A 44,062-nucleotide genomic window follows, 5' to 3' on the forward strand; every position below is an offset into this window, starting at 1 on the left:
TAGCCCCAGCCCGGCAAGCAGTGCGGCACCACCCGCCGCCGGGCGCAGATCGATGTGCTCCTCGGACACGACGGCGACCTGCCGGCAGAGCGCGGTCAGGAGGGCTGGACTTCGTCGAAGAGGGCGAGGGCCTCGGCAGGGTCCGGGCTCACGAGACGTTCCAGACCGGCCGCGGTGATCTCTGCCCATCGGCCGGCTCGTGCCCACATCTGCTCCTCGAAGGCGTGGACGGCCTTGTCCGGATCTGCGGGGCCGGTGGCGAGGGACTCGGCGAGTTCGGCGCCTTCCAGCATCGCGAGGTTCGCGCCCGCCCCCAGGGGAGGCATCAGGTGGGCGGCGTCGCCCAGGAGCGTCACGCCCGGGACGTGAGTCCAGGTGTGGGCCACGGGCAGGACGCAGAGAGGGCGGTGGACGAAAGCGGTGCCGTGCCGGATGAGGTCGAGGACGGGCGGGGCCCAGCCGTCGAACAGGGCCAGCAGGCTCGATCGGACGGCCTCGGCGTCGGCCAGGTCCAGGTGCGTGTGCCAGTCCAGCGGCGCGCGGAACTGGGCGTACACCTTGGCGTTGCCGCCGCTGTTGCGCTGGGCGACGAGTGCGCGGTTCACGCCGTACACGGCTACCGAACCGTCGCCGATCAGGTGGGCGAGGTCGGGGTGGCGGGTGTCCATGTCGTTGAGGGAGGTCTCGACGTAGGTGACGCCCGTGTAGTGCGGTGTCGCCGGCGAAACGGCCTGGCGGATCCGGGACCGGGCACCGTCCGCGCCGACCACCAGGTCGAAGGTTTCCTGCCGCCCGTCCGTGAAATCGACCAGTACGCCGTCCCGGGCGCCCGGCGTCACCTGCGTCACGCACCGCCCCCACTGGACTTCGAGGGGGCCGAGCAGCAGGTCACGGAGTTGCCCACGGTCGATCTCGGGATTGGCCCGGTCGGCCGGACGGGGTCGCCAGTCGCGCAGCACGGTCCCGTCCGTGTCCAGGATGCGCATGGCCTGCCCCTCGGGACGGGACAGCGCCTGGAATTCCGCCAGCAGCCCCGCCTTGTCGAGCGCCCGCTGGCCGAGCCCTTCGTGCAGGTCCAGGGTGCCGCCCGGGGGGCGGGCGTCGGGGGCGGGATCGCGTTCGAGGACGGTGACCGGGTGGCCATGGCGGTGCAGGACGCGGGCGAAGGTAAGGCCGGCGGGACCACTCCCGACCACTGCGATGCGATGCCTCATGTCAATACACTGTATTGGCACATGACGATGCATCGCAACGGTACGGTGTGACCATGACTGTGTGGGACCGGCCGGAGCCGCCGACTCAACCCGTACCGCTCGACCGGGAGCGGATCGTCGCCGCGGCTGTCGCGCTGGCCGATGAGGGCGGGCTGGGGGCGGTGTCCTTGCGCAAGGTCGCCGCCCGTCTGGATGCCGGCCCGATGCGGCTGTACAGGTACATCTCCACCAAGGAGGAACTGTTCGACCTCATGGTGGACGAGGTCCAGGCCGAGATCCTCCCCGAGGAGCAGCCCGGTGACTGGCGGGAGGCGCTGAGCGTCCTCGCCCACCGCACCAGGCGGGCCGCGCTCCGGCACGAATGGCTGGCCGACCTGCTCGGCGGCCGCCCGGCCTTCGGCCCGAACGGCCTCGCCGTCGCCGAGGCCGCGCTGTCCGCCCTCGACGGCCTTGCCGACGTCGACACCGCCATGCGTGCCGTCGAGACCGTCAGCGCCTACTTCAACGGCGCGATCCGCCGCGAGATCACGAACCTGCGGGCCGAGCGCGCCACGGGCCTCTCCAAGCACGACTGGCAGCGCGCCTCCGGCCCGCATCTGACGAAGATGCTGGCCACGGGCCGCTTCCCGGCCCTGGCCAGGGCCGTGTACGACGGCACCGACGTGGACGCCGAAACGTCCTTCGCGAACGGCCTGGACTGGGTCCTTGACGCCGTGGCCGCCAAACTCCCCCGGCCGGGCGCTTCGTAGGTCCCGCGCGTCCGGTTCAGCCCTGGGGGTACGCCCCGGTGACGAGCTTCTCGCGCAGCACCTGCCATTGGGCCGCCATGTCGTGCACCAGATAGAGGTCCCTGCGCCGGGTCCACGGCTGGCCCGACTGCCGGTCGTACGTGTGGGGCATGGCGTGGCCCTCCGGCGCGTACGCCTTCATGCCCCGGTCCCGTGTGGTCTGCACACAGCGCTTGATGTGGTCACGAAAGCCGACGACGCCGGCCGTGCCGATGCCGCCGGGGAGGCCCTCCCGGGCTTTGGCGACCTGGGCGGCCACGCCGTCGGTGCTCAGATAGGTGATCGTGCCGTCCGGTGCGACGACCGGCTCGATGGCCGTGACGTGCCGCATGCGGTACTTGGACTCCAGGAATCGCGCGATCTCCCACTGCGCGTACACCGGGATCGTGCGGTGCCTGCGGATGCGGGCGACGGCGTCGGCCAACTCCTCGTTGACCGGGCCCGGTTCGGGGCGCACCTTGGTCGGGTCGCCGCCCCCGGCCGGGGGCCGGTTGCCGAAGCCGTACGCGACCAGGAAGTCCAGCTTCCGCAGGGGCGCGGTCTCGGGGTGCCAGTCGAAACCGACGTCGTGCAGGTGCGGGACGAGCGAGCGAGCCGCTCCCCTGTCGTCGAGTTCGGCGGCCAGCACCGGCAGCATGTTCCGGGCCAGCTCGTCGGGGGCGTGTCTGTCGCCGGGGTGCTCGTGTGCGGCGGCCGGGGTCGCGCCGAGCGTTGCGGGCACGGCGAGGGTGGCGGCCAGTGCGGCCGCGAAGTCACGTCGTTGCATGGTGAGGGGGAGACCTTTCTCTGGTGCGGTGCCTCTCGACCGTTCCAGCCGCCGGGGACGCGGGGCTGAACACCGTGGGGCGTTCTCGTGCCGGGAGCACGGCGACACCGACGGTCGCACGCCTCGTTGCGTACGGGGAAGGGCAACGGCGCGCTCACCCCGGACCCTCACCCGGGGTGGGCGTGCGGGGCCGTGTGCAGCCCCGCACGCACGGTCAGCCCTTCGGCTTGGGGTTCGGCTCCGCCTCGTTGGTCATCCGTACGACGACGCCCTTGGACGCGTTCGCGCTCGTCACCGGGTGCGGTCCGGAGACCGGGTTGCGCGGCAGCCGGTAGCCCTCGGGGGCGACGGTCTCCCTCACGTAGTACGAACCGAGGGGCAGCCGGTCGAAGTCGCAGCGGCCCTGGCTGTCGGTGGCGCAGCCCGGGCCGGTCTGCCGGTCGATGTCCGGGCCGGAGGTCTGGAGGCCCGGCTTGCGGCCGGTCTCGCGCCAGAGGTCGACGACGGCGCCGGCCAGGCCGCGCCCGGTGCGCGCGTCGACCTTGCGGACCTGGAGGCGCCCGGTGACCGCGGGGACCTTTGATTTCTTGTCGCGTACGACCGTGGTGATGCCCGGTTGCGGGAGCGGGGCGGTGATGTTGAGCGGCCCGAAGACGTTGGGGTCGGGCAGGTCGTAGCCGGCCGGGGCCTTGGTCTCCTGCCAGTAGTAGGAGTTGCCGATGTCGGCTGTCTTGCGGCACACGCCCTGCGCGTTCGTGGTGCACGGGGTGCCTTCGCGCCGGTCGGGGCGCGTGCCGGAGGGCTGGAGGCCGGGCACCCCGTTGGTCTCGCGCCAGAGCTGGAAGACGGCACCGGCCAGCACCGCGCCGGTGGCGGCGTCCCGCTTGACCACCTTGAGCTCGCCCACCACCGGCGTGGGTGTGCCGCAGCCGGGCAGGTCGCCGTTGAAGGGGTACGCGTGGAACTCCTGCCCGCCGCCGCCGGACGCCGCACTCTCGTGCGTGAGGGAACCGGTGGTGAAGAAGCGCCCGTTGACGCCCGGCAGTGACACAGCGGTCTCCGACGCCTGATTGCCGATGAGCACGCTGCCCTGGAACTGGCCGGTGCCCTTCAGGTCCACGGCCGCGGCGTCGGGGAAGTTCCACAGCAGCTTGTCGCGCAGCTTGTTCAGCGGGTCGCTGGTGTCGTCGATGCCGCCGCTGTACGTGTTGATGGTGCGCTTCGCGCCGAGGATGTTGACCAGGACGGTGGCCCCGGCCGGGATTCCGTTGAACACGAGGCCCTGCTGGCCGCCGCTCGCCGACGCCAGGTCGAAGTCGACGTTGAAGACCTGGAGCTTGGAGGTGCCGTCGCCGGTGAAGACGGTCTGGCCGCCCTGGTTGTCCGCGGTGCCGGTGGGCGGGCGGGTGCCGGTGTCCCCGTCGGCGTAGCACTGGCTCGCGTCGGACAGCTGCTGGCGCAGTCCGACGTACGGGACGGCCGCGGCGGGGTCGAGGGTGTCGGTGCCGTTGACCGTGCCGGTGAGTGGGCCGGCGTGCCGGACCACTCCGTCCTCCGCGACGAGGCGCTGACCGGCGGCGATGGAGACGGCGCCGCCGGTGGTGAGGTAGTCGGAACCGACGGGCGGCGCGACGCGGGAACCGACGCCCGCGACGCCCACGTTGTAGATCTGACTGCCGTCGGCCGACTTGTTCATGTCGAACGAGCCGAGCACGACGACCCGCCCCTCGGCCTCTGCGGCCTTGCCGCGCACCCGGAAGTCGCCACCCGCGAAGACGTTGATGCCGTTGTCGTAGCCCGCGATGGCCCCGTTGTTGATCGGTGGGAACGGATCCGGGCAGTCGCCCGGCACGCAGGGGCCGAGCCCACCCGGCAGCGGGTCCGCCCGCACCGCCTGAGGTGCGGCTGCCGCCGGGCCGGCCGTGCCCAGCGGAAGGAACACCGCGCCCGCGACGAGCCAGGTCACCCCCGCTGTCCGCAACCCTGTACTGCCGAATCCGCCAAGGACCATGTGCAACGTGGTCACCACTTCCCCGTCGAGGCGTCGATACGTCGATACGTCGATACGCCGAGAGCCCAGCACGCCGAAATGGCGCTGTGCGTACTCTCCTGATGCCCCGTCAGTCGCGCGAGCGGGAAGCGTCCGGCCGAGGAGCGGAATCACCCGACTGCCGTAGGCGCACGACGGTTGCCGCCTCGAAGTTCGTGTGCGACACGACTCTGTGCGGGCCCCGGCCCACAGGCCTTCCGGCGGTGTTGGACCGGGGCCGGGTCGTCAGTGGTTCTCGGGCAGATCGGACTCGGCCGGCAGGACGGAGCGCAGGCGCGGCGCCTTGGTCGACGATGCCGCGGGCGCGGAGGGCTTGCCGCAGAAGGCTGCCTCCAGCGTCCCGCCGAGGGCGGTGTTCGCGGCGCCTCGGTTGGAGGTGTTCGCCATGGCGGAGAGCGCGCGTCGGCCGTCACGGGTGGCGAAGGCGTAGGTGTAGAAGCCCTGAACGGTGCCGGTGTGGCCGTACACCTGGGCGCCGCACGACAGGTCGTAGCGGCGCAGCCCGAGACCGTAGAAGCGGGTCCCGGTGGTGTCCGTCGGCGTGACCGTGGTCATGGCGTCCAGCATCCGGGGCGGGAGCAGCCTGCCGCGCATCAGCGCGGTCATGAAGGTGTTCAGGTCGGCCGGGTCGGAGATGATCGCACCGGCCGACTGGGCCCATGAGACGGTCTGTTCCGTGGAGTCGACGAGCGGCGCCCCTTCCTCGTCGGGGTGGAGGTAGCCGCGTACGTGGACGCCCTTGATGCGGGTGTCCGGGTGGACGTAGGAGGTGTGGCGCAGGTTGAGCGGCTTGATGATCCGGCGCTGGTACTGCTTGGCGACCGGGGTTCCCGTGGCGTTCTCGATGAGCATGCCGACCACGACGAAGTTGGTGTTGGAGTACTTGTAGGCGGCGCCGGGTTCGGTGGTGCGGGGTTCGGCGAGCGAGAGGCCCACGAGTTCACGGTAGCTGAAGACGCGGTTGCGGACGGCTTCGAAGCCGGGGACGGTCTTGGCGAACATGGCGTCGGTGTAGTCGGCCAGGCCGCTGCGGTGGGTGAGCAGGTGACGGACCGTGATGCGGTCGTCGGGCAGCAGTCCGGGGAGGTAGCGGTTGACCGGGGCGTCGAGTTCCAGTCGGCCCTCGTCGACCAGTTGGAGCAGGACGACGCTGGAGAAGGTCTTGCTGACGCTGCCGATACGGAAGCGTGCCCGGGTGTCCATGGCTGCGCCGGAGACCCGGTCGCGGACACCGGCGGTGCGGGTGCGGACGCCGTCGGGGCCGCTGAAGCGGGCCATGGCTCCCGGAGCGCCGTTGGTCATGGCGGCGTTCAGGGCGGCGGTGACACCGTCCATGTCGGGGGCTCGGGTGGCGGGGGCCGCCGGTCCGGCAGGGGATTTCGGGGCTGCCGGTGCCGCGGAGGCTGCGGTGGCCGGGGCGAGGCCACAGGCCAGGGCGGCGATCAGGGTGGTGCTGACGGCCAGACGTCGGTGCGTCGACAGGGACACGTGACTTCCTCGTTCTCAACTGGTCGCGAGAGCGGCGCACACGTGGGGTGCGCCGCGGGGCCCGGGAGAGGCGGTGAGAGAGTGCCGTCCCGGGTCCCATGGGGCATGAGTGCGGATGCGGAAGATCGGTTCCTGTCGCAGGGCATCGCGATCCAGTTCGATATCGGACTGGATCAGGGCCTGCCCCGGGCAGGCCCCGGGGACGGCCGGTTCACCAGATGCTCTCGACCCACTCCGGGTGGTCGACGAACGGGTTCCGGTTGTGCTGGTAGGTGCTGTGGATGACCTCGTTGCGGCGCTGCTCGAAGGCGCTGGGCGGGTCCTGGAGCGACCACTGTTTGAGGACGGCCAGTCGCCCGATCGCGGGCTGGGAGCCGTTGTTGACCAGGTCGTTGGGCTCCAGATCGGCGAAACCGTCTCCGCCGTCGTAGCGGACCGCCATGTACAGGATCATCCGGGCCACGTCGCCCTTGACGGCGCCGCGCGGTTCGAAGCTGTCGCCGTCGGTGAAGTTTCCGCTCGCCCCCGACACCGGGCTGCCGCCGTTGTCGAAGTCCTTGTTGCCGCGGATGCTGTTCACGGTGACGTCTTCGGGCCGCAGGTGGTGGAGGTCGGTGCCGGGGCCGGTGGAGGTGCCGAAGTCGCCGTGGGACTTGGCCCAGACGTGCTCGCGGTTCCAGTCGCCGGTGTTCCCCCCGTTGCGTGATTTGGCGAGGGACTTCCCCGTGTACAGCTCGATCACGTTCGCGCTGTTGGCCGGGTCCTGGTCGGTGTTCTTCAGTGCGTCCCACACCTGGTCGTAGCTGAGCTTGGTCTGTGAGCTGATGATCGAGTGGAGCGCGCTCTTGAGTGCGGCGCCGCTCTTCCCCTCCGCGGCGGCGTAGTACGGGTCCAGCGCCCCGGCGGCCGGTATGCGGGTGGAGGTGGAGTCAGCGGGGAGGGCGGCCGACGGGGCGGCCGCGGCCAGCAGGGACAGGGCCGCGACGGCCGAGGCCGCGGTGCTGAGACGAGTACGACGACGGGACATGGTGACGGGGTCCTCTCTCGATGCCCGGCACCGGGCCAAACCCGAGCGGCACGGGCGCTGAACAGACGCTGAGCGGACCCTGGCACGCCCCGGGCAACAAAAGATGACGTGCACGCAACAATCACACCGCTTCCCCACCACACCCCCGCCACGCCGCCGCACGGGCCGCCGGAATCCGGCACGGGCAGCACAGCGCGGGCCAGAGGTCCGCCCGTGCGTGGTCCATGACCCATGCGTTCAATTGAGCGGTGGCGGAGCCTGGTTGGCGCCTGCGGTTCACCGCGCCTCCCTCCAGTGGTCACTCGGTCCTCACCCGCCACCGTGAGGGTGGCCGCATGACCTCCACTTTTCGGACCCTGCGCCGCGTCGGCGGCGCTTCCCTTCTCGCCGTGACCGTCGGGCTCCTGTCCCCCGCTTCGCCGGCGCACGCCGCCGAAAACGCCGTGCCCTCCTACGAGGTGAAGATCAATCTGACCGTGGCGGCGCTCGACGCGTCCCGAGCGCCCAGCGCGGCGGTCCGCGCGGAGTTCGGGATCACCGGCTCTGCCAAGGAACGTGGTTACAGCTATTACGACACCGACGGGCAGGCCCTCGACGCCGAGGGATGGAGCGTCCGGCTCCGCCACAAGGACGGATCCTCCTTCGAGGAGACGTACAAGAAGAGGTTCCCGGTCACGGACGGGAACATCGACGCCGCCCTGAGCACTGCCAGGGCGGCGGGCTTCGACAGCGCCGACACCACCTACAAGGCCGAGGTCGACTGGGGTTACGGCAAGCAGACCCTCAGTTTCAGCAAGGAGAAGAAGCGGAGCTCCTCGGGGTACCCGGGCACCTCGCTGCCGTCCGGCGACACCGGACGCGGCTGGCTGGTCAGCGATGTTCCGAGCGAGTTGAAGAACTGGAAGTCCGGCGGCTGGGGCGCGAGCACACTGACGGCTTCCCGCGCGCACGGCCCGGTGACGGCGAAGGTGTACAGCGGTGCCTGGGGTACCTCGGACGACGCGAGCATCGAGGTGCTGCCGGTCGTCGGTGCGGGCGGGTCGGGCACGGAGTACGTCGTCGAGCTGTCGTTCAAGACGGACTCCCGTACCGAGGCGGCGGAACTGCACAAGAACGCCATCGCCGTCGCGGACGCCAAGGGATGGCTCCACCACGGCGACATCCTCAAGACGCAGCTCGTGCTCGACCGTTACTAGGTACTACGCGCGACCAGGCACTACGGCCGGGGCAGGTGGGCCAGCAGTGCCACCAGCCCGGCCGGGAGGAAAGCGGGCCGGTGGGGCCGTCCGACCTGATACGGCACGAAGCCGAGCGAGGCGGCGACCTCGACCTCCGTGGCCGTCTCCCCCTGGAAGACGAGCCGGCAGCCTTCCGACGCGTTTGTGGCCCGCTGCCAGAGCGTGGGGGCGGGCTTGCGTTCCGCTTCGGTACGGGGGGTCAGAATCCGGTCGCCGAAGTCCTGCCAGGCGAACGGCGCGGGGTCCCGCCATGTCGCGTCGACCTCCTTCTTCAGCCTGGCGGCACGCTCGGCGTCGGTACTGCCCCAGGAGGGCGGCACATTGGTGATCAGCCCGACTCCGATGTGGCGTTCGCGGAGGGCACGCAGAGAGGCGGCGGCGCCGGGCTGATAGCCGGTGCCGCCGTCGGCAGCGGTGTGCACGAGGGTCTCGCCGAGGTCGAAGTACACGACGGGGCAGGCGCGTTCGGACCCGGCAGAGGTGAGTGTGGCCGTTTCCGGGGTCGCGGGGACGGCCACGTTCGCCGTGGCGAGGGATGGGGCCGACGCGCAGAGGACGGTCAGCGCCAGGGCAGCGCCACTCGCGAGGCCCACCCGGGTCGATTTCCTGGAGGCGGATCTGTTCATGGCGTCGCCCTTCCCGTCCTTGGCGCTCGTCCGGTTGAGCACCAGCGGATGCACCGGCCACGGCACACCGGCCCACCTCGCTCTACCCCCGAACACATCCCGTCACTCGGCTCCCCGGGACGTTCCTCCCAAACCCCGGAGCGGCGCGGCGGGCCGCCCTCACCGCGCGAGCCGGGCTGCGAAGGGCGCAGCCCGGCTCAGTGGGTCGGTTGTTCCTGCTGGGTCAGTTGTCCCGGCTGGTGACTTCGATGAGGTGGTACCCGAACTGGGTCTTCACCGGGCCCTGGACCGTGCCCACCGGGGCGGAGAAGACGACCGTGTCGAATTCCTTGACCATCTGCCCCGGCCCGAACGAACCGAGGTCACCGCCCTGGCGCGAGGAGGGGCAGGTGGAATTCGCCTTGGCCAGCTCGGCGAAGTCCATCCCTCCCTCGATCAGCGCCTTCAGCTCCGACGCCCGCTCCTCGCTGCGGACCAGGATGTGACGTGCGGTGGCCTTTGCCATGTGTTTACGCCCTTTCGAGTACGTACCAACGCGCCAAGGGCGGCGTGCCCGGGCGCCGTCCAGGTGGTGGCGCGCGCACGGCCCCACCTCGGCGCAGGTCCTGTCGGCAGCCGGTAGGCAGCCTGGGCAAGTCTGCCATGCACTGCCCGCGGGCACCGGGGGACGCCGGACGGTCCGGTCGTACGCGTGCGAAGACCTCACACCCTGCGTACGACGTGCAGCAGGTACTCCCTGCGGTGCAGGGGGTTGTGGTCGGTGCGCGGCCGGGCGGGGGGCTTCGGGGTTCCCGTGACCGGGCGGTGGCGGGCGAAGGAGGATTCCCAGAGGGCCTCTCCGCCGGTGAGGCCGGGGAGCCGGCGTTCCAGGGCGTGGACGGCGGCTGCCGGGATCTCCCCGGTCAGCAGGTAGCCGTACCGCTCGACCTGCGGTGGAGCGGGGAGCGCACGGAATCGGGCCAGGACCGGCAGGACCTGGCCGAGGGCCCGGGCGGGGACTTCGAGGCGGAAGTCGTGCAGGGGCTCGCGGACCGTCGTCCCCGCGCTGCGCAGGGCGGACATCAGGACGAGTGGGGCGAGGCGGCGGAAGTCTCCGGCGGTGCTCATCACGGAGCTGAACCCGGAGTGCGTCAGGGTGACGGCGCAGTCGCCGACCTGCCAGCCGTACAGACCCTGTTGGAGGGTGTCGCGGACGGTGTCCTCCACCGCGCGCATGAACGCGTGCGGCATGGAGCCGAGTTCGACCCCGAGCCGGTAGGTCACGCCGCTGCCGGCCGGGCCCGGTTCCACGCGCAGGCCGACGGTCGCGAAGAAGGGGTTGCCGTCCTCCCCCATCGTTTCGTGTGCCTGTCCGGTGCCGACGACGATCTCCTGATGGATGGTGGTCGTCGCGGAGAACGTCACGGGGATCGCGTACTCCTCGGCGAGCGTGGTCCCGATGACCTCCTTCTGCACCTCCCCGTACAGCGAGACGGAGATTTCGTGCCGGATCTCGTCGTGCCGCAGCCCGATCAGCGGGTCCTGCTCGGCGAGTTGCACGAGCGCGGCGTGCAGTGCGGCGCGGTCTGCCGGGAGGTCCGGTTCGACGACCGATTCCAGGGTGGGCGGGGCGAAGTGGTGGCCTGCGGCCGTACGGGGTCCGGGCCTGCCGATGGTGTCTCCCACGCGTACGTCGGTGAGGCCGAGCAGCTGGCCGATCCGACCGGCCGCGACGGACCCGGCGCGGGCGACCGCGCCCTCGGCGAACACCCGTACCCCGGTCACCCTGGCCTCGCGGGCGCTCCCCTGTTCCTGCTGGAGGGTGACGTGGTCGCGTACGCGCACCGTGCCGTCGAACAGCCGGACGTACGCGGTCCGTTCCCCGGACGCGCCTCGCTCGACCTTGAAGACAGTGCCCGACACCGGCTTGTCCGGGTCTCCTCCGGCGCGTGGCAGCAGTTGCGTGACGCCGCCGGCGAGGGCGTCGATCCCGGCGCCCGTGATGGCCGAACCGAAGAACACCGGGTGAATCCGGGCCTGTTGGGTCTGGCGCAGGAGTTCCTGGTGCAGCCGGGCGGGCGGCAAGGGGTGCGGCAGGGCGTCCAGGTACGCCAAGAGGACGGTGTCGTCCTGTTCCGCGAGGCACTGGCCGAGTCGGTCGGCGAAGTCCGCGTCCTCCTCCGGGTGGGGATGGAACGAGGCGGTGGGCAGGCCGGCGTCACGCACTGTTCCCAGGGGTGCGAGGGCGGGGGTGAGCCTGTCGGCGAGGGAGCGGAGGAGGTCGGTGTCGCCGGCTCCCCTGCGGTCGATCTTGTTGACGAAGATCAGGGTGGGGATGCGCAGGCGCCGCAGGGTGCGCATCAGGACACGGGTCTGGGCCTGTACGCCCTCGACGGCCGACACCACCAGCACGGCGCCGTCGAGCACGCCGAGGACCCGCTCCACCTCGGCGATGAAGTCGGGGTGTCCGGGGGTGTCGATGAGGTTGACCGTACGGCCGTCGAGCGCGAACGAGACGACGGCGGACTTGATGGTGATCCCTCGTCGGCGTTCCAGCGCGAGGCTGTCGGTGTGGGTGCTGCCCGCATCGACGCTGCCGATCTCGTCGACGACGCCTGCGAAGTGCAGGAGCCGTTCGGTGAGGCTCGTCTTGCCCGCGTCCACATGGGCGAGGATGCCCAGATTGAGGGCGTCAGCTGCGTGCGGGGAGGAGACGGGGTGCGCGTGGGTGCGTCCGCCCGTCGAGGTGGGTGAATCCGTGTGCACTGACAATCCGGTTCTCTGAAGAGGTGGGAATGACCTTCGGAGGGAACGCGGAGAGTCGGCGCATGTCAGGACTCCTTGCAGCGGGTGTGCGGATTGCTCGTCGCACGATGCAGCAGGCGGGCCGTGGACGCAATCGAATTACCCGCGGATCCCGGTCGCCGCGGTACGAGAACAGGGCCATCTCACGGTGAAGCGATTCGTTTCGGCATTTATCTCGTTGCACAGGAGTACCTGCCGAATGTGACCGGAAAGAGTGAGGGATGAGCAAGAAACAGAAGGGCCGTCGACACCGCACGGTCAACCGGACTCCTCGGCCCGTCTCGGCGACTCGTTCGCCCCACCGCGAGCGCCCAGCCGCACAGCCGCACACCGCGGCTCCCACCGCCGGACGGGTGACGCCCCAGCCGGTGGCTGCCGTGCCTGCGGGACGACGGGCTCCTTCGGTGCCGATTCCCGCACCGTCCAAGGCTGCCGTCGTGCCGTCCGGGCCGTCCGGGCCGTCCGACGGAGATGACACCGAGTCGCTCGGGGGCGATCTGGGGCGCCATGTGCGGCGTACGTGGGCGGAGTTGAGAGAAGAGGGCAGCTCCGTGCCGGAGCTGGCCGACCGTGCCGGCTACACCGGGCGCACCGTACTCAAGCACCTGACCGAGCTCGCCGAGCGAGGTCTGGCCGAGCAGGACACGGACGGGTGCTGGCGGCAGACCGGGCGGGCGGGGCAGCGGGCCCTGTCCACGAGCGGCTGACACCGGGGTCCTGGAACGGACGTCACAGCGACGGCGGAGGCGCGCACCACTCAGGTGGTGCGCGCCTCCGGCGTTGGGGTGGTGGCCCGGGGCGCCGGCCTCACGGTCCGCCGGGACATACGGAGCCCACACCTCCTCTTGCGTTATACGCAAGGCTCTGTGCCTCTGGCGCAAATCACGGTTACCGTCGTCCGTGGATGCCCCAGCCGGAAAGGCCGAGGCCACGGAGGAACCGAAGAGAAGGACGTGAGGACATGTCTGTGACGACTGCCGCGACCCGTACGCACCAGGCACCGCCCGGCCGGACCGTCGACGTCGTGGTGATCGGCGGCGGTGCGGCAGGTCTGAACGGTGCGCTGATGCTCGCCCGCTCCCGCCGCTCCGTCGTGGTGATCGACAGCGGCACCCCGCGCAACGCACCGGCCGAGGGCGTGCACGGCCTGCTCGGGCTGGACGGCACCCCGCCCGCAGAGCTGTACGGGAAGGGCCGGGAGGAGGTGCGCCGGTACGGCGGCTCGATTGTCGACGGCGAGGTGACATCGGCCGTACCGGCGGACGGCACAGAGGCGTTCGAGGGTGATGCGCGTTTCACCGTGACCCTGGCCGACGGCCGCACCCTGACCGCGCGGCGCCTGCTGGTGGCCACCGGTCTGCGGGACGAGCTGCCCGGCATTCCCGGGCTGGCGGAGCACTGGGGGCGCGGGCTGGTGCACTGCCCGTACTGCCACGGCTGGGAGGTCCGCGACGAGGCCATCGGCGTCCTGGCGACCGGGCCGGCGTCGCTGCACCAGGCGCTGCTGTTCCGGCAGTTGACCGATGACCTCGTCTACTTCGTCCGGGGCACCGAGCTGGACGAGGACGCCCGCGCGCGCTTCGCCGCCCGGGGCATCCGCGTCGTGGACACGCCGGTCGAGGCGGTCGTCCGGGACTCGGACGGCTCCGTCGCCGGAGTGCGCCTGGCCGACGGCAGCACCGTGGCGCGCGGTGTCCTTTCCGTCGTGACCATCATGCGGGCCCGATCCGAGGGCCTGGAGGACCTGCGGCTGCCGACGCAGGAGCTGCCCCACGCGATGGGCCGGTGCTTCGCCGCCGGCATGGCAGGACAGACCGAAGTGCCGGGAGTCTGGGTGGCGGGCAATGCCACCGATGCGTCCGCCCAGGTCGGCGCCTCCGCCGCGGCCGGCGCCCTGGCGGGTGCCCACATCAACGCCGACCTGGCCACCGCCGACACCGACGCGGCCGTCGCATCGGCACGGGCCGAGCGCGCCACGGTGTGAACCACCGCGCGCAACGGCGCGAGAGAGCCCGTGTCCGGCCGCCCGCCGCCCGGCTCGAACGCCCATGGGGCCGGGGGCGTGCGGTCCCACCCGGGACAGCCGTACCGGTCCGTACATGGCAGACGAACGCCTTACCGGCGTACCCGGTACCGGGAACAATCGGCCTGGAGGGTGCATGCCGCTCACCCCGCCCGGACCGCGGGGCGCGGGCCGGGATCAGCACGAGGGGGGCCAGGTTGTTCCATGTCGTAGACACCATGTCGCTGCCGCGCGAGGACCGGTTCGACTGGTGGTGCCAGGAGGTCGGCCGGGGCGCGGCCCCCACCCGGATCAGCAGTGAGCACGCCGACGACTTCGCCGGAAGGGTCGGCATGCTCTCCGCCGGTCCTCTGCGGGCGACCGTCATGGGGTTCCCCACGCTGCACTCCGAGCGGACGGCGCGTCTGATCAGGCAGTCCGACCCGGAGACGTACGAACTGACGCTGGTGCTGAGCGGGACGATGAGCGTGGCTCAGGAGCGGCGTGTAGCCCGGCTGGGCGGCGGCGACTTCGTCATGTGGAGCTCCTCGCGGCCGTACACCGGTCTGGTCACGCACGGCGGGGTGGGGGGAGCCCGCACGGGGCAGGGCATGGTGCTGGACCTGCCCAGAGCGCTGCTGCCCTTCCCCGAGGAGCAGATCCGCAGGTCGCTCGCCACTGCGCTCCCGGCCGCCCCGGGCATCGGCACCCTGCTCGCCCGGCATCTGCGGGCCCTGCTCGACGAGGCGCCGCATCTGACGGACGCGGAAGGTGCGGCAGTCGGGGAGGCCACGATGCGGCTGGTGCACGCGTTCCTGGCGACGCGGCTCGGCGGGTGGACCCGCCTGGAGCCGGAGACGCGCGGAGCGGCTTTGTTGGCCTGCATGGAGAGGTTCATCGAACAGCACCTCGCCGATCCGCAGCTCACCCCGCACAGCATCGCCGCGCACCACCATGTCTCCGTACGCCTTGTCCATCACCTCTTCAAGCAGCGGTCCGAGACGGTGTCCGCGCTGATCCGCCGCAGACGGCTCGAACGGTGCCGCTCCGATCTGACCGACCGGCACCTGAACCACCTTCCCGTGCACGCGGTGGCCGCCCGCAACGGTCTGGCGGACCCCGCCGGGTTCAGCCACCTCTTCAAGCGGGCCTACGGGATGCCGCCCGCGGAGTACCGCAGGAGCGTCCGGGGGTACGGCAGGACCTGACCCCGGGCGCGGTCCGAGGGCCGCGTGGAACTGCGCGCAAGTACAAGACTGCGTGCGCTCACGGCCAATGACTGCCACGGGACCTTGGCGGATGATCGGGCACAAGGCGGAGCGGACAGCTGGGCCACTGCGGACCGGGCGTGCGCCGGGCAACCGACGCGCCAGGGGGCCGGGGGTCTCCGCGGCCCGGAGCCGTGTCCGCCGTCGAGAACGGCACCGGGGGGAACACGCGCCTCCCGGTGCCGAACCGGTTGCGCGCACACGAGAGGGACCTTCTCGCAGCCCTGTGCCCGTGCCGGACGCCGGTTCTCAGTGGTGCGGGTCGTGGCCCGGGATCGTGCCGTCCGGTTTGGCGATCAGGAAGAGGCCGGCCATTCCCATGTCCGAGTGGCTCTGGACGTGGCAGTGGTACATCCAGGCACCCGCTCCCACTCCCTCACCGGCGATGATCTGGAGGCCGAAGGAATCCGCCGGGCCGGTGATCTTGTTGTCGACGATCCGGCTGGGGTCCGTCGGGCCGGTCAGCAGGCCGGTGCGGTTGTCCGCCCAGCGGTGACCGTGGATGTGGAAGGTGTGGTAGTACTCGCCGTGGGTGATCATGACGACTTCGAGCCGCTCGCCCACCGTGGCCTCGAAGTCGGGGCTCTGGTGGGCCGGGCTGTTGTTGATCGACATGTCGTTGAAGACGATGGTGAACGTCTTGTCCGGGAGCAGGTCGCCCTTGCGCCGGACGATCACCCCGCCGTAGAGGCCGTTACGGATGCCGCCGGTGCCGTGCTCCGTACCGACCACGTGGTCGTGGTAGTGCCAGTAGCCCGCGCTGCCCTCCCGCCAGGTGCCGTCCTTGCGTTTGCCGGGGAGGTGGGTGCGCCAGGTGTAGGTGCGGGTGCCGCCGGGTTCGACGTGGCTGCGGTTCATCTTCGTGCCGTCGCTGGCGATGTCGTAGTCGAGGCCGTGCACATGGAGGCTGGCCGCGACGTCCATGGTGTTCTCGAACTCGATGTGGAGGGTGTCGCCCTCATTGATGTCGATCAGCGGGCCGGGCACCGAGGCCTTGCCCTTCTCGAAGCCGTAGCCCATCTGACCGCCTGCGAGTTTCTCCGCGTACATCTTGAGATGACGGACCTGGCCGCCGGCGGGGGCGGTCCTCGGCGGGGTGTCCGCGGTGGCCGCGTGGACCGAAGGCGGCGAGGACAACGATGTCAGGGCGGTCGTGCCGGTCGCGGCCACTGCCGTTCCGCCCAGCAGCAGGCGCCTGTTGAAGCTACGTCTGTTCATGCCGAACTCCCCATCCTCGTACGGAGATTGACGGCGTCACCGTAGCGGCGCCCCGCCGGTTTATCCACACTCAGGACAAAGTTGGGTTCAGTCCGGTCATACCTCTTGGCGAGTCGGGAAAAGGGGTCTAGCTTCATCGGCTGTTCCTGTGACTACTGAGCCACAGAGGGATGGGTGAGTACCTGTGCAGCATTCGCAGAGCGCAATTCCACGTCACCGGTCAAGACCAACCCGCCGCGCCTGGGCGGCAGTTCTCACGGCGGGAGCCCTCGCCGTCTCGCTTCTCGGCGGTACGTCGGCGTCGGCCCGGCCGTATCCCGACGACCCGGCCCCGTCGGCCGCGAAGGCACGCGAAGCCCGGGAGGCGCGCGAAGCCCTGAAGGCCAGGGAGGCCATGAAGGCCAGGGTCAGGACAACGTTGTCCCTGCCCACTCCGCCCGGCAGCGGCACCACCGTCAAGGTCCTGGTCTTCCACGCCTCCGCCTCCGGCGTGGAGGCACCCAACGTCAACGCCGGCATCGAGGCCGTCGAGAAGATCGGCGGTTCCGGGCCGGCCGCCCAGCGGTTCAGCGTGGTGGCCACCGATGACGCGACCGTCTTCACCAAGCCCCGCCTCGGCAAGTTCAACGCGGTGGTCTTCCTGACCGGCGGCGGCGACGTCCTGGACCCGGAGCAGGAAGCCGGTCTGGAGGCGTACATGGAGGCGGGCGGCGGATTCCTCGGGATTCACGACGCCGCCCGCACCGAGCCGTACTCGGACTGGTTCGGCGGCCTGGTCGGCGCCCGCGCCGCCGCGGGCAGCCCCACCGCCGTACAGCGCGCGACCGTCGAGGTCGGCGACCGGCAGCACCCGGCGGCCAGGTCGCTCCCGCTGGAGTGGAAGCGCCCCGACAAGTGGCTCAACTGGACCACCAATCCGTCCGGCGGCGTACACACCGTCGCCCGGGTCCGCGAGGCGACCTACCAGCCGGGCACCGGTGCGAACGGCGCCGACCACCCCATCTCCTGGTGCCGTGACTACGACGGCGGCCGTTCCTTCTACACCGGTATGGGCGGCACCGCCGAGGCCTTCGCCGAGACGGACTTCCGCGACCATCTGCGCGGCGCCCTGCTCTGGACCACCCGGCTGGAGCGCGCCGACTGCCGCGCCGCGATCAACGCCAACTACGCCTCGGAGCGCGTCACTTCACCCAATCAGCCGGGGCAGACCGACCAGGTCGGCGAGCCCCACGGCCTGGTCGTCGCCAAGGACGGCCGCGTCGTGTACATCGGCCGGGGCGGTGCGGCGGGCAACGCTCCGGTCGTCACCGACTGGAACAGTCCCGACATCGGCAAGGGTCAGGGCCAGGTCCACGTCTACGACCCGAAGACGAAGAAGGTCACCTTCGCGGGCGCCCTCACCGTCTTCGGCAACAAGGGCGGCGGCGACGAGCTGATCAAGAACGAGGAGGGGTTGCTGGGCGTCGAACTCGACCCGGACTTCCTCTCCAACGGGTGGGTCTATCTGCACTACACACCCCACTCGCGGATCAACCGCGACACGCACATGGCGGAGCGCCGGGTCTCCCGCTTCACCCTGGACCCGGGCACCAACCAGCTCGACCTGGCGAGCGAGAAGGTGCTGCTCAACTGGCCGGTGCAGATCCACAGTTGCTGCCACGCGGGCGGCGGAATGGCCTGGGACTCGAAGCAGAACCTGTACATCGCGACCGGTGACAACAACTCCTCCCAGTTCAGCGGGGGTTATTCCGGAAACAACCCCAAGCCCAACTTCAAGGGCGTGTCCTACGCCGACGCCCGCCGCACCGCGGGCAACACCAACAACCTCAACGGCAAGATCCTGCGCATCCACCCCGAGGACGACGGCACCTACACCCTCCCCGCCGGGAACCTCTTCACCGGCCAGGAACCCGACGAGGGCGGCGGCAAGACCCGCGGCGAGATCTATGTGATGGGCGTACGCAACCCGGCACGCATCGCCATCGACCCCAAGACCGACGTGCTGTATGCCGGCTGGGTCGGCCCGGACGCCGGTGAGCCCAGCACCACCTGGGGGCCCGCGAAGTACGACACCTTCGCCGCGATCACCAAGCCGGGCAACCACGGCTGGCCGTACTGCATGGGCAACAACCAGCCCTACCGGGACCGCAACCTGCCCGATCCGGAGAAGCCGCTGGGCTGGTACGACTGCGAGAGCCCCAAGAACGAGTCCCCGAACAACGACGGCCTGGTGAACCTGCCGCCCGTCACTCCCAACACCATCTGGTACTCCCCGCAGGGCGGCGCACCCGACTACCCCCGCGACGCCAACGGAATTCCCAGCTACAAGGTCTCCGAGCAGAAGCTGTTGCTGCCCTGGCTCAAGGGCGGCGGCCAGGCCACCATGAACGGGCCGGTCTACCGCTTCGACGCGGCGAGCGAGAGCAAGGACAAGTGGCCGTCGTACTGGGACGGCAAGTGGTTCGTCGGTGACTTCTACGACGGTGACCAGCCGCGGCACGCCGTACTCACCGACCCGAAGACGGTCGGCAGGGGCGGGCTGCCCACGCACGCCGAGTCACTGAAGAAGATCATTCCGGTCGGGGCGTCGGGCATCCGCAACCTCATGGACTGGAAGTTCGCCCCCGACGGCTCGCTCTACGTCCTGGACTACGGTCGGGGCTTCTTCACCCTCGACGACAAGTCGGCGCTGTGGCGTGTGACGTACAAGGGCGGCGAGCCGACCCCGGCCGCCGCGGACGTGGTCAAGAAGGAGGTGAGGTGAGTGCTCTCCAGGAGTTCACGCAGGAATTCAACCGCCCGCGTCTGGGCGGCTGTTCTGGCCGCGCTGGTGATGGTTCTCGGGCTGGCGTCGACGGCCGCGTACGGGCGCGGCGACAACGGCGCGAAGCAGGCCGCGCAGACGCTCACCTGGACGGCCGGTGACCCCATCGACCGCTATCTGACGTTCCCCACCACGGCGGTCGCGGGACCCACCACGATCGTCTTCGAGAACAGCACAGCGACCGGCAACACCACGGGCATGCCGCACACGCTGACCTTCGACGTGTCGGACCCCGAGTACAACCACGACGTGCCGCTGAACATCCTCGCCAACCCCAGTGACGCCCAGGGCGGAAAGCACACCGCCGAGGTCACCCTGACCCCCGGCCGCTACCGCTTCCACTGCACCATCCCGGGCCACGGCTCGATGCAGGGCATCCTCACCGTCACTGACGGCGGCGGCCCCGACACCACCGCGCCCGAGACCTCCGCGAAGGTCGACGGGGAGCGCAACGCGGACGGCGACTACCTCCAGCACGCCACGGTGACCGTGTCCGCGACCGACGAGGGCGGCTCGGGCGTCGAGAAGACCGAGTACGCGCTCGGGACGGACGGCGCCTGGACCCCGTACACCGCACCCGTGATGATCCACGAGGTCGGTACGCACAAGGTCCGCTACCGGGCCACCGACAAGGCGGGCAACACGGCCGCGGAGAAGGCCGTCGACTTCAAGGTGGTGGCGCCGCCGACCGACGACACAACGCCGCCGGAGACCTCGGCGACCGTGACCGGGGAGAAGGACGATCAGGGCCGTTACGTCGGCATGGCGACGGTCACCGCGACCGCGTCCGACACCGGTTCGGGCGTCAACCGGATCGAGTACGCGCTCGGGGCGGACGGCGCCTGGACGGCTTACACCGCACCCGTGATGGTGCACGAGGCCGGTGTCCACAAGGTCCGCTACCGGGCGAGCGACCGGGCGGGGAACGTCGCCGCCGAGAAGGCCGTCGACTTCACGGTCGTCGTCCCGCCCACCCAGGACAGGACCCCGCCGGTGACAGCTTCGACCGTGACGGGCACCAGGAACTCCGACGGCGCCTACCTCGGATCCGCGAAGGTGACGGTCACGGCGACCGACGCCGGGGGCTCCGGTGTCGACAAGGTCGAGTACTCGCTCGACAGCGGCCCCTACCTCGCCTACACCACCCCGGTGATCATCGACCGGGTCGGCCACCACACCCTGCTGCACCGGGCCACCGACAAGGCGGGCAACACCGCCGAGCCGACGAAGGTGTCGCTGGACGTGGCGCCCGGCGGTGGGGTACCCGCCCCCAACTGCCCTGAGTTCGACGAGCGGTTGACGGTCTTCGTCGGGACCGTCGACACCGGTGTGCCGAACCGTCTCACCCGTGGCCGGTGCACCATCGGCGAGCTGATCGAGGACGAGAAGGAGTGGACCTCGCACGCCCTGTTCCTCAAGCACGTCGACACGGTGCTCGACAAGCTCCTCGCCGACGGCGTGATCGACCAGCGCGAGCACAGGAAGATCTACGCCGCCGCCAAGAAGTCCGGCATCGGCAAGCCGGGTCAGACCGAGGGCTACCGTCCGCTGTTCGACGGCACCGCCGCCTCCTTCGCGAAGTGGCAGCAGGTCGGCGGCGGTTCGTTCGGTCTGAACGGCGACGGGACGCTCACCAGCAGTACCACCGTGCCCGGCATGGGCATGCTGTGGTTCCCCTCCAGGAAGTACGAGGACTTCTCGCTGAAGCTCCAGTTCCGGGACGACGCACCCGGTGACACCAACTTCGCCAACTCCGGTGTCTTCGTGCGTTTCCCGAACGTCCACGACCACCCGGAGGAGCCGCGGCCGGAATGGGTCGCCATCAAGTACGGGCACGAGGTGCAGATCCTGGACCGTCCGGACGGCGACATGTACAAGACCGGTTCGCTCTACGGCTTCGACCGGGTCGGCCTCGGCGGCGCGGGCGTCACGCCCAAGGGCACCTGGAACGACTACGAGATCAGGGTGCAGGGTCAGCATTACTCGATCCTGCGCAACGGCGTACTGATCAACGAGTTCGACAACGGCGGCGGGCAGGTCTTCGAGCCGCCGCGCGGTGACGATCCGGGCACGGACGGCCGCCGGTTCGCCTCCGGGTACATCGGGCTCCAGGTGCACGGGACGACCGATGTCGTCTCGTACCGCGACATCCGCATCAAGGAGCTGTAGCGCACCGGTCCGACGGGCGCGTCCGCGTTGTTCTTCGGCGGACGCGCCCGCACGGACGGGCTGCTGGGGGCTTTGATGCTTTGGGGCTTTGGGGCTTTGGGGCTTTGGTGCTCAGGCCGTATGGATCAGGCCTTGAGGAAGGGCTTCTCGCCGGCGATGTTGATGCGGTGCATCAACCGCTCATTCGGGAAGTAGTCGGCTGCCGCGTAGTGCTGGGTGCAGCGGTTGTCCCAGATGACGAGGTCTCCGGTGGTCCACCGGTGGCGGTAGATGATCTCGTTGGTCTCGATGTGCCGGTAGAGGAATTCCAGCAGGGCGCGGCTCTCGGCGTCGGTGAGGCCGTTGATCCGGGTCACGTACGGCGACGAGATGTACAGAGCCTGCCGGCCGGTCTCGGGGTGGGTGCGGATCAGGGGGTGTTCCACCGGCTCCTCGGCGCCGAACTGCTCGTCGGTGTCGATGCCCTTCTTCTTCAGCGACTTCTGCAGCGTGGCGTAGTCCGCGCCGAACGCCTTGCGGACGTCGTGCACCGCGGTGAGCTGGAGCAGCATCTGCCGCATGGGCGCGGAGAGCGTCTCGAAGGCGAGGTACATGTTGCCGTAGAGGGTGTCGCCGCCGACCTCGGGCGTGATCTTGGCGTAGAGGGCGGTGCCGAGCGGGGGTTCGGCCCAACCGCTGTTGTCGGTGTGCCAGCTGTTGAGGCCCGGGGGCTTCTGCTCGTTGTTGTGGAGCACCATGACCTCGGGGTGGCCCTCCACGGTCAGGGGCAGCAGGTGGCTGTGGGCGAGGAGTTCGCCGAACCGCCGGGTGAAGCTCTTCTGCTGTTCGACGGTCAGGTCCTGGCCGGGGAAGACCAGCACGTTGTGCGCGTGGAAGGCGTCGTGGACGATCTGCCAGGTCTCGTCCGTGAGGTCCTGGGAGAGGTCGATGTCGAGTACCCGGGCGCCGATGGCGGGGCTGACGGGCACGATGGTGGGCAGGGTCGTGGACATGTCTCTCCTTGGGCGGGTGGGGCTGGGGCTGATGTGCAGGTACCGGGTTTTGGCTGTGGGCCTTCGGGGACGTCCCGGTGTCAGCGGCCGGCCGTGTCGCGGGCGCCGGTCAGCGTGTGAAGGAACACGTCGGGGTCGATCACCGCGCCGCTGACGATGGCGCAGGGCCGCTTCCAGCCGTACGCCGCCGAGTGCTTCAGCACGGCGGCGTGCGCGGCCGCCCCCGCCCCCTCGCAGACGATCTTGTCGGTGAACGCCAGGGACGACAGGGCGTCCGCGGTCTCCTGCGGGGTCACCGTGAAGGCGCCGGCCAGTCGGTGCTGGACACGCTCGAACTGGGCGGGGATGACGAAGCCGGCCCCGATGCCGTCGACGAAGGACGAGCGGTAGGGGACGGCGACGGGGCGCCCGGCCCGGAGCGAGGCGGTCAGCGGGGCGCCGGTGCTGATCTCCACTGCGTAGACGGGGACTTCGCTGCCCGCGTCCCGCAGCAGTGAGGCGATGCTGTAGGCGAGATTCCCGCCTCCGTAGGGGACGAGGACCGCGTCGACGTCCGGCAGGTCCTCCAGGACTTCGAGGCCGATCGTGGCCAGTCCGAGCGAGACATAGGCGTTGGTCTCGGAGGAGAGGAAGAACCCCGGGAGGTCCGGGTACCGGGAGGTCTCCATCGTCTGCTGCCAGACGGGGTAGGGGACTTCGACGATCCGGGACCGGGGGTTGTACCAGTGGATCTGGGTCCGCTTCGCCTCGGGTATCGACTCCGGCACCACCACCGAGTAGGGGATGCCCAGCGCGGCGGTGACATGTGCGAGGCCCTGGGCGAAGTTGCCCGAACTGCAGGTGACCACGCCGTCGCGCAGGATGCGTTCCCACACCTCCGGTTCGAAGCTGCGGTAGCCGTGGATGGCGCTGAACGCTCCCCTGACCTTGAACGAGTCGGTGATCTGGAGGTTCTCGCACTTGAGGTAGGAGTCGGCGGGGCCGCGGCGCTTGGAGCGCAGCAACGGTGTGCGCAGCACATGCGGCTCGATCAGGTCCCGCATGCGTGAGACGGCGCCGGCCGAAACGGTGTCCAGTACGGGGAGGGGCGTCATACGAGTTCCGCTGTCGCGTAGCGGAAGTCCTCGACGAGTCCGAGTCCGTGGGAGAGCGCGATGCTCGCTTGTTTGTCCGCGTGGCAGCTGGTCATGGGTTTCAGACCGTTGTCGGCGCCCCAGTCGCAGACCGCTGCCAGTACCTGGTGGGCCAGCCCGCGCCCGCGGTGCCCGGGGTCGACGAAGACACCGGCCTCGATCAGTCCGCCTCCGACGACCCCGTGCGCGTCGGCGACGATCCGGCCCTGGCTGCGGAGCCCGAAGCCGACGGAGTGACGGGCGTACTGGTCGGGCGTGCCGAAGATGCCGCGGGCCATGGGGGATTCGAGTCCGGCGAAGGTCTCGGCGTCGATCCGGACCAGTTCGTACGCGTCAGGGACGGTCACTGCCGGGCGTCTCCACCCCTGATCGGGGCGGCTGAACTGCCTGCGCTGCCCCGCGGTGAATCCGGCCTGCCTGGCCAGTTCCTCGGTGCCGGCGCCGGGTGGGAGGACGAGTTGTACGCCGCCGTGTCCGGCGAGGAGGGCGGCTGCCTCGGTGAAGAACGTCTTCGAGAGCGCTCCCGCTGCGAAGCAGAAGGGCGCCTGAGTGGCGATCAGGCAGGCCTCCGGCTCTTCCCGGTCGGTCTGGGTCCAGACCTGTCCGGGGATGCCTTCGTCGAGGACCGCGTGTACGAACGCGAGGTTGGGATACGAAGCCGGAAACAACTGTTTCGCACGTGCATAATCACTGGTTTCGAGCTTGGCCAGCATCACACATTCCACCTTTCCGACCGTCGGAACGCAGCACCGCTCGAAGCGGTGCACGTTCAGTAGTGCCAGCTCAGGAGGCGGGCCATCCGAACTTTAGTGATCACAACGGTGACAGAAACAGGAACAATCAGGCCCATGCGCGACAGGTTCAGGTCAGGCACCGTCCCGTCCAGCGGCGGTGAACCCCGGGCGCCCCGACGGTCTCCCGGCCCTACGGCCTTGCCACTAGCGGCCGTTGTTCCGGGCGGGGACCGGGGCGTCCTCGCGCAGGGCGGTGAACAGCTTTTCGGCTGCCGGGGCGTCCCACTCCACGACGTCGCCGACCCCGGGGACGTACGGTTCGCTGCCGACCGGAACGGTCATGGTGGACCCGTCGCCGTCGGAGAGGTCCTTCATCTGCCACCCCAGACGGGCCAGGTCGCGCACGCCCACCCCGTCGTCGACGGTGAGCGCGTCCAGTGCGGCACTCAGGAAGGGGAACAGGTTCCAGGGGACCAGCGCCGACGGGGTGAGTGCCTCGTGGGAGACCGCGCTCACCAACTGCCGCTGCCGGGTGACGCGTCCGAGGTCACCCTGTGGGTCGGTGTACCGGGCCCGTACGTAGGCGAGAGCCTGGGTGCCGTTCATCTGCCGGCAGCCGGCGTCGAAGTCGGCCCCGGACTTCTCGTCGTGCAGGCCGCCCGCCGCGACGCAGATCTCCACGCCGCCGAGGGCGTCGACCACATCGACGAGACCGAGGAAGCTGATCTCCGCGTAGTGGTCCAGCCGCAGCCCCGTGGCCTGCTCGACGGTCCTGCTCAGCAGGGGTGCCCCGCCCAGCGCGAACGCGGCGTTGATCTTGTTCTTGCCGTGGCCGGGGACCGCCACGTAGCTGTCGCGCGGGATGCTGACGAGATACGGGCCGTTGTCCCCGTGGTGCAGCACCATGATCGTGTCGGTGTTGAGCCCGGTGTCGTTGCCGACGTGGAGCTCCTTGCGCTGTTGCGGGGTGAGGTTCTCGCGGCTGTCGGAGCCGACCAGCAGCCAGTTCACTCCCCTGCCGGGAGCGGGCCGCCCGGCGTAGTCGTCGAGGGCGTCGGTGTGCTGGATCCGGGAGGCCGCCCACAGAGAGACACCGGCCGCGTATCCGCAGGCCAGCAGCGCGAGGGCGAGGACCAGCAGGGCGATCCGCTTGGGCCGGCCGAGCCGACGACGTTTCATCACCCCATGATCGGCACTACCCCGCCGCCCCGCAGGCACAGCGCCCGGCCATTGGGCCAATCGGTACCTCGGGGGTGCTGCGGGCGGCCCCGGCGCCGGTCTGAGGAAATGCGTGGTGGATGTTGCTGGGTCATGGTGGGTGTCATATCGGCTGCCTCACTGCTCCGAGGAGTGCAATGCCCCCGACCGGCGGTTCTTCCCGCAAGACGCCTCTGGGCGTCTCCCCGCGCCTGATCGCGGGGATCGTCGTTGCCGCGCTGGCCATCTGGTTCGTCCTCATCAATACGGGCACCGCCCGTATCCACTTCTGGCTCTTCTGGGCCGAGGCGCCGATGTGGTTCGTCCTGACGGTCACCTTTGCCGCGGGCGCGGCGACGACTTGGCTGCTGGCCCGCCGGAAGAAGTAGGGCGCAGGGGCGTTCTCACGGCAGGGGTGTTCTTACCGCAGCCGGGGCGTTCTCCCGGCAGGGGGGCGGGTGCGGGCACGGTTCGTGCGGCTGGTCCACTGGGCTCGGTCCGCAGCCGTGTGCGCTGCCCGTAGCCGAGGGGGATTTACGTATGTACCGCGACACGTCCTGGGACCCGTCGCCGGTCAGAGGTTCCGTCCGGATGACCGTGCAGTTCCTGCTGACCGTCGTGTACGCGCCGGTGCACTGGGTGTTCTGTCTGGTGCTCGCGCTCACCCTGGTCGTGGTGGGCATGTTCCTGGAGATCCTCAGCTGGATTCCCGCTGTGGAGACGGGGCTGATGAAGCTCATGGACGCGGTGTTCCGTGTGGTGCCCATGTGGCCACTGTGGTTCGTCACCCTGCCGGAGCTGCGTCATGAGGGCGACGCGGAGTTCTACCGGGCGCGGGTGGAGCGCCAGTTGACCGCACCCCTGAAGGCGGCGACTCCACCGCGCGAGCTCGATGTTCCGCGCCGCAAGTACCGTGCGCTGGGCGCCGGTTACGTCGCCCAGGCAGCGCCCGTACACGGCTGGGAACTCGACCCGGACACTCCGTTCGACCCGTGGCGCGAGGTCAAACTGCTGCGGCCGCCCGTCCTGGCCGGTGCGGCACCCGCCGGTCCGGGCACCGCACCGTCCGGCACTCCCTAGCGGACTTCCCGCGGGCGCAGTGCCCGCGCTCCGGCGTACTGGGCACTGTCGCCCAACTGCTCTTCGATGCGCAGGAGTTGGTTGTACTTGGCGGTGCGGTCGGAGCGGGACAGTGAGCCGGTCTTGATCTGGCCGCAGCCGGTGGCCACCGCCAGGTCGGCGATCGTGGTGTCCTCGGTCTCGCCCGAGCGGTGTGACATCACGACGGTGTAACCGGCCCGGTGGGCGGTGTGAACGGTGGCCAGGGCTTCGGTGAGGGTGCCGATCTGGTTGACCTTCACCAGGACCGAGTTCGCGACGCCGGAGCCGATGCCTTCGCGCAGGATGTTCTCGTCGGTGCAGAACACGTCGTCACCCGTGAGCTGGCAGCGCGCTCCGACCTGTGCCGTCAGGTCCTGCCAGCCGGTCAGGTCGTCCTCGGCCATCGGGTCCTCGATGGACACGATCGGGTAGGAGTCGATCAACTTGACCAGGTAGGCGGCGTGTTCGTCAGGCGTACGTCGCACTCCCTCCCCCGCGTAGTCGTAGACGCCGTCGCGGAAGAACTCGGATGACGCGGGGTCCATGACCAGGCCGATGTCCGTGCCCGGCCGGTACCCCGAGCGCTCCACGGCCGTCATGACGAAGTCCAGGGCCTCTTCGGCGGTGCGCAGCGCGGGCGCGAAGCCGCCCTCGTCACCCACACCGGTGGAGTGGCCGGCGGCGAGCAGGTCGCGGCGCAGGGTGTGGAAGATCTCGGACCCCATCCGGACCGCCTCGGCGAACGTCCCGGCGCCGATCGGGGCGATCATGAACTCCTGGAAGTCCAGGGGATTGTCGGCGTGCGCACCGCCGTTGACGATGTTCATCATCGGTACCGGGAGAAGCCGGGCGTCGGACCCGCCCAGGTAGCGGTAGAGCGGCAGCCGGTGGGCGGTGGCCGCGGCCCTGGCGGTGGCCAGGGAGATTCCGAGGATCGCGTTGGCGCCGAGCCGGGACTTGGTGGCGGTGCCGTCGGTGGCGACGAGCGCGGCGTCGAGACCGGCCTGGTCCTCCGCCTCGCGGCCGATGACGGCCGCGGCGAGTTCCGTGTTGACGTGGCGGACGGCGGAGTCAACGCCCTTGCCGTGCCAGCGGGCCGGGTCGCCGTCGCGGAGTTCGACGGCTTCGCGCGCGCCGGTGGAGGCGCCGGAGGGGACCGCCGCCCGGCCGAGTGAGCCGTCCGCGAGTTCCACGTCCACCTCGACGGTGGGGTTGCCCCTGCTGTCGAGGACGAGGCGGCCGGTGACGGAGGTGAGGGCGGTCATGGGAGGCCCTTCCCGTTGTTCGCATGCCGCGGTCCGGCTGCGACGACGGTGGCGCTGGACCCGGCGAACCTGACTCTACAGCAATGCTGTGCAGTTCTGCTGAGCAGTTTCGCTGTGTAGTTCTGCTGCACATTTTGCTGAGCGATGTGGCGGGCTGCCGCAGGTCCACCGCGCTCCTGAGCTGTGCCGTTGCGGTGCGCACCCCTGCGTTAAAGTGCGGTATGCCCCTCCCGGAATCCGCCGCCGTCGCGGCCGAACTGCGCACCGCGATCGGAAAACTCACGCGGCGCGTGAAACTTGAGGACCAGATGCCGCTCGGCCAGGTGGCCGTCCTCGGCGAGCTGGACCGCAAGGGCGCCATGACGACCAGTGAGCTCGCGACCGGCCAGCAGGTGCGGCCGCAGTCCATGGCGCGCGCCGTCGGACTGCTCATGGAGCAGGGGCTGATCAGCCGCCGCGCCCACCCGTCCGACGGCCGCAAGAGCCTGGTCGACCTCTCGGAGGCGGGGCGCGCCCTCCTGGAGGAGGCGCGGGAGCGCAGGGCCGACTGGCTCGCGCGGGCGATCGAGGCGGAACTGACCGAGGAGGAAAGGGAGTTGCTGGCGCGCGGCATCGGCTTGGTGGAACGGCTCGCGGCTCATTAGAGCCTTGGCCGCAACCCCGGACCGGCCCCGGCGGGCGGGCCGTGGGACTCCCCCGGGCCCCGTGGCTCAGCCGGTGGCACCGCCCGGTTCGGTCCGGGCGTCTGTCGCCACGGATTCCGAGGGTTCCGACGGTTCCTCGGGTTCGCCCCCGACGCTGCCGCCGATGAGGCCGCAGGTGCCGGATCTCACCACCCCGTCCTGGCCGGTCAGTTCCACGGTGGCCTGTCCGTCCCAGTCCTCCCGGTAGGCAACAGTGCAGGTCAGCTGGCGCAGGGCGGTGGAGTCCAGTTCCCGCAGGGCGAGCGGCAGCCTGGCGATGATCACGCCACCCGTGCCGTACTGGACCCGGAGGGTGCCACCGGCGCGCGCCGCGGGGAGAGCAGTGGTCAGGCCGGCTGCCCGGTCCTCTCTGCCCGGACCGCTGAGGAGGAACTTGACGGCGCGCTCCATCCTGGCCTCCTTCACCGAGCCACCACCGCGCTTCTGCTCGGTGGTGGCGCCGCCGCGCTCCTGCTCGGTTTCGAGCAGGGAGTCCGGGGCGCCGGGCTTGCCCAGTTGGTTGGTCCGGATCACGGGAGTCACTCTGCCGTCGGGGGAACGGAAGAAGAGCAGGATGTCGGATTCGTCGTTGTAGAAGGCGTCGGCGGTGGCGGGGGCGCCCGCTTCGACGACGTCGGTCTCCTGGATGCCGCAGCCGGTGAGAACGAGCACGGCGGCGGTGAGGGCGACACCCGGCGCGCGCCGTCGATCGCGAGTGCGTCTCATCCTGCGGTCTCCTCCACATGGAGCGGTATGGCGACCGTGAAGAGGGCGCCGCCCCCGGGGATGTTGCCCGCGCGGATCGTCCCGTCGTGCAGTTTTACGTTCTCCCAGGTGATCGCCAGCCCCAGGCCGCTGCCTGTGGAGCGGGTGCGGGCCGCGTCGGCCTTGTAGAAGCGGTCGAAGATGTGCGGGAGGGCTTCGGGGCGGATGCCGGGGCCTTCGTCCAGGACCTCGGTGATCAGGGTGGGGGTGCCCGGGGCGGGGGTTTCGATGCGCAGCCGCACGGTGACGGGTGCGGCGCCGTGGCGCAGGGCGTTGCCGACGAGGTTGGCGATGACGATGTCGAAGCGGCGCGGGTCGAGGCGGGCGCGGATGCCGTCGGGGAGTTCGAGGCGAACCCGGTCGTCGGTCCAGTGGCGGTTCTGGAGGGTCTTGGCGATGGCTTCGGCGACGTCGATCTCGTCGGGGTTGAGTTCGGCGGCGCGGGCGTCGAAGCGGGAGATCTCCATCAGGTCCTCGACGAGGACGGCGAGCTTTCCGGTCTCGGCGCTGACCAGCCGTACCGCCTGGGCGGTGTCGGGGTCCAAGTGCTCGGCGTCCTCGTCCAGGACCTCCGCGACGGCGAGCATTCCGGCGAGGGGGGTGCGCAGTTCGTGCGAGACGTCGGCGGCGAAGCGGCGGGCGCGCGCTTCGGCCTCACGCAACTCCCGAACTGTGAGCTCCAGTTGGGCCGCCGACTCATTGAAGGTGCGGGCCAGGTCGGCGAGTTCGTCGCTGCCGCGTTCCGGAATCCGGGTGTCGAGTTTTCCGCTGCCCATGCTCCGGGCCGCCTGGCGGAGTTTGCGCACCGGTCGCAGCACGCTGCGGGCGGCGATCAGGCCGGGGACGAGCGCGACGGCGAGGCCGGGCAGGGCGCCGTCCCTGGCGGCCACGAGCAGGGCGTCGACGTTGATCTGCTCGTCGGTCAGGCGCATGACGGCGTACAAAGTAAGTCCGCTGTGCAGAAGGCTGCCGGGGCCGGTCTTGAAGAGGGTGGGCATGGCGATGGTCAGGTAGGGGGCGCCGTCCTTGACGACGCGCTCGAAGCTGCCGCGGGGGTCGTTCCGTGCGGCGCGGCGCAGTTCGGGCGTGATGACGGTGGAGACGGGGTTCTCGCCCGAGGAGGCGCGGATCGATCCGTACTCGGCGAAGACGACCCAGGTGCGCGGCTTGCCCTTGCGGGCGATGGTGCGCAGGGTGTCCTCCAGCCCCTCCTTCTGCAGGGGCAGGGTGAAGCCCAGGTTCTGGATCTCCTCGCGGAACGAGGAGACCGCCACGTCCTGGGCGGTCTTCAGCACCGCGTTGCGGGCCTCGCGGTAGGTGAGTGCGGCCGTGGTGGTGGCGCTGACGGCAGCGACCAGCAGGAACGCGAGGAGCAGCCGGGTGCGCAGACCGAACACCCTGCCCCGGGGCGGCTCGTCCCCGGCCGTCCCCCCGACCGGTCCCGGACGACTGCGGCGACGTACGCCGGTCACAGCGGCCCGAGGCGGTAGCCGAAGCCGCGCAGGGTCTGGACGTAGCGGGGGTTTCCGTCCTCGTCCTCGATCTTGCCGCGCAGCCGGCGGACGCAGGCGTCGACCAGTCGGGCGTCGGCGTGGAAGCTGTGCTCCCAGACGTGTTCCAGGAGCTGCTGCCGGCTGAAGACCTGCTCGGGGGCGGCGGACAGGTGCAGCAACAGTTTGAGTTCCGAGGGGGCGAGGGCGAGCGGCCGGCCGGCCTTGGTGACGGTCAGCCCGGCCCGGTCGATGGTGAGTTCGCCGTACACCTCGATGGTGGGGCGGCCCGGGGTGTGGTCGTCCATGCGGCGCAGTACGGCTCGGATCCGGGCGTCGATCACTTCGGTGCGGGCGGGCTTGACGATGTAGTCGTCGGCCCCGGCCTCCAGGCCGATGACCACGTCGAAGTCGTCGCCGCGCGCGGTGAGCATGATGATCGGCAGCTGGCTGCTCTCGCGGACCTTCCGGCAGACCTGTACGCCGTTCATGCCGGGCAGCATCAGGTCCAGCAGCAGCAGATCGGGGCGGAATTCGGCGAGCGCGGCGAGGCCGGCCTCGCCGTTGGCGGCCGCCCGTACCTCGTGGCCGCGCCGGCGCAGGCCGAGTTCGACCCCTTCGCGTACGGAGGGGTCGTCCTCGATGAGGAGCACGCGGGACATCGGTGGTTCTCCCTCGGTGATGCGGTGCTGGTCGGAGCCTGTGCCCAAACCCCGGTCGGATCGGTGCGCGTCGTCAGGTCCGGGCCGCTCGCCGGCGCAGACCGGAGAGCAGCGCGTCGACTTCGGTCAGGCGCAGCGGACGGGCGAGCAGGGCGAAGGTGAGGATTATGACTGCCGCGCCCGCGGCGAGTGCGGCCGGGGTCCCCGCCCCCGCCGCGGCCACCGCCGCGAAGTGGCCCAGCACGGTGGCGGGTACGGCGGCGAGCAGCAGCCGGGCGTGCGCGCCGACGGCGGACGAACGCAGCGGACGTACGACGCCGAGCCTGCGACCGAGCACCGTGCCGGTCACCACCCAGCCCGCGCACAGCGCGAGGGAGTACCCCGCGGCCATGCCCGTCACCGCCCAGCGGGCCGGCAGCAGCTGGGCGGCGGCCAGGGACAGCCCTGCGTTGAGGGCCACGATCACCAGGTTGAGCAGGAACGGCGTACGGGTGTCACGGAGCGCGTAGAAGGTGCGGGACAGGACGTACTGGCCCGACATGGCGACGAGTCCCGGTGCGAAGGCCATCAGAATGGTGGCCATGGCGGCCGTGTCCGCGGCGCTGGTCCTGCCGTACCCGAAGACCAGGGCCATCACCGGCGGGGCGAGCACGAACAGTGCGCAGGCCGCGGGCACGACGGCACTGGCGCTGACCCGCAGGGCGTGGGAGACGTCGCGGCGCAGGGCGGGGGTGTCGCCGTCGACCGCGGCGGCGCTCATCCGGGGCATCAGTGCGGTCACCACGGAGACGGTGATGATGCCGTGCGGGACGACCCAGAGGGCGTAGGCGTTGTTGTACGCACCGTATCCGGGGCCGCCGTCGAGGCCGGCGGTGGTGGCGAGGCGGGTGGTGACCCAGTACGCGGCCTGGTTGGCCAGGACCAGGAGCACCAGCCAGAAGGCGGCGCGCAGGGGGCGGGTCAGCCCACTGCCGCGCCAGTCGAAGCGGGGCCGCCAGCGGAAGCGGGCCGCGCGCAGGGCGGGCAGGAGGGCGAGGGCCTGGACGGCGATGCCCGCGGTGGTGCCCCAGCCGAGGACGGCGATCTCGGTCGCGGTGAGGGTGTCGCCACCCCCCATGGCGAGGGCCAGGTAGACGCCGAAGACGGCGATCACGACGACGTTGTTGAGGACCGGGGTCCACATCATCGCGCCGAATCTGCCGCGGGCGTTGAGGATCTGCCCGAGCAGGGTGAACAGGCCGAGGAAGAAGATCTGCGGCAGGCAGTAGCGGGCGAAGGCGGTGGTCATGGCCGCCTGCGGCCCGGTGTAGTCGGTGTACGCGTCGATGATCGCGGGCGCCGCCCAGACGGCGGTCGCGGTGATCACGAGCAGGGCGAGTACGCAGACGGTGACGAGCCGGTCGGTGTACGCGACGCCCCCGTCCTTGTGCTCCTTGGCCGCCTTGACCAGTTCGGGCACGAAGACGGCGTTGAGGGCGCCGCCGAGGAGCAGCATGTAGACGATGGTGGGCAGGGCGTTGCCGACCGCGTAGCCGTCGGCACTCGCTCCGATGGTGCCGATCGCCGCCGCGACCACGGCGGAGCGGGCGAAGCCGGTGGCCCGGCCGACGAGGGATCCGGCTGCCATGAGGGCGGTGCTGCGTGCGGGCGAGGCGGGCGCGGCCGCTTCGGGGGTGCCGGTGGCGTCCGTGCGTACCGCACTGTCCGTGGGCTCCGCACCGTCCGCGCGTTCCGTGCCTTCTGTGCCTTCTGTGCCTTCCGTACGTTCCGTGCCCGTCGGCGTCCGCTGCTTCATCGGCGGTTCAGGTACGCCTGGAAGGCGCGGTGAAGCGCGTGGTTGGCACGGCCGTCCAATGGTCTCTCCCACTCCCCCAGCGTCTCGACGACCTGTCCTCCGGTGCCGAGCTTCCACCGCAGCAGTCCGTACGCACGTTCCCCCGGGTCGAGAGTGGAGGGTACCCCGCGCATGTCATAGGTGTGCGCGCCGAGGGCGTGGGCGTCCAGCAGCATCCGCCACTGCAGGGCGTTCGAGGGCCGCACCTCGCGGCGGTGGTCGGCGGAGGCGCCGGTCTGGTACCAGGCGCGGCGGCCCACCGTGACCATGGTGTGGGCGGCCAGGATCTCTCCCTGGTGGCGAGCGAGGTAGAGCTTCATCCGGCCGGGTTCCTCGGCGTTCAGCGCCGCGTACTGGCGCTCGTAGTAGGCCAGCGAGCGGCCGAGGCGGAATCCGTCGCGCCGCTCGGTGAGATCCAGCAGGCGGTAGAACTCGGGGAGTTCGGCCGCACTTCCGACGACCACCTCCACCCCCTCCTTGCGGGCCCGGCGCACATTGCGCCGCCACTCCTGGCTGAGTCCGGCCCACAGGTCCTCGGTGCTGCGTCCGGCGAGCGGTACGTGGAAAACGTGCCGGGGCTGGGCGTCCCCGTCGTTCCCCGCGCCGTCCCCGCCGCAGCGGCTCCAGCCGCGGGCGCGCAGCCGCTCGGCGACGGCGGTGCCGAGCGGGTCGACCTCACTGGCGAGTACGTCGCCGAGGTGCCGGCCCGGTCCGGTGGACGACTTGAGGCGGGCGGCGTCCCAGCGCCGGTAGGCGGGCGAGGGCCCGATGCGTACGGCGAAGGCACCGGCGCGGCGCAGATGTTCCAGCAGCGGGCCCAGCCAGCTGTCGACGTCGGGAGCGTTCCAGTCGGCGACCGGCCCTTCGGGAAGGTAGGCGAAGTACTTGCGGGTGCCCGGGAACTGGCGCAGCAACACCAGTGCCACACCGGTGAGCCGGCCCGCCTCGGGGTCGGGGCCCCAGCCCAGCAGCTGCGCCCGCCAGCCGTCCTTGACGTCGGCCCAGGACGGGCACTGCAGAAAACCGGCACCGAGCGCCGCCCCCTCGGGGGACGCGAGGAAGGTGCGGTACGTCTCGGGGGTGACGGTCCGCAGGACCACCCCCCGGTGCTCTGCCTGGTCCACACGGCCGGGCGGCACGAACAGCGCTGACACAGTCTGAACCTCTTCTCCGCCCCGGCCTGTTGCGGGGACGCACAGGATGTTCACAGCGGCCGATGACCGCTCCGCGCGGCGAATGTGACCGGACGATGACCGTTCCTCACCAGCCGCCGTCACATAGCTCCACAGCGGCTGAACTGGGATTTTCCGGCTCTAGAGTCACGGCATCGCCCACTCGGCCCAGCCCTTTCCCGCTCCTTTCCGGAGGTCCCGTTGTCCCGCACCCGCGCTCTTGCCCATGCCCGCGTCCGGGCCGCCGTCGCGGCCGCCCTGCTGGCACCGCTCGCCGCCTGTTCGTCGGGCGGATCCTCCGCCGCCCCGGCCGCCAAGGTGACGCCCAGCGCGGCGGACCGCCCGGTCGCGGTCACCGTCACGCCCACCGGAAAGCAGGTTCCGGCGGGCAGGCCCGTGAAGGTCACGGCCGTGAACGGCACCCTTACCTCGGTGACCGTCACCGACGCGAAGGGCGGCGCCCTCGCGGGTAAGGCCGCCTCCGACGGCCTTACCTGGGTCTCCGACCGCAATGCCGTACCCGGCGCCTCGTACACCGTGAGGACAACGACCCGCACCCGGGGCGGAACCGTGAAGGACACCACGTCCGCCTTCACCACGGCCCCGGCGGACAAGGTCAACAAGGTCGACTGGCGACCGGGCGCGGGCACCACCGTCGGTGTCGCCCAGCCGGTCTCGCTGGTCTTCGACCGTCCCGTCAAGAACCGTGCCGCGGTCGAGAAGCAGCTCAGGATCACCACCTCGAACAACACCGAGGGCTCCTGGGGCTGGGTCACCGACCACACGGGCAAGGACCGGGCTGACTGGCGGCCCCGGACGTACTTCGAGCCCGGCACGAAGGTCACGCTGAAGGCCGAGCTCAACGGCACCGACTCCGGCACGGGCGGCGGCTGGTTCGTCCGCGACTACACGACCGCCTTCACCGTCGGCGCCCGGCAGATCGCCAGGGTCGACCTCGACAAGCACCAGCTGACCTTCGAGCGGGACGGCACAACGGTGCGCCGGATACCGGTCTCCGGTGGCACTCCCGGCGGCGACAAGCGCTCCTGGCGGGGAACCGCGGTGCTCATGGCCAAGGAGGGCACCATCAACATGAACTCCGAGACGGTGGGCCTGGGCGACGCCTACGACAAGATGGTCAACTTCTCGATGCGGCTGACCTGGTCGGGCATGTACGCCCACGCCGCCCCGTGGAACGCCCGCTACTTCGGCAACGCGAACCAGAGTTCCGGCTGCATAGGGATGAGCAACGCCGACGCGACTTGGTTCTACGCGCAGGTCCGGCCGGGCGACCCGTTCGAGATCACCGGGCAGGACACCAAAGGGGTGGTGGCGCCCGGGAACGGGTTCGGGGCGTGGAACCTCTCCTGGGAGCAGTGGCAGCAGAAGAGTGCGCTGCGGTGAGGGTCCGCTGGGGCCCGATCCCCAGGGTTACGGCCTTCCGGCCTGCCCGACGGTGTCGGCGGTCCCTTCCGGCGCACCGGGTGCGAGGGCTTCGGCTCCCCACGTGCGGATCTCGGCCAGGAGTTGGGCGTTGGTGATGCCCTTGACCAGGTATCCCGAGACGCCGGCCGCGGCCATCTCGGCGCGTGGACCCAGGTCGCCGTAGGCGGAGAACACCAGGATGCGGACGCCGGGGACGGCCCGGATGATCTCCTGGGCGGCGTACCGGCCGCCGCCGGGGAGACGTACGTCCAGCACCACGACGTGCGGCCGCTCGGCGATGGCGAGCCTGATCGACTCGTCGGCATCGGCCGCGCTGCCGGCCAGATCGAGGTCGTGCTGGGCCCTGACGACCTCGGTCAGGGCCGCGCGCACCATGTCGTTGTCGTCGCAGACCAGCACCTTCGGGCGGCGCTCGGGGGCATCGGGCCGGCTCACGACGGCTCCCGGAAGGAGTCGGGGCCGGCGGTGGGCGCACCGGGCAACGGTTCGTCCAGCGCGGTGGCCGGCAGATCGGGGATCCAGAACTCCACGGTCGAGCCGGTCCCGGGCTCGCTGCGCAGCGTCCACCAACCGCCGGCCGTCTCGGCCCGCTCACGCATCTCGATCAGCCCGAAGTTCTCGCCCGCCTTGTGGGTGATCGCCTGGTGGCCGGTGCCGTCGTCGATCACCCGGATCAGCAGGCCCCGGCCCTCGGTGCTGACGGTGACCCTCACCACGCGTGCCCTGGCGTGCTTGCGCACGTTCAGCAGCGCCTCCTGCACGATGCGGAAGATGGTGATCGCGGTTTCCGGCGCCGGTTCCTTCACCAGGTCGTGCTCCAGGATCGGAGTGAGACCCCAGCCGCTGAACACCACGTCGTCGAGGTGCTGGGCCAGCGACTCGATCAGGCCGTGCCGGTCGATTCCGGGTGGCTGGAGCCGGAAGGTGAGGGTGCGCAGCCGGTCCACCGCCTCGCGCACCGAGGCGTCGAGTTGGGAGAGTTCGTCCGCGAGGGGCTCGCCGGCCCGGTCCGCGAGGAGTTGCAGGCGCATGCCGACGGCGACCATCGCCTGGAGGGAGTCGTCGTGGACGTCCCAGGCGATGCGGCGGCGTTCCAGTTCCTGGGCGCGCACCAGGTGGGTGAAGAGGCGGCGGCGTTCGGTGAGGGCCTGCTCGGCGGCCCGGCGTTCGGTCATGTCCCGGGTGACCTTGCCGAATCCACGCAGTTCGCCGGTCTCGTCGAAGAGGGCGGTGATCACGACGTTCGCCCAGAAGCGGGAGCCGTCCTTGCGGATGCGCCAACCCTCGTCCTCCAGCCGGCCGTCGGCGAGGGCCGCTTCGAGTTCGAGGTGGGGTTTGCGGGCGTCGATGTCCTCGGCCGGATAGAACACCGAGAAGTGCTTGCCGATGATGTCGGTGGCGCGGTAGCCCTTGATCCGTTCGGCGCCGGCGTTCCAGGTGGAGACATGGCCCCCGGGGTCGAGCATGAAGATGCCGTAGTCGACGACGCTCATGACCATCAGGGTGAACGCGGTCTCGGTCGGGCCCGGGGCGCGGTCCGCTGCGGAGTGGCCGTTCCCGGTCACCGGAGGAGGCCCTCGCGGCGGGCCACGGCGACCGCTTCGAGTTGGGAGCGGGCGTCGAGTTTCTCCAGGACCCGTTGGACGTGGTTCCTGGCGGTGTTGACGGCCACGCCGAGCCTTTCACTGATGTCGGCGGCGTTCAGTCCGTCGCCCAGCAGGCCCAGTGTTTCGCGCTCGCGCGGGGTGAGGGTGGCGCCCAGGCCGGTGGTACGGCCGGTCAGCCGGTCCAGAGCGCCGTCGAGCAGGCCCTTGCTGAAGGCCACTTCGCCCGCCGCCACCAGACGTACTCCTTGCTGGAGTTCTTCCAGGTTGCCGACTTTCAGGATGAGACCTGAGCCACCGGCCTCGGCAACTTCCGCGGCCACGGCGGGAGTTCCCTCACCGGCCAGTACCAGCACCCGGGTGCCGGGAGCGGCGGATCTTAGCGTGGTGATGGCGGTGATGCCGTCGCCGTCGGGCAGTCGCCGGTCGAGCACCACCACGGCGGGGTACAGCCGGGCGGCGTCGGCCAGAGCCTCCTGCACGGACCGGCTGCGGCCGACGACCTTCAGGTCTTCGGTACGGTCCAGGGCCAGCCGGAGCGCCTCGGCGACCATGTCATGGTCCTCGACGAGCAGGATGGTGATGCGCCCACCGGCGGCGCGCGGCCCGGAACCCGGTGTGGTCTGCGGGGTCGGAGGCATCAACTGGTCCTCGGCGGTAGACGCGTGACGCTGTGCGTGAGCAGTACTTCGTCGGCGCCCGTGAGGGCGAACAGTCGGGCCACCTGCGCGCGGGCGCCCTCCACGCACAGCTCGATGGCGAGCATATCGGCCGTGACCTTGGCCTCCAGCAGCACGTTGAGTCCCGCGCAGTCGCAGAACCGCAGGTCCCACAGGTCGATGATGATGCGATCCGACCCGCCCGTGAAGCGGTCGGTGACAGCGGCACGCGCCTGCGCGGCGCCGCTCAGATCCAGTGAGCCGACGAGCCTGAGCCGGTCCGTGCCGTGGTGCTGGACCTGGAACAGCGGGCCGGTCACGCGGCCGCTTCTTTCATGAAGTGACCTCCAGCCTGAGGGATACACACCAGTCAAGCCTAGTGATTCTGCACTAGTTGGGAACCCGTTTCCCCGAACTGGCCACCACTTCGCACTGATTTGCCGGTCCACGCACGCACCCTGGCAGCGGGTGCAAAGCCCTGACCGTTTCACCCGGGCTGGGTACTCTGAGACGCGGGGAACACCAAGGAAACGGGCCCTCGAAAAGCGCGACGCGGTCCCAGACGACGGTGGGGCACCCGAGCGGTGAGCATCCAGCGAAAAGAGAGTGGGTATGGAACCCCCACCGGCTACTCCGCTCAACGTCCCTCCCGGGGCGGTGCACATGAGCTTCGCCGGCACACCCCGCTGCATCGCCGATGCGCGCGAGGGCACCAGCGCCTTCCTCCACCGCCATGCCCGGCTCGCCGACCACACCTTCCACTACGACGTCCTGCTGGTCGTCTCGGAACTGGTGACCAATTCCGTCCGCTACGCCTCCGGCCCGCTGACTCTGGAACTCAGCCTGGTTCCTGGCGGCGTCAAAGTCGCCGTCCGGGATTCCAACCCCACTCCCCCGCGCTTGCGCAGCCCCGACCTGACCGGCGGGCACGGGTGGTCGATCGTCCAGCGCCTCTGCCGCCGGGTTCGTGTCCTCCCCCTGCACGACGGCAAGGCCGTCCACGCGGAGCTGGCCTGGTAGTCCCACGCGGAGCCGGTCCGAGGGCCGGGCACGCAGGGTGTCCGGCCCGTGCGGGGGTCTACGCCTGCCGTACTCCGGTCTCCGAAGGGGAGTTGACCTGCGCGTCGAGCGCCCGGGGCAGCGGCTCGGAGTGAATGACGTGGAGGCGGGAGACGGCCCGGGTCAGCGCGACGTAGAGGCGGTTGAGGCCGCGCGGCTCGGCCCGGACGAGTGCGGCGGGTTCGATCACGACGACGTGGTCGTACTCCAGGCCCTTGACCGCGGAGGCCGGGACCACACTGACGCGGGCCCCCGCCGGGTCGGACCCGGCGGGCAGGTGCAGGCCAGCGGCGATGAGCGCGTCGCGCAGCAGGGGCGCATGGGTGTCGGTCGAGATGACTCCGACGGACCCTTCGTGGGTCAGTGCGGCGTGCACCGCCGCGACGGTCGCAGTGGTGGTGTCGTGCGTGGCCTCGATCCTCAGGTCGCCGTCGCGGCGCATGGCACGGGCCGGGGGTACGTCGGCGTCGAGGTGCTCCAGAAGGTGGTTGGCGAGGTGCGCGACGGCGGCGGGGATGCGGAAGCCGATGGTCAGCGGGACGACCAAGCCGTCCGGTTTGCCCAGGTGGCCGAGGAGTTCGGACCAGTGGCGTGCGGCCCAGGGGGTGGTGCCCTGCGCCAGGTCGCCGAGGACGGTGAGGGAGCCGGAGGGTGAGCGGCGGGCGAGGGCACGGCACTGCATGGGAGACAGGTCCTGCGCTTCGTCGATCACGATGTGTCCGTGGCTCGCGGGGCGTTCGATCAGGCCGGCGAGTTCGTCGAGCAGCACCAGGTCGGCCGCCGACCAGCGGGCTGTCCGGTGCGAGCGCGGGGGCCTGGCCCACAACAGCGCCTTCTGCTCGTCCGGTCCGAGGAGGCCTTCGGCCGCGGCGGCCAGTGCGACCGGGTCGGTGAAGAGGTCCGCGAGGACTTCTTCGGGTTTGACGTCGGGCCAGACGGCGTCGACGAGTGCGCTGACGGGGCGGGCCCGGGAGGTCTTCCGCGTCCAGGTGCTGGTACGTGGTCCGGTGCGACGCTCGACCTCCTCCTGGACGGTGCGGACGACGCGGGTACGGACGCGGTCGCGGCCCACGGCGTACGCGGGTTCCTCGGTGCGTACGTCGCGGACGATCCGCTCCAGTGCGCCGGCCGGGATCCTCCACCGGTAGGAGCCGTCCGGCAGGACGAAGGAGTCGGCCCCCTGGGGGCGCACCCGCGCGTAGAGCGCCCGGCGCAGCACCTCGGCCATCCGGACGTCGTGCTTCACCACTGCCACGGCGTGGTCGTCCCGGGCCGTGACGGGGTGGCGGGCGATCTCGTCCTCCACGGTGGACTGCCGTACGCCGGACTCGCCCAGCGCCGGGAGGACTTCGGCGATGTAGGTGAGGAAGGTGCGGTTGGGGCCCAGGATCAGCATGCCGCCGCGCTGGACGCGCTGGGGGAAGGTGTAGAGGAGGTAGGCCGCGCGGTGCAGGCCGACCGCGGTCTTTCCGGTGCCCGGGGCCCCTTGGACGCAGATCGAGGTGGCGAAGTCCCGGCGCACCAGGTCGTCCTGCTCGGGCTGGATGGTGGCAGCGATGTCACGCATCGGCCCGACCCGGGGGCGCTCGATCTCACCGGCGACGATGCCGCTCTCGTGGGTTTCGCCCGCGCCCAGACGTTCGTCCTCCAGGGCGGTCAGATCGGCGGAGTCGCCTCGGCTCGCGGGCGTCCAGCCGAACCGTCGGCGTACGGCCACACCTTGCGGGTCGTGCGGCCCCGCCTGGTAGAAGGCGCGCGAAACGGGTGCGCGCCAGTCGACGACCAGTGGCGGGGCAGCGGGATGCCGGGTGATGCGCAGGCGCCCGATGTGGTAGTTCTGCCCGGCGTGATCACCGGCCGCACCGGGGTCCGTGGCGAAGCCGAGACGGCCGAAGAACAAAGGCCCCTCGGGGAGTTCCCGCAGCCCCTTGGCCCGGCTGCGCAGCTGGTGGCCGAGCACTTCGGCGTCGGCGCCGGACGCGGAGGCGTTCTCACCGACCACCACCTCCTCCTGGGCTCCGTCGATCATGTCGGCCAGCGCGGTGCGGCAGGCGTCGTGGTAGGTGCGTTCGTCGGCGAGGGCATCGCGGGGAGTGGGGTCGCTGGGAGTCATTCCACCGAGAATAACGTAACTCGGTAACGTTTTTTACTTTTCCCGGTAGCGGGTCGGACGGCGGGTCAGGCGTAACGCGGCAGTCCCGCCCTCAGCTGCGCGAAGGCCTCCTCGGCTGCCGCCACCGCTTCGTCATGAAGGCTGTCGGCACTCTGGCCGGCTGCGATTCGTCTCCAGTTCTCCTGGGCGAGGATGCGTCGTACCGCCAGAATCTGTCCGGCGGCGAGCCGCACCCGAATCCCGGGGGTCCCGGCGCCGAGCGCGTCGGCGAGGGCGGCCTCGTCCCGCTCCAGATACGTGTACAGCCGCGCCACCAGCGACGGCGTTCCGTACAGCAGCCGGTGAAAGGCCAGCACGGCGGCATGGTCGTTGAGTCCGGTCACCGGGTCCCGGCGTGCGAGTCCGTCCAGGAAGTGACACCGCAACGCTTCCAGCGGGGAGCACCCACAGGGCCGTTGTGCGACGACCCGGGCGGACTCCCCCTCGTGGTCGGCCAGGCGGTGCAGTACCAGGTCCTCCTTGGCCGGAAAGTACCGGAAGAGGGTCGGCTTGGAGATACCGACCGCGGTAGCCACATCGGCGACGGTCACCTGCTCGAAGCCCTTGTCCAGGAACAGCTCGACGGCCGTGTCGGACAGCTTCCGGTACATCTGCTGCTTCTTGTGCTCGCGGAGCCCTCCGGTGTCACTCATGGTCGTGCAGCCTACGCAGCGGGCACGCACCCCGATCCTCCGCCGCACCCACCACGACCGGCCTGGGAGCCCGGTTCTCCGGAGTCGGCGGCGCGGCGAGGCCGGGCCGGGTGCGGACCGGGTCCGCACCCGGACTGTGCGGCGTTCTGGCCGGGGCGTGGCACTGAGAGCCGGTGTCTAAACCCCGGTCGGGCGCCCGCCGTCTGGCACGCACGCTCGCGCGTTGCCGAAACGCCCTAGTAGCTCCTTCCCCAAGCTCTCAACTTCGTTCGAGCAGGGGAGACCCCAGCGACGACCTTCCAGCGCCTTGCGATCGCACGCACCAGACGACGTTCGCTGATCCGACCGGGGTTTAGACACAGGCTCTGAGGCAGGATGCTTCGCTGCGGAACAAGGTGTTCCGTCAGTTCAGCGCCCAACGCGCTCTTACTCGACGCACTCTCAATGGAGCGACCGTGAAGTCAGGCGATCAGATCGTCCAGGAACTGCCGTGGAGGTGGGGTGTCCAGGGCAAGGTGTTCATCATCGGCGGGCTCGGCTACCTCTTCGACGCGTACGACATCGCCCTGAACGGCTTTCTGATGCCGCTGGTGGGGAAGGAGTTCGACCTCACCCTCGGGCAGCGGGGGCTGGTCGCCACCGCGAACCTGGTCGGGATGGCGGTCGGCGCCGTCGCCTGGGGTTCGGTGGCGGACCGGATCGGCCGCAAGAAGGCGTTCAGCGTGACGCTGCTGATCTTCGCGGTGTTCTCGGTGCTGGGCGCGGCCTCACCGACGTACTGGATCTTCCTGCTGTTGCGTTTCCTCGCGGGGGTGGGGCTCGGCGGCTGCATCCCGGTGGACTACGCGCTGGTCAGTGAGTTCTCCCCGCGGAAGTACCGGGGGCGGATCCTGACCGCGCTCGATCTGTGGTGGCCGATCGGGGTCACGCTGTGCGGGCTGGTGTCGACGGCGATGCTGCCGCTCGGCGGGAACTGGCGGTGGATGCTGCTGACGATGACGCTGCCCGCACTGCTGCTCTTCTGGGTGCGGCGCGGGGTTCCCGAGTCGCCCGTCTATCTCTCCGAGAAGGGGCGCGAGCGGGAGGCCAGGGCGGTCATCGACGACCTGGTCGTCCGTACGGGTGCGAGCCCTCAGCCGTACGGCATTCCACGACCCGATGACCGGCCGCGCACCAAGGGCCTGGCGGCGGCGGCCGAACAGCTGCGGCTGATCTGGCGGTTCAGCCCGCGCATCACCTCGGCGGTCTGGCTGATGTTCGCCACCATCATGCTGGTCTACTACGCGGCGCTGAGCTGGATGCCGTCGATCCTCAAGGCCGAGGGGCACGGGGACACCGCCGCGTTCACCGGCACCACGGTGATGAGCGCGGTCGGCATTCTGGGCGTGATCGTCTCGACCGCGCTGGTGGATGTGGTCGGCCGCAAGTGGCTGATCGGGGTGACGGCTCCGCTCGCCGCCTTCTCGTTGGTGGTCTTCGCGCTGGTACGGGAGCAGGAGACGGCACCGCTGGTCGCGATCGCCGTGTTCGGCTTCCTGGTCCAGCTGGCCATCCCGGTGCTGTACGCGTACGCCTCGGAGGTGTACCCCACCCCCCTGCGGGCCAGTGGCTTCGGCTGGGCGTCGTCGGTGAGCCGCTCGCTGACCGGTTTCGCGCCGCTGCTCTTCGGTTCGGTGCTGTGGCCGGTGCTCGGGCTGCCGTGGACCTTCGGCGTGCTGGCGGTGGCGGTGCTGCTGGCGATGGGGTGGATGGCGGTGGCGGCCCCGGAGACCAAGGGGCGGGAGCTGGACGCGGATCCGATGGGAGTGCCGCAGGTCGTGGGCGGGGCGGCGGATAGCGCGACCACCCCGTGAAACGGCCGGGGGGGGGGGGGGGGGGGGGGGGGGGGCGGGGGGGGGGCGGCCCGGGGGGGGGGGGCGCGGGGGGGGGGGGGGGCCGGGGGGGGGGGGGGAGCTGGCCCTTCAGGGGGCCCCATTCGTTGGGGTCGGGGACGCCCGGG

39 protein-coding genes (1 of these 39 cut by a window edge) are annotated in these 44,062 nt (G+C 70.6%); 14 read left to right on the forward strand and 25 right to left on the reverse strand.

Annotated elements, in window-relative coordinates; all coding sequences use genetic code 11:
- On the forward strand, nt 1–3 hold the 3' portion of the coding sequence (gene lexA / locus ACIA73_RS35985) for a transcriptional repressor LexA (RefSeq protein ID WP_399443155.1). Its footprint begins 678 nt before the window's first position; 3 of the gene's 681 nt are visible here — the last part of the coding sequence; its start codon lies beyond the left edge, outside the window; it ends in the stop codon at nt 1–3.
- A gap of 92 nt (nt 4–95) precedes the next feature.
- Here lexA and ACIA73_RS35990 read toward each other — a convergent pair whose 3' ends face one another.
- Complete coding sequence (locus ACIA73_RS35990; RefSeq protein WP_399443157.1) at nt 96–1,214, reverse strand: FAD-dependent oxidoreductase; 1,119 nt, start codon at nt 1,212–1,214, stop codon at nt 96–98.
- Between the two features lie 53 nt (nt 1,215–1,267).
- On the opposite strand from ACIA73_RS35990, the gene ACIA73_RS35995 reads away from it, so the two are divergent.
- Nucleotides 1,268–1,963 (forward strand): TetR/AcrR family transcriptional regulator, encoded by a 696-nt coding sequence (locus ACIA73_RS35995; RefSeq protein WP_399443158.1) that lies wholly within the window; start codon nt 1,268–1,270, stop codon nt 1,961–1,963.
- 16 nt (nt 1,964–1,979) lie between these two features.
- Here the strand turns inward: ACIA73_RS35995 and ACIA73_RS36000 are convergent, their stop codons facing one another.
- From ACIA73_RS36000 to ACIA73_RS36015, 4 genes are all read right to left on the reverse strand, one after another.
- A complete protein-coding gene (locus ACIA73_RS36000; protein ID WP_399443160.1) occupies nt 1,980–2,768 on the reverse strand; it encodes a hypothetical protein in 789 nt (262 codons plus the stop codon).
- Nucleotides 2,769–2,982: 214 nt separating this feature from the next.
- The gene (locus tag ACIA73_RS36005) at nt 2,983–4,734 is read right to left on the reverse strand and encodes a choice-of-anchor A family protein (protein ID WP_399443161.1); all 1,752 of its coding nucleotides are present in this window, start codon (nt 4,732–4,734) and stop codon (nt 2,983–2,985) included.
- A 309-nt stretch (nt 4,735–5,043) separates the two neighbouring features.
- Entirely contained in the window at nt 5,044–6,306 is a 1,263-nt protein-coding gene (locus ACIA73_RS36010) for a serine hydrolase domain-containing protein (RefSeq protein ID WP_399443162.1), read from the reverse strand.
- A gap of 211 nt (nt 6,307–6,517) precedes the next feature.
- Nucleotides 6,518–7,333, reverse strand: a complete 816-nt coding sequence (locus ACIA73_RS36015) for an endonuclease I family protein (protein ID WP_399443163.1) — start codon at nt 7,331–7,333, stop codon at nt 6,518–6,520.
- A gap of 335 nt (nt 7,334–7,668) precedes the next feature.
- Between ACIA73_RS36015 and ACIA73_RS36020 the strand changes: the two genes are divergently transcribed.
- The gene (locus ACIA73_RS36020) at nt 7,669–8,529 is read left to right on the forward strand and encodes a hypothetical protein (protein ID WP_399443164.1); all 861 of its coding nucleotides are present in this window, start codon (nt 7,669–7,671) and stop codon (nt 8,527–8,529) included.
- Nucleotides 8,530–8,549: 20 nt separating this feature from the next.
- On the opposite strand, the gene ACIA73_RS36025 is transcribed toward ACIA73_RS36020, so the two are convergent.
- From ACIA73_RS36025 to ACIA73_RS36035, 3 genes are all read right to left on the reverse strand, one after another.
- Complete coding sequence (locus ACIA73_RS36025; RefSeq protein ID WP_399443165.1) at nt 8,550–9,263, reverse strand: hypothetical protein; 714 nt, start codon at nt 9,261–9,263, stop codon at nt 8,550–8,552.
- Nucleotides 9,264–9,420: 157 nt separating this feature from the next.
- Nucleotides 9,421–9,702 (reverse strand): peptidylprolyl isomerase, encoded by a 282-nt coding sequence (locus ACIA73_RS36030; protein ID WP_399443166.1) that lies wholly within the window; start codon nt 9,700–9,702, stop codon nt 9,421–9,423.
- A 197-nt stretch (nt 9,703–9,899) separates the two neighbouring features.
- The gene (locus ACIA73_RS36035) at nt 9,900–11,858 is read right to left on the reverse strand and encodes a GTP-binding protein (RefSeq protein WP_399443200.1); all 1,959 of its coding nucleotides are present in this window, start codon (nt 11,856–11,858) and stop codon (nt 9,900–9,902) included.
- A 344-nt stretch (nt 11,859–12,202) separates the two neighbouring features.
- Between ACIA73_RS36035 and ACIA73_RS36040 the strand changes: the two genes are divergently transcribed.
- The 3 genes from ACIA73_RS36040 to ACIA73_RS36050 all read left to right on the forward strand — a co-directional run bounded on the left by ACIA73_RS36040 (nt 12,203) and on the right by ACIA73_RS36050 (nt 15,191).
- Nucleotides 12,203–12,688, forward strand: a complete 486-nt coding sequence (locus ACIA73_RS36040; RefSeq protein ID WP_399443167.1) for a hypothetical protein — start codon at nt 12,203–12,205, stop codon at nt 12,686–12,688.
- A 254-nt stretch (nt 12,689–12,942) separates the two neighbouring features.
- Nucleotides 12,943–13,965: an NAD(P)/FAD-dependent oxidoreductase gene (locus tag ACIA73_RS36045; RefSeq protein WP_399443168.1), complete on the forward strand. Its 1,023-nt coding sequence runs from the start codon at nt 12,943–12,945 to the stop codon at nt 13,963–13,965.
- A 236-nt stretch (nt 13,966–14,201) separates the two neighbouring features.
- Nucleotides 14,202–15,191: a helix-turn-helix domain-containing protein gene (locus ACIA73_RS36050; RefSeq protein ID WP_399443170.1), complete on the forward strand. Its 990-nt coding sequence runs from the start codon at nt 14,202–14,204 to the stop codon at nt 15,189–15,191.
- A gap of 309 nt (nt 15,192–15,500) precedes the next feature.
- Here ACIA73_RS36050 and ACIA73_RS36055 read toward each other — a convergent pair whose 3' ends face one another.
- The gene (locus ACIA73_RS36055) at nt 15,501–16,469 is read right to left on the reverse strand and encodes a multicopper oxidase domain-containing protein (RefSeq protein WP_399443171.1); all 969 of its coding nucleotides are present in this window, start codon (nt 16,467–16,469) and stop codon (nt 15,501–15,503) included.
- A 394-nt stretch (nt 16,470–16,863) separates the two neighbouring features.
- Between ACIA73_RS36055 and ACIA73_RS36060 the strand changes: the two genes are divergently transcribed.
- Both ACIA73_RS36060 and ACIA73_RS36065 read left to right on the forward strand, forming a co-directional pair.
- Entirely contained in the window at nt 16,864–19,233 is a 2,370-nt protein-coding gene (locus ACIA73_RS36060) for a ThuA domain-containing protein (protein WP_399443173.1), read from the forward strand.
- A gap of 69 nt (nt 19,234–19,302) precedes the next feature.
- Nucleotides 19,303–21,462, forward strand: a complete 2,160-nt coding sequence (locus ACIA73_RS36065; RefSeq protein ID WP_399443201.1) for an OmpL47-type beta-barrel domain-containing protein — start codon at nt 19,303–19,305, stop codon at nt 21,460–21,462.
- A 125-nt stretch (nt 21,463–21,587) separates the two neighbouring features.
- On the opposite strand, the gene ACIA73_RS36070 is transcribed toward ACIA73_RS36065, so the two are convergent.
- From ACIA73_RS36070 to ACIA73_RS36085, 4 genes are all read right to left on the reverse strand, one after another.
- The gene (locus tag ACIA73_RS36070; protein ID WP_399443174.1) at nt 21,588–22,454 is read right to left on the reverse strand and encodes a TauD/TfdA dioxygenase family protein; all 867 of its coding nucleotides are present in this window, start codon (nt 22,452–22,454) and stop codon (nt 21,588–21,590) included.
- A gap of 80 nt (nt 22,455–22,534) precedes the next feature.
- Complete coding sequence (locus ACIA73_RS36075) at nt 22,535–23,548, reverse strand: threonine/serine dehydratase (protein WP_399443175.1); 1,014 nt, start codon at nt 23,546–23,548, stop codon at nt 22,535–22,537.
- Nucleotides 23,545–24,312, reverse strand: a complete 768-nt coding sequence (locus tag ACIA73_RS36080) for a GNAT family N-acetyltransferase (RefSeq protein WP_399443176.1) — start codon at nt 24,310–24,312, stop codon at nt 23,545–23,547. Before ACIA73_RS36080 ends, ACIA73_RS36075 begins: the two co-directional genes overlap by 4 nt.
- Nucleotides 24,313–24,525: 213 nt before the next feature.
- Entirely contained in the window at nt 24,526–25,500 is a 975-nt protein-coding gene (locus ACIA73_RS36085; protein ID WP_399443177.1) for an LCP family protein, read from the reverse strand.
- Between the two features lie 176 nt (nt 25,501–25,676).
- On the opposite strand from ACIA73_RS36085, the gene ACIA73_RS36090 reads away from it, so the two are divergent.
- Nucleotides 25,677–25,907 (forward strand): lipopolysaccharide assembly protein LapA domain-containing protein, encoded by a 231-nt coding sequence (locus ACIA73_RS36090; protein ID WP_399443178.1) that lies wholly within the window; start codon nt 25,677–25,679, stop codon nt 25,905–25,907.
- A 202-nt stretch (nt 25,908–26,109) separates the two neighbouring features.
- Entirely contained in the window at nt 26,110–26,598 is a 489-nt protein-coding gene (locus tag ACIA73_RS36095) for a hypothetical protein (RefSeq protein ID WP_399443179.1), read from the forward strand.
- Here ACIA73_RS36095 and eno read toward each other — a convergent pair.
- Entirely contained in the window at nt 26,595–27,884 is a 1,290-nt protein-coding gene (eno, locus tag ACIA73_RS36100; protein ID WP_399443180.1) for a phosphopyruvate hydratase, read from the reverse strand. The genes ACIA73_RS36095 and eno overlap by 4 nt on opposite strands.
- A 221-nt stretch (nt 27,885–28,105) precedes the next feature.
- Here eno and ACIA73_RS36105 point away from each other — a divergent pair, with 221 nt between their 5' ends.
- Nucleotides 28,106–28,528, forward strand: coding sequence for a MarR family winged helix-turn-helix transcriptional regulator (locus tag ACIA73_RS36105; protein WP_399443181.1), 423 nt, complete (start codon nt 28,106–28,108; stop codon nt 28,526–28,528).
- Nucleotides 28,529–28,594: 66 nt separating this feature from the next.
- On the opposite strand, the gene ACIA73_RS36110 is transcribed toward ACIA73_RS36105, so the two are convergent.
- From ACIA73_RS36110 to ACIA73_RS36130, 5 genes are all read right to left on the reverse strand, one after another.
- Nucleotides 28,595–29,293 (reverse strand): hypothetical protein, encoded by a 699-nt coding sequence (locus ACIA73_RS36110; RefSeq protein ID WP_399443182.1) that lies wholly within the window; start codon nt 29,291–29,293, stop codon nt 28,595–28,597.
- Nucleotides 29,290–30,804, reverse strand: coding sequence for an ATP-binding protein (locus ACIA73_RS36115; protein WP_399443184.1), 1,515 nt, complete (start codon nt 30,802–30,804; stop codon nt 29,290–29,292). Before ACIA73_RS36115 ends, ACIA73_RS36110 begins: the two co-directional genes overlap by 4 nt.
- Nucleotides 30,801–31,484, reverse strand: coding sequence for a response regulator (locus ACIA73_RS36120; RefSeq protein WP_399443185.1), 684 nt, complete (start codon nt 31,482–31,484; stop codon nt 30,801–30,803). The genes ACIA73_RS36115 and ACIA73_RS36120 overlap by 4 nt, the downstream gene beginning before the upstream one ends.
- Before the next feature lie 73 nt (nt 31,485–31,557).
- Nucleotides 31,558–33,111 (reverse strand): murein biosynthesis integral membrane protein MurJ, encoded by a 1,554-nt coding sequence (gene murJ, locus ACIA73_RS36125; RefSeq protein ID WP_399443202.1) that lies wholly within the window; start codon nt 33,109–33,111, stop codon nt 31,558–31,560.
- A 164-nt stretch (nt 33,112–33,275) separates the two neighbouring features.
- Complete coding sequence (locus ACIA73_RS36130; protein WP_399443186.1) at nt 33,276–34,472, reverse strand: lipid II:glycine glycyltransferase FemX; 1,197 nt, start codon at nt 34,470–34,472, stop codon at nt 33,276–33,278.
- A gap of 219 nt (nt 34,473–34,691) precedes the next feature.
- Here ACIA73_RS36130 and ACIA73_RS36135 point away from each other — a divergent pair, with 219 nt between their 5' ends.
- Entirely contained in the window at nt 34,692–35,894 is a 1,203-nt protein-coding gene (locus tag ACIA73_RS36135; RefSeq protein WP_399443187.1) for an Ig-like domain-containing protein, read from the forward strand.
- Between the two features lie 27 nt (nt 35,895–35,921).
- On the opposite strand, the gene ACIA73_RS36140 is transcribed toward ACIA73_RS36135, so the two are convergent.
- The 4 genes from ACIA73_RS36140 to ACIA73_RS36155 all read right to left on the reverse strand — a co-directional run bounded on the left by ACIA73_RS36140 (nt 35,922) and on the right by ACIA73_RS36155 (nt 38,519).
- Entirely contained in the window at nt 35,922–36,371 is a 450-nt protein-coding gene (locus ACIA73_RS36140) for a response regulator transcription factor (protein WP_399443189.1), read from the reverse strand.
- Nucleotides 36,368–37,435, reverse strand: a complete 1,068-nt coding sequence (locus ACIA73_RS36145) for a PAS domain S-box protein (RefSeq protein ID WP_399443203.1) — start codon at nt 37,433–37,435, stop codon at nt 36,368–36,370. Before ACIA73_RS36145 ends, ACIA73_RS36140 begins: the two co-directional genes overlap by 4 nt.
- Nucleotides 37,436–37,497: 62 nt before the next feature.
- Nucleotides 37,498–38,181 (reverse strand): response regulator transcription factor, encoded by a 684-nt coding sequence (locus ACIA73_RS36150; protein ID WP_399443190.1) that lies wholly within the window; start codon nt 38,179–38,181, stop codon nt 37,498–37,500.
- Nucleotides 38,181–38,519, reverse strand: a complete 339-nt coding sequence (locus ACIA73_RS36155; protein WP_399443191.1) for an STAS domain-containing protein — start codon at nt 38,517–38,519, stop codon at nt 38,181–38,183. The genes ACIA73_RS36150 and ACIA73_RS36155 overlap by 1 nt, the downstream gene beginning before the upstream one ends.
- A gap of 292 nt (nt 38,520–38,811) precedes the next feature.
- On the opposite strand from ACIA73_RS36155, the gene ACIA73_RS36160 reads away from it, so the two are divergent.
- Entirely contained in the window at nt 38,812–39,219 is a 408-nt protein-coding gene (locus ACIA73_RS36160) for an ATP-binding protein (protein ID WP_399443192.1), read from the forward strand.
- Between the two features lie 58 nt (nt 39,220–39,277).
- Here the strand turns inward: ACIA73_RS36160 and ACIA73_RS36165 are convergent, their stop codons facing one another.
- Both ACIA73_RS36165 and ACIA73_RS36170 read right to left on the reverse strand, forming a co-directional pair.
- A complete protein-coding gene (locus tag ACIA73_RS36165) occupies nt 39,278–41,371 on the reverse strand; it encodes a HelD family protein (RefSeq protein WP_399443193.1) in 2,094 nt (697 codons plus the stop codon).
- Between the two features lie 65 nt (nt 41,372–41,436).
- Nucleotides 41,437–42,063 (reverse strand): TetR/AcrR family transcriptional regulator, encoded by a 627-nt coding sequence (locus tag ACIA73_RS36170; RefSeq protein WP_399443194.1) that lies wholly within the window; start codon nt 42,061–42,063, stop codon nt 41,437–41,439.
- 455 nt (nt 42,064–42,518) lie between these two features.
- On the opposite strand from ACIA73_RS36170, the gene ACIA73_RS36175 reads away from it, so the two are divergent.
- On the forward strand, nt 42,519–43,916 hold the full coding sequence (locus tag ACIA73_RS36175) for an MFS transporter (protein ID WP_399443195.1): 1,398 nt from the start codon (nt 42,519–42,521) through the stop codon (nt 43,914–43,916).
- The last annotated feature ends 146 nt before the right edge of the window (nt 43,917–44,062 follow it).

It is taken from the genome of Streptomyces sp. NPDC051561, from assembly GCF_044454195.1.
Lineage (GTDB): Bacteria > Actinomycetota > Actinomycetes > Streptomycetales > Streptomycetaceae > Streptomyces.

Coding starts and splice junctions, on each gene's coding strand:
- ACIA73_RS36090 (WP_399443178.1), top strand. CDS start 25,677: ATGCCCCCGACCGGCGGTTCTTCCCGCAAGACGCCTCTGGGCGTCTCC.
- ACIA73_RS36165 (WP_399443193.1), bottom strand. CDS start 41,371: ATGACTCCCAGCGACCCCACTCCCCGCGATGCCCTCGCCGACGAACGC.
- ACIA73_RS36040 (WP_399443167.1), top strand. CDS start 12,203: ATGAGCAAGAAACAGAAGGGCCGTCGACACCGCACGGTCAACCGGACT.
- ACIA73_RS36110 (WP_399443182.1), bottom strand. CDS start 29,293: ATGAGACGCACTCGCGATCGACGGCGCGCGCCGGGTGTCGCCCTCACC.
- ACIA73_RS36020 (WP_399443164.1), top strand. CDS start 7,669: ATGACCTCCACTTTTCGGACCCTGCGCCGCGTCGGCGGCGCTTCCCTT.
- ACIA73_RS36055 (WP_399443171.1), bottom strand. CDS start 16,469: ATGAACAGACGTAGCTTCAACAGGCGCCTGCTGCTGGGCGGAACGGCA.
- ACIA73_RS35995 (WP_399443158.1), top strand. CDS start 1,268: ATGACTGTGTGGGACCGGCCGGAGCCGCCGACTCAACCCGTACCGCTC.
- ACIA73_RS36120 (WP_399443185.1), bottom strand. CDS start 31,484: ATGTCCCGCGTGCTCCTCATCGAGGACGACCCCTCCGTACGCGAAGGG.
- ACIA73_RS36075 (WP_399443175.1), bottom strand. CDS start 23,548: ATGACGCCCCTCCCCGTACTGGACACCGTTTCGGCCGGCGCCGTCTCA.
- eno (WP_399443180.1), bottom strand. CDS start 27,884: ATGACCGCCCTCACCTCCGTCACCGGCCGCCTCGTCCTCGACAGCAGG.
- ACIA73_RS36065 (WP_399443201.1), top strand. CDS start 19,303: ATGGTTCTCGGGCTGGCGTCGACGGCCGCGTACGGGCGCGGCGACAAC.
- ACIA73_RS36145 (WP_399443203.1), bottom strand. CDS start 37,435: ATGGTCATGAGCGTCGTCGACTACGGCATCTTCATGCTCGACCCCGGG.
- ACIA73_RS35990 (WP_399443157.1), bottom strand. CDS start 1,214: ATGAGGCATCGCATCGCAGTGGTCGGGAGTGGTCCCGCCGGCCTTACC.
- ACIA73_RS36085 (WP_399443177.1), bottom strand. CDS start 25,500: ATGAAACGTCGTCGGCTCGGCCGGCCCAAGCGGATCGCCCTGCTGGTC.
- ACIA73_RS36170 (WP_399443194.1), bottom strand. CDS start 42,063: ATGAGTGACACCGGAGGGCTCCGCGAGCACAAGAAGCAGCAGATGTAC.
- ACIA73_RS36015 (WP_399443163.1), bottom strand. CDS start 7,333: ATGTCCCGTCGTCGTACTCGTCTCAGCACCGCGGCCTCGGCCGTCGCG.
- ACIA73_RS36150 (WP_399443190.1), bottom strand. CDS start 38,181: ATGCCTCCGACCCCGCAGACCACACCGGGTTCCGGGCCGCGCGCCGCC.
- ACIA73_RS36060 (WP_399443173.1), top strand. CDS start 16,864: ATGAAGGCCAGGGTCAGGACAACGTTGTCCCTGCCCACTCCGCCCGGC.
- ACIA73_RS36105 (WP_399443181.1), top strand. CDS start 28,106: ATGCCCCTCCCGGAATCCGCCGCCGTCGCGGCCGAACTGCGCACCGCG.
- ACIA73_RS36030 (WP_399443166.1), bottom strand. CDS start 9,702: ATGGCAAAGGCCACCGCACGTCACATCCTGGTCCGCAGCGAGGAGCGG.
- ACIA73_RS36070 (WP_399443174.1), bottom strand. CDS start 22,454: ATGTCCACGACCCTGCCCACCATCGTGCCCGTCAGCCCCGCCATCGGC.
- murJ (WP_399443202.1), bottom strand. CDS start 33,111: ATGGCAGCCGGATCCCTCGTCGGCCGGGCCACCGGCTTCGCCCGCTCC.
- ACIA73_RS36045 (WP_399443168.1), top strand. CDS start 12,943: ATGTCTGTGACGACTGCCGCGACCCGTACGCACCAGGCACCGCCCGGC.
- ACIA73_RS36160 (WP_399443192.1), top strand. CDS start 38,812: ATGGAACCCCCACCGGCTACTCCGCTCAACGTCCCTCCCGGGGCGGTG.
- ACIA73_RS36095 (WP_399443179.1), top strand. CDS start 26,110: ATGACCGTGCAGTTCCTGCTGACCGTCGTGTACGCGCCGGTGCACTGG.
- ACIA73_RS36000 (WP_399443160.1), bottom strand. CDS start 2,768: ATGCAACGACGTGACTTCGCGGCCGCACTGGCCGCCACCCTCGCCGTG.